Genomic DNA, 57,671 nt, shown 5'->3' with positions numbered 1-57,671 from the left:
GATTAGTGAACCTCAAAGGCTGTAAATCGTTTTTAACCAACATTGAATTAATAGCGGACGCACCACTAATAAGCGGTTCAATAAAATAACGATTTACAATATAAAAACCTAATAATGACATTACAAAAAACATTAACAAAATAAGCTTTAAATAATGATCAAATAAAACTGGCAGTGTTTGGTGATGGTGCTTAATGTTCAAAGCAAGCAATGGCTTACCATTTACATCTAGAATCACCCTCTTCCTTTGAGTGGCAATGTCCTCTTCTTGGAGGCTCCCTTTAAGCGTCGCAATATCGTTTAAAGAACTACCGTGTGCTATTTGTGTATAGCTAAGCTCCACTTGTGCAATTTCCGCTAAGGATTTGATCAACGACTGTCTTACTTTTTTTATAAAAACAATACTACCAACAGGCTCACCTGTTTTATCTGTTCGCTTTATTACATGCGATGCAAACATGATAGGGCCGCCCGCTGTTTGTAAAAAACCAGAATGACTTAAACTACTGTCGTCATTAACAGCTTTTGGATTAGGAATAATTGCGCGGTTTAATTTATTAACCTGTAAATCTAAATCAGGCGCATCAAACTCCCTATGCTTCATATAATCATACGCTTGTCCGTAAACCATATTAAAGTTTACATCGTAGATAAACACACCATCAATTTTGAGAGAATAGAAGGTATCCCCTACAAAGTTTGAATCTACATATTCTGCGTCAAAATCAGCCATATAATCATAGGTGTCATCCCATACGGCGTAGTCATAATTAAGTGTTTCTAAAAATATAAACTCTCTATCAAGCGCAATTTTAAGACTCAGTAATTCACGATTTTGATAATCTTCAATACTAGTATTTATAGTCGGCAGGCTAAAAAAATAGCGGTACCCAACTAATAAACTCGTTACAAAGCACATTAAAATCAAAGTACCTATTATTACAAAAAATCTTAATGTCATAGTCTCTATCTAATCGTGTAGAATTAAGTCAAAGTAGCTTACGTTTTATGTTTTAGACTTCTGCATCTAAATTATAAATAATTAGCTTCTTACTAAAGCGTAGTATAAATTCATGAGCAGGTATAAACAAAGCTTACTATTAAGTTTTATAGCGTTAAAACGTTAGCACTTTCAATAATATATTTAATATAGACATAAAATTATACCAATTCGCTTAATTAATTGGTCTATTTTGAGGGCGGAAAAACGTGTTGATAGCTAGGCAAAAAATTAGCTATTTAGTTGTTCTAAATGAGAATTTTTTAACGCAGGTAGCGACACGTTTAGCCTCGCAAAATGATTAAGTATTATTGCGAATTGGTATTACACATTTAATGTAATACAAAAAGCTGAAACTATTTCGCTACCGAAACTTCCACTTTCGATGAAGATGAACTCGCAAGATCCAGTACTTCATAATAATTTAAGCCATCAATTTTTTTACCAATAATAAAGTAATTCATTTCATTCATCATGGTTGGGTCGCCCAAAACATCTTCTGCGCTTTGCACATCAGAAAATTGAATTGCAATTAAGGCGCCTATAAAGCGCATTACATCTTGAGATTTTAATGTCTTTAAAACTTTATGAACTCCGGCCTGAGTTGACTCAGGTGTAGAACCATCAAATCTAAAATCACTTTTTGTACTAGCGCATGCACTAAGCATTAATATTGATAGTGCGATAAGTAAATGTTTCATATATATCCTTATTTTTTATTCGTGATACTTGCGTATCATCGCCACTTTACCGTTTTCAAGTTCTATTACTTCCATCATTGTGGAGGTGTATTCTATTGGCTGCTTACTTTGCGGGTGAATGCCCTTTGCATGACTCTTATAACGAATAGCAAAGCCTGTATCATTAAACACAAATGTATTAAGCAGTGTGCTTTCAAACAACGTGTGCGCATCTAAGTAAAAACTCATACCTTTGCGCATCTGCTCTTTGCCATCAGGAGTACGTGAGTCATCCGGTTGATATGGAATATGCTGATTACCAATATCATCGGTTAACAATGCAAGATAAGCCTCAAGCTCTTTAGCACCTGCGTTAGGTGCTTGTGTTGCGGTCATTGTTTTATAGTATTGCTGCGCAAATGCATTTAAGTCGAGTGGCTTTTCAGCATAAGCCGAAAAAGCAGTTACTAGAGCCAAACCTAACGTTAAAAGTAACCTCATTGACTATTCCCTGTAGTTAAAAATATTTTATAGGTACATTACCTTAGTAAGTTCAATAATCAAACAAAATCAGTTTTAAGTAAATTAACACCTACATTTTGCTCTTTACTCTGTTGGTTGCAACGCTGTTGGCAGGGTCGTCTGGCCAAAAGTGTTTAGGGTAACGACCTTTCATTTCCTTTTGCACATCGCGGTAACTGCTAGCCCAAAAGTGCGCTAAATCTTGAGTAAGTTGCAATGAGCGTTTACCTGGCGATAACAACTCCATAAGCAGTGGCAGTTTACCGTTGGCAAGCATAGGCGTACTGGTCAAGCCGTAAACTTCTTGCATACGCACGCTTAGCTTTGCGGGGCCATCAAGCTGGTATTCTATTTTTATATTTGAGCCACTTGGCACCGTTAAGCGCAGTGGTAACAGTGCTTTTAAAGCTGTTTGTTGTTGCCAATCAAAACAGTTTTGTAATGCTTCAAAGTAGTTAAACTTTTTAAGCTGCGTGAGCGTTTTAATATCTTCTAAAAACACGCCTAGCCACTGCGCTGCATTTTGAATAAGTTGTTGCTCGTTTATTTGCGGGAATTTATCGGGCATTAAATTACTTGCTAGGCTCATACGTATCAGCAATTGTTGCGCATCAGGTTGCTCGTTAAATAAAGCAAAACCGTGTTTAGTAAATAAGCTAAGCCACGCTTTAGCACGCTCGCTCTTATCTAGTTTTTGTTTACTAGGCTGGCTGCTGAGCGTTATAGCCCCGAGTTTCACTTCATCTTGATGAATAAAGCGCGCTGATTTTTCATCAAACTCACAACGAGTAAGTTCACCAAATAAATGCGGTAAAAATTCTTGTAACTCAAATGGGTTAAGCGCGGTGGCTGTAAATATACGCCCTCCTTTGTGCCCGCCCATGGTTGCTATAGCTAAGTAATCGTCGTTGTGCCAGTAATCGACATTTAACTCAGCACCTGCACCATTGGCAAGTAGGTAACCATTACCACGTTTTTTAGCAATACGATCTGGGTATGCCAATGCCACTAGCAAACTAATATAATGCGTATTTAATTCGCTGTTTTCGTCTTTTACTTTTAAGCGGCTTTGCCAATACTTTAACTGTTGTTTAAATACCGGATGCGGACGTTGCTGTTGGCTATGCAGCGCTAAACTCAACTCGTTTGCGCTATTTACTCGGCTCTCAAGTAATGCCACTAAATAAATAGCGAGCCTAAAAATACCAGGGAGTTGGTCATCAAGTATTTGTGCTTTCAATAGCATATGCGCCAAACGAATATCAGCACCAAAACCTAACATTTTACTGCCAAGCGGTGTGAGCTTACCCTTGCTATCAATAGCTTCTAGCATGTTAAGCAGGTTACTTGCTTGCTCACATTGTTGCTCAGTGGGCTTATCGAGCAAGGTTAGCTCATCAATACTGGCTCCCCACTGCTTTGCCTCAAGCATAAGTTGGCTTATGTCTGATGTGAGTATTTCGGGATTGTCGTGGCTATTACGTCGCTCAAAGGTTTGCTTTGAGCCAATTCGATAAACAATGCCCGGCTCTATTCGTCCTGCACGCCCTGCACGCTGAACAGCAGACGAGCGCGATATACTTTGTGTTGTGAGCTCAGTAACCCCTGTTTTTAAATTAAAGGTGGCTGCACGGCGCTTGCCGCTGTCAATTACAATGCGTATACCTTCAATAGTTAAACTGGTTTCGGCTACATTGGTGGTAAGCACTACTTTGCGCATGCCGTTTAGTGCAGGAGCAATAGCAGTTTGCTGATTAGCTTTATCCTGCTCGCCAAATAGCGTTGCAACTTGGCAGTTACTGGGTAGATCGGTGAGCGCTTGTTGCACGCGTAGTATTTCAAATTGCCCAGGTAAAAATACCAATGCGCTACCTGTTTGCTCATTAAGTGCTTGTTTTATTATGTTAGGAATTGCATCAAGCCAGCGACTTTCATCTTTTATGGGTATGTATACTTCGTCTATTGGATAGCTGCGACCGCTTGATTGAATTACAGGGCAGTCAAAAAAAGCTGTATAGCGCTCTGTATCTAGCGTTGCCGACATAAGCATGATGGTTAAATCTTCACGCAGTGCACTTTGGGTCTCGAGCGCAAAGGCAAGTGAGGTATCGGCTGCAATTGAACGTTCATGAAATTCATCAAATATCAGTAAATCTATATCGCTTAATTCGGGATCGTTTTGCAGCATGCGCGTTAGCATGCCTTCGGTAACTATTTCAAGGCGCGTATTAGCGCTTACTTTACTCTCACCTCTAATCCGCAAGCCCACACTTTGCCCAACACTCTCGTTTTGGCACTTTGCTAAGTAACTTGCAATATTACGTGCAGCTAAACGGCGAGGCTCTAGCATTACAATACGTTTAAAATGCCCATCGCGCATTAGTTGCAGCGGCAACCACGTAGATTTACCCGCACCAGGCGGTGCTTGTAATAACGTAATAGGATTACTTTGTAATGTAGTAACGAGTTGTTGATATATGTCTTGAACCGGCAGCACTGCTATTTACCAAAAATTGCTTTGTGTGCATTGTAACAAAAACCAAAAATAAACGCGCCGCTAAAGCTGTGTGGTTATAAAGGATTTAATTAAGGGTTACATAATCAGAAATAATTACAGACCGCTCTGTACATTTTTTAAGGATGTGCTCACAACATTAATCATTACTGCCTCAATAAAAACATAACACCATGATTATAAATATAAAATAAAAATTTAACTTATTGGTACACGCCTTGCTCTTTTTATACTGAACGTTAATTAAATCTAAGTAAGGAGAAACTTATGAACAGCGATCGTATGAAAGGTAATTGGAACGAACTTAAAGGTAAGGCGCAACAAAAATGGGGCGATCTTACTGACGACGATTTAGACAAAATTGAAGGTAGCCGTACAGAGCTAGTGGGTAAAATTCAGCAGCAGTATGGTAAATCTAAAGAAGAAGCAGAGCGTGAAGTTGATGAGTTTGAAAAAACTCACTAATCGCTAACTTCTAAAAAAACCGCCATTTGGCGGTTTTTTTGTTTAAGCTGTAGGTTATTTAGCTACGCTTTTAATTGGTTACCAATCGGTAACTGCCTAATACGCTTTCCGCACGCTGCAAAAATAGCATTACATAATGCTGGCGCATAAACCGGTGTAGACGGCTCGCCTACCCCTGCTGGTGGTGCATCACTTTGTACAATTTCAACTTCAATCTCAAGAGGTGAATCGCTCATACGCGGTACGCGATAATCATGAAAGTTACTTTGCTGCACGCGGCCTTTATCAAAGGTAATACCATCGCTGATTGCAGTTGTAATCCCATAAATAGAACCACCTTGGGTTTGGTTTTTAACGGTGTCGGTGTTTACAACCGTACCCGCGTCAATGGCAACCCACGATTTAATTACGTTTAAATCGCCAGCATCCGACACTTCTACCTCAACTACCGTAGCTACGTAAGTTAAAAAGCTTCTGTGTGCTGCTATGCCTAAACCTCGACCTTTAGGAAGCTCTCGCCCCCATTTACTCATGTCAGCTACTTTTTCAATAACATGGCGCAGTCTGCCAATATCTAGAGGATAAACCGCTTTATCGCCACCGTAATTATCGTATGTGGCATTTTGCTCAGTTACATCAACAATGCGACTCGGACCTATGGTGTCTAGTAAATAGTCTTTTTGGTCGCGACCGGCTTTGTGCGCCGCTTCGCCAATAAATGACTGAATAGCAAAGGCATGAAAAATATTTGATACAGAACGCATCCAACCAATTCGTGCTTTGGCAGGGGCATCACCGTTTTCTAACTTCATGTTAGGTGTGTTAATTGGGTTATCGGTAAACCCTAAGCGCAGTTCAAAGCTCCCTGGCGTAGTCGCCCCTTCTGAAAAGGTAGAGGTAATTGGTGAAAACGCGGTGCGGTGTAAATACGATTCTATTGCGCCATTTTTATCTAGCGATGCTTCAATGTGCTGAGCCGAAACCGCATGGTAAAAACCATGTTGTATGTCGTCTTCACGCGTCCATTGCACACGAATAGGCTTGCCTACTTTCATTGAAAGGTAAGCTGCTTCTGCTGAAAAGTCAGGTTTTGACTTACGCCCAAAACCGCCTCCTAACATGGTAACGTGAACATTAATTTTGCTCTCATCCATGCCAAGCATTGCAGCCACTGTTTTCATATCGGCTTGTGGATTTTGCGTAGCAGCCCATATATCAACACTATCTTTGTTGTACATAGCTGTTGCACACGGCGGCTCCATTGGTGCTTGAGCAAGATGCGGCGCGTAATAATCAGCTACGAGTTTATTGCTCGATTTAGCCAACACGCCCATGGCATCGCCTTTATCACGTATGTTTGCCTGTGGAGTTTGTATAGTTTTTAGTAATGACTTTTTAAATTCTTTTGAATTGTAATCGCCATTTTTGCCATCATCCCACACCACTTTTAATGCTTTACGCCCTTGCCATGCAGCCCATGTATTTTTAGCTATAATCGCAATACCGCCTTTTGGCTGAAACTGCGGCGCGCCTTTTGGTGCAGGAATTTCAATAACATCTATAACACCGTTTATCGCTTTTGTAGCACTGGCATCAAATGACTTAACAACACCGCCTACCACTGGCGGACGTTCAATTATAGCCACCAGCGCTTTTGGTTCGCGTACATCGGCTGCAAATATTGCTTTACCTGTTACTAAATCGGCTAAATCTATGTGCGCCATGCCAGTATTAATGTAGCGCCATTCTTTGCGTGTTTTAAGTGTTAGTTTGTCAGCTTCAGGTGGCGTTATTGTAAGCGCTAAGTCGATTAAATCTTTATAAGTAAGCGATTTACCTGAGCTGTGTGTAACAACGTGTTGATTGGCTGTACAGGTCTGCGGGTCAACTTTCCAATACTTAGCGGCAGCGTGCTGCATCATGTAACGCACACTTGCGCCCATTTCACGCAGGCGCTTCATGTTGTAGCGAATACTGCGCGAGCCATCGGTATTTTGATCGCCGTATTTAGGGTCGCCATTACCCTGAATAACAATAACCTTATCCCACGCGGCTTCCATTTCATCGGCAACTATTTGTGCAATCGCGGTGCGAATTTGCTGACCCATTTCAGAGCGATGGCAGGTTATTTCAACCATGCCGTCTGGGCGCAGTGCAATAAATAAGTTTGCGCGTTTTGCTTGCTCAGATGGCTGCTCTAATACACCCGCAAATGCTCTTGGCGCACTGCCTACAAAATAAGTACCAAGTACCAATGCACCTATTGCGCTAGTTTTTAAAAACTTACGGCGGTTTAAATCAAAGTATTTGTTATCTTGGTTCATACTTCTTCCCCTTGTTCATTTGGGTCAAAATATTGAACACTCGCCATTGTTTTAGCAGCTGATTTAATTGCTTTATGAATACGCGGGTATGTACCACAACGGCAAATATTTCCCGACATATTACTTACTATTTCATCGTCAGTTGGGGTTGGGTTTGCTGCTAATAAACTCGCAGCTTGCATCATTTGGCCGCACTGGCAAAAACCACACTGCGGTACTTTATGCTCAACCCATGCTTGTTGCACTGGATGGTCGCCCTGCTCGCTTAGCCCTTCAATTGTCGTAATTGAACGCCCTGCTGCTGCCGCTACAGGCAATACACACGAGCGCTGAGCTACCCCATCAATATGCACGGTACACGCACCGCACTGAGCCATACCACAGCCAAATTTAGGCCCAGTTAAATTCAATTCATCTCGGAGATACCATAATACTGGCGTTGACGGATCGCCAGAAAACTCATGTTTATTACCATTAATGGTAAGCGTGATCATACTAAACTCCTTGGCAAAGCGCTTTACAGGAGGGTTCCTTGTTGCGCGAGAACTATTTTTAATTACTTACTATTTTATACTTACTACTTTTAGCCTACCACTTAGATCTGTTTTATAAAAATACTAATTATTAGAACGTTTTACTGCTAAAAACAGTTCTACATTACCAAGCGTACTAAAACATACATTAATGAGTACTTATAACATCTTCAAATAGTAATCGCTCATCGTCTTTATAAACTTCAAGCCAACCTGGAGATGATGTATCACAGCCAATAATGGTTACATGTAGTATGTAACTATAACGCCCATTTTTAAACGTATAATGGTGATTACCGCCATTGCCACTAACCGTTACATCGCCGTTAAATAAAACCATATCAGGCTTATCCTTTGCTCTTTTATCAATATTCCACACTGCATATCGATAATTATGATCGCCTAAATCATCAACACGAATATGGTAGTTAGCCGTTTTCCAATCGAGTACTGGTTTTTCAAAGTTATTAATACTTGCGTGCAAGGATTGCTTACCTTGTTCGATTAAGCTTTTTGCAAGTGTCTGCTCTTTAGTATTTTGAGTATTTACAGCAATAATTTTACCGTCAGTATCTACCCACATAACGCCGTTATTTAGCATAATGCCGCGCCAACCTACTTTATCCCAATCAGTATCAATGTTTGAACTGGCAATAACTGCTACTAACTCATCATTAAACACTTCATCAAAGCTGTTAATAAGCTCAGCTTCACTTTTAATGTCAGGTATGGGGTATCGTCGTTTTAGCGGGTAGCGAATAAGTGCTGCAATCGCAGGTTTATCGTCACCTTCAAAGGCAGCAATGACAGGTAAAACGAACTCATGATATTTTTGTTCAAGACCGAATGTGTTTGTGGTAAAAAGTAGAAATAGCCACGACATTATGTGAATAAAAAACTTCATTTATAGTCCTTTCTTGAAGCCCCCTAAAAAACCAGAGCTAGATCCACGAAAAATAAAAGTATTAACTTTTCCATGACTCAATTATTTTTTTCTGGCTCAACATACTGTAAACCCATTCCCTACCCTGTTTTTCTTTTTTAAATAAATTTAGCTCAACTAAACCATTTAAAACATTTGATGCAGTATTATAAGCGCATCCTAAATTTTCTTTTACATTCATTGCAGTAAATTGGTGTGCGACTCCACTTCTTGCGACTTGGAAAACAGTTTGTTGCTTATCGTTTAACTTTCTATATAAACCAGATTCCCAAAGCCATTTATTAAAAGTTTCTGCATCCTTAAGAGTATTTTTATAGGATTCTTTAAACTGACTTATTGCACGTATAACGACACTGCACTGGTAGTCTATAAAGTATGTTAGATCCATATTATCTGTTTCACTATAAAGGTAGCTTTTACCATATTTGATTGGAGCTGACTTTAAAAGTACGCTGATAGCTATATATCTAAATGCTGCAAAGTCATTTTTAAACATATACCAATAGAATAAAGCTCTAGCAACCCTCCCATTACCATCTCTGAATGGATGCTCATAACCAATAACAAAATGTAATGTGATAGCTTTTATTAATGGATGAAAATACTCTTTATTATCAACATCATGATGACATTCATTTACCCACTTTGATAATTCTTTAATACGTTTTGTTAAACCTTCTGCTGGTGGAGGAATATGGACTGTCACTCCTTCAGAATCAACAACTTCAACGTCATTCGTAACTCTAAATACACCGGGAGTGTAATTATCATTATCAATATTTTCGACGCCTTCTTGGTGGATAGAAAGTATTAAATCAATCGACAAGTCTCTGTGTCTATTATCCCAAGCAAACTTCATCATCTTAAAGTTTCCAACAATCATTTTTTCGTCTGGAGATCTTGGCTTTCTTTTTCTTTTCAGCAAGTCCTTTGCTACTTTAGTTGTTGTTGCAGCTCCCTCAAGCTGGCTGCTACTTATAGCCTCATCCTCAACTAAATCATTTAGTAAATATTCTAAATGCTTTTCTTCACCAATCTTACTGCACATCCACTCTAAGGAAGCACTAGTTGTGTTTCTGTCTGTTTCTGAAAGTGCTTTTTGGATTGTAGGTGTTAAGTAAAACTTACAATTTTTTGATGGAAAACCTACTGATATGATGTGTCTCAATTGCCTATCTCTGGCAAGCTTGACGATAGACCATGATATTTTTTGATCTAAGTTTTTTGGTAGACGATATTTAAAGTCATCAAAATGTAAATAACGACCTTTTGTATCTACGGGTGAAAATAGCTCTAAGTAATCTTCTAATTTATTAGGCTCTTTTTCTGCTATGAGTTGAAAAGGGTTTTTTATTAATTCTTGCGGTGGTTTATTTACCATTTTAATCTCAAAAAGTAGCAATATTGAAATAAGAATAAACTAATTCATTAACCTTGTCTCACTTTATGTATAAATTGAAATATAAAATACAAAAAAGCGAGCTTAATTAAGCTCGCTTTTGTTTTAACGGACAGCTGTTCTATTTACTCCGGATCATACCCCAAGTTAGGCGATAGCCAACGTTCTGCCTCTTCAAGCGTCATATTGGTTCGCTTAGCGTAGTCTTCTACCTGATCCTTTTGCACAGCTGCTACGGCGTAGTATTTAGCCTCGGGGTGTGAGAAGTACCAACCCGAAACAGCAGCACCTGGCCACATGGCATACGAGCTAGTTAGCTGCATACCAATGCGCTTTTCGGTATCGAGCAACTGCCAAATTTTCTTTTTCTCGGTGTGCTCTGGGCACGCTGGGTAACCTGGCGCTGGGCGAATACCTTGGTAGTTTTCGCGTATTAGCTCATCGTTTGCTAGGTTTTCGTCTGGTGCAAAACCCCAATACTCTTTACGTACTTTTTCGTGTAGGTATTCTGCAAACGCTTCGGCGAGCCTGTCGGCAACCGCTTTAACCATTATTTTGTTGTAATCGTCTTGCTGTGCGTCAAACGCATTTGCTAAGTCGTCTTCTTCTAGGCCGCCAGTTACTGCAAACGCGCCAAAGTAATCAGGCGTGCCTTTTGATGCTATGTAGTCGGCTAGGCAATAATTAGCAAAGTCGGTTTTTTCGGTTTGCTGGCGTAAATGGCATGAAGTAGTTAATACTTCTTTGCGTGTTTCGTCGGTGTATATTTCTATGTCATCACCCACGCGGTTAGCCGGGAATAAACCAATTACACCAAGTGGTTGCAAACTGCCTGCTTTTTCAAGGTCGTCTAACATATCGTTAGCGTCTTTAAATAAGCTTTGTGCTTGCTCGCCTACTACTTCATCGTCCATTATGCGCGGGTATTTACCGGCAATTGACCACGTCATAAAGTATGGCGTCCAATCTATGTATTTACGCAAAGTAGCAATTGATACGTTTTTAAACTCGGTCACGCCCAGCTTGTTAGGCACAGGTGGTGTGTAGTTATCCCAATCAAGCTTTGCTGCGTTATCGCGTGCGCGCTGGATTGTAACAGGCTTAGAGCGTGGTTTTTTACGCGCTTGTTGCTCGCGTACTTTTACATATTCAGCTTTAGTTTTAGCTAAAAAGTCAGGTTTAATGTCTTTTGATAATAAGTTTGAAACCACACCAACTGCACGGCTTGCGTTATTTACATACACAACGCCTTTGTCATATTGCGGCTCAATTTTTACTGCGGTGTGCGCTTTAGAGGTAGTTGCACCACCAATAAGTAGCGGCAGTTCAAAACCACGGCGTTTCATTTCTTTTGCTACGTGTACCATTTCGTCAAGCGATGGGGTAATTAAGCCCGACAAACCAATAATATCGGCTTTTTCGTCGATGGCGGTTTGCAGTATTTTATCGGCAGGTACCATTACGCCTAAATCAATAACTTCGTAGTTATTGCATTGCAGTACCACGCCTACAATGTTTTTACCTATGTCGTGTACGTCGCCTTTTACGGTCGCCATCACTATTTTACCATTGGTTGAACCTTCTTCTTTTTCGGCTTCAATAAATGGGTCTAAGTAGGCTACGGCTCGTTTCATTACGCGCGCCGATTTAACCACTTGTGGTAAAAACATTTTACCTGCGCCAAATAAATCACCTACCACGTTCATGCCATCCATTAACGGCCCTTCAATTACGTGAATAGGTTTATCGGCAGCAGCGCGGCACTCTTCGGTATCTTCATCTATAAAGGTAGTAATGCCTTTTACAAGCGCGTGCTCAAGGCGTTTTTCAACAGGCCATGTGCGCCATTCTAAATCTTCTACTCGCTCGGCTTGTGCCATACCAGAGTATTTTGGTGCAAGCTCTACTAAACGCTCGCCTGCGCCTGGGTCTGTGTTAAGTATTACGTCTTCAACGGCTTTACGAAGCTCTTCTGGTATGTCGTCGTAAACGGCGAGTTGCCCTGCATTTACAATCCCCATATCCATACCCGCTTTTATGGCGTGGTATAAAAATACCGAGTGAATAGCTTCACGTACTGGGTTATTACCTCTAAATGAAAACGATACATTAGACACCCCGCCCGACACTTTACAGTGCGGTAATTTTTGCTTAATACGGCGTGTGCCTTCAATAAATTCTACTGCGTAGTTGTCGTGCTCTTCTATACCGGTGGCTACGGCAAATATATTAGGATCGAATATAATATCTTCTGGTGGAAAACCAATGTCTTCTACTAATATTTTGTAGCTGCGGGCACATATTTCATATTTACGGTCTGCTGTATCAGCTTGCCCGTCAGTATCAAACGCCATTACAACGGCAGCTGCACCAAAGCGTTTTATTATTTTAGCTTGGCGAATAAACGGCTCTTCGCCCTCTTTTAGCGATATAGAATTAACAATGGCCTTACCTTGAATACACTTTAAGCCTGCTTCTATTACTTCCCACTTAGAGGAGTCGACCATAATGGGTACGCGTGAAATATCAGGCTCTGAGGCTATTAAGTTTAAAAACTTAACCATCGCGGCTTTTGAGTCCAACATGGCTTCGTCCATGTTTATATCAATAATCTGTGCGCCATTTTCTACTTGTTCGCGGGCCACTGTTAGCGCGGCTTCAAAGTCTTCTTCCATGATTAAACGTTTAAACATGGCAGAACCGGTTACATTGGTACGTTCGCCGACATTAGTAAATACTGCTATTTGTTGGGTCATGTTGGCTCCTTAATTTAAGTTACAGGCTTCAAGGCCTGATAAACGCATGCGTACTTCAAGCTCTGGCAGTTGGCGTGGTTTAACGCCTGCTAAACCTTTTGCAAAAGCCCGAATATGCGCAGGCGTGGTGCCACAACATCCACCTACTATATTAATAAAGCCCGATTTACCCCAATCGATAATTTCGGCTGCCATTTCAGGCGCTTCTAAGTCGTATTCACCAAACTCATTAGGCAAGCCCGCATTAGGGTGTACCGATGTAAAGGTTTCGCACACGCGCGAAAGCTCTTCTACATATTGGCGCAGTAAATCAGGGCCAAGCGCGCAGTTTAAACCAATCGAAATAGGCTTAATATGGCGAATAGAGTTATAAAATGCTTCGGTTGTTTGCCCAGAAAGCGTACGCCCTGAAGCGTCGGTAATAGTGCCCGAGATCATAACTGGTAATGTGCGCCCTGCTTGCTCAAAGGCTTCTTCTACACCAAACGAGGCGGCTTTTGCATTAAGCGTGTCGAATATAGTTTCAATTAGTATTAAGTCGGCGCCGCCTTCCATTAATGCAAGGGTAGACTCTACATACGCAGTAACCAGCTTATCAAAGGTGACGTTTCGGTAACCCGGATCGTTTACGTCTGGCGAAATTGAACACGTTTTAGATGTCGGCCCTAAAACACCGGCTACATAGCGCGGCTTTTCTGGCGTTTTAGCCGTAAATTCATCGCAAATTGCGCGTGCTAATTTAGCCGACTCTACGTTTATTTCACGGCTTAGGTTTGCCATGTCGTAATCTTCCATCGAAATAGTGGTCGAGTTAAACGTGTTGGTTTCGATAATATCGGCGCCCGCTGATAAAAAACCACGATGAATATCAGTGATTAAGTCGGGCTTAGTTAGGCTTAATAAATCGTTATTGCCTTTAATTAATACATGCCAGTCTTTAAAACGCTCTCCGCGATAGTCTTCTTCTTCTAGCTTATGATCTTGGATCATGGTGCCCATAGCGCCATCTAAAATTAAAATGCGTTCTTTTAATGCGGCACTTATTTCGGCTTGCTTATTATTTGTAGGCGCGTTATTCGGCATAGTTGTTAGTCCTCACGTCTTGGCTAACTAAATTAATATCATACGGTGTGGTTTGGTACACGTAGTAATTTAACCAGTTCGAAAAAAGTAAAAAAGCATGGCTTTGCCACGTTTTTGAAGGTTGTTTGGTTGCATCGTCATCCGGAAAGTAATTTTCGGGCTTTGGTGCATTAGGGCTTTTTTTACAATCGCGCTCGTATTCTGCCTTTAGCGAGTCGGCGTCGTACTCTGGGTGGCCGGTTATAAACACTTGGCTACCTGATTTATTTTTAAGTAAGTAAGCCCCTACTCGCTCAGAACCTGCCAGTACAACGAGCTCTTCACAGGCGTTTATTTTATTTATATCAATATGGCCGTAGCGTGAGTGCGGTACTAAAAAGGTATCGTCGAATCCGCGAGTCAGTGCACCGTGATCAAAATAACACTGGTGAGTAAATACGCCACACAGTTTATCGTCTTTTAAATCGCGTTTTAAATTGTAACGGTGATATAACGCTGCATGCGCTGCCCAACACGAAAATAACGTAGAGGTAACGTGTTGCTCAGCCCAATCAATAATGACCTTTAGCTCATCCCAATACGCTACATCGTCGTATTCTAAATGGGCAAGTGGCGCACCGGTTACTATTAATGCATCGTAATTGTTGTCTTTAACCTCAGAAAAATAACGGTAAAAGGTATCAAGGTGCTCTTCTGAATTGCTGCTACTGCGGTGAGTGTCGAGGCGCAGTAGTTCTACGTTTACTTGCAAAGGCGAATTGGCAAGTAAGCGAATAAACTGAACTTCGGTTTCTACTTTATTAGGCATCAAGTTTAAAATAGCCAAACGCATTGGGCGTATTTCTTGCGTTTTTGCACGACTTTTTGGCATTACAAATACGTTTTCTTGACGTAAACGTGCAATTGCCGGCAACTCGTCTTTTACTGTAATTGGCATACTTTACTCCTGCTCATAAAAACCGAGGCTTAATTATGAACTGAAAGTAAAAAATATCAACCTCTAGATGTATAGATGTCCAAATGAAATTTATTCATGGTTTTTTTAAGACTTACTAAAAGCTATAGATGAGGGGCAGTGCATTTATATTGAAGTACTTTGTTTTAGTGAATTGAAACAGCGCTACTAAAATCAGTAGCGCTATTATAATTAAAAACGATAATTTACAGATAAATTAAGAGCGTAAATATCGCCTTCATTTGTATCAAAATATTGGTATTCAGCACTTACTTGCCAGCGTTGAGTTAGCCTAAAGTCAACGCCAGTTCCGTACGTTACGCCGCCTTCATCGTAGTTTTGCTCAGTTATTAGCGTAGAATTTGTATCTGTACCAGTTATTGATTCTGCAAGGTTTTTTAAGTCGCCTTCATTGTAACTTAATTTATTTCTACCATAGCCACCAAATAAAAACACATCAGCTCGAGATGAAATTGGATAATTAGCTTTTACAAATATACTTGTTTGCAAATCAAGGCTTGAATCGATTTCGCTCTTAATGAATTCTGAACTAAGCGAGCCGTCCTGTGGGTTCTGAGTGTAAACAATTCCGTTTAGAGGCATTGACTCATCATTTAACCCAAAACCTATACGCCCTTCTAATGCAAAGTAACGCGAAAACTGATATCCAAACCGGCCATAAAGCGTTGTAAACTGTATGCTATCACTCTCGTATACATCAATTTGCGTAGACCCTATCCCTATTCCTTGGTAATAACCATTTACGTGGAGTATGTCTGCTTGGCTCGAAAATGAGTATAAACCTAAAAGTAATGCCCCTAACTTTGTAACTATTTTCATGTTCATTCCTTTAAACCTTTGTAATATTTAATAATGTGATGTTTAACAACAAACTAAGTGTGGCCTGCCTATATAACTTGCTTATACTTTACAGTTTGTAAATATACTGTACCACTTTTGTTAAAAATGGAATGTATTTGAACAATATAAAACAATAGATTACAGAATTTTACACAATAGAAATCCTGTAATAGCAGTGTTTTTAACGAGCAATCAAAACAAAGTACCGCTTAGGTAAGTGCATTGTTCTATACAGCATTCGTTGACTGTTTCACCCGTCAGCCACTACAATACAACATTGAAATTTTTATTATTATTTGAAGGCTTTCCTCCATGGTTTTACCTGATAAATTTATATTCTCGATGAGTCGAGTATCTAAGGTTGTGCCACCTAAGCGCACTATCTTAAAAGATATTTCGTTGCACTTTTTTCCTGGCGCTAAAATTGGTGTGCTTGGTTTAAACGGTTCTGGTAAATCTACGTTACTACGTATTATGGCCGGTGTTGACCAAGATTTTGAAGGTGATGCACATCCTCAGCCTGGTACTAAAATTGGCTATTTACCGCAAGAACCTGTTTTAGACGAAAGTAAAACAGTACGTGAAACTGTTGAAGAAGCTGTTGGCGAAGTTAAACACGCACTTAAACGTCTTGACGAAGTGTATAACGAATACGCCATGGAAGACGCTGACTTTGACGCACTTGCAAAAGAGCAAGGCGAGCTTGAAGCTGTTATTCAAGCGCACGATGGTCATAACATCGACAACGTTTTAGAACGCGCAGCTGATGCACTTCGCCTGCCAGAGTGGGATGCTAAAATTGAGCACCTTTCAGGTGGTGAGCGTCGTCGTGTTGCTATATGTCGATTATTACTTGAAAAACCAGACATGCTTATTCTTGATGAGCCTACTAACCACTTAGATGCAGAGTCGGTTGCATGGTTAGAGCGCTTCTTACACGATTACGAAGGCACTGTTGTGGCAGTAACGCATGACCGTTACTTCCTTGATAATGTAGCTGGCTGGATATTAGAGCTTGACCGTGGTGAAGGTATTCCATGGGAAGGTAATTACTCTTCTTGGCTTGAACAAAAAGATGCGCGCTTACAGCAAGAACAAAAATCTGAAAAAGCACGTCAAAAATCAATTGCGCAAGAACTTGAATGGGTTCGTTCAAACCCTAAAGGTCGTCAAGCTAAGTCAAAAGCACGTATGGCTCAGTTTACTGAAATGCAGCAGTCTGATTACCAAAAACGTAACGAAACTAACGAGATGTTTATTCCACCTGGTCCGCGTTTAGGTGACCAAGTACTTGAAGTAACTAATCTTCGTAAGAGTTTTGGCGATCGCGTTTTAATTGATGACTTAAGCTTTAGCATGCCAAAAGGTGCCATTGTGGGCATTATTGGCGCGAATGGCGCGGGTAAATCAACGCTGTTTAAAATGATAAGCGGTGAGCAAACGCAAGACAGCGGTAACATCAGCGTTGGCGAAACAGTACACCTTGCGACCGTTGATCAGTTCCGCGACGGTATGGACGAAAGCAAAACTGTTTTCCAAGAAATATCAGACGGACAAGACGTACTGAAAATTGGTAACTTTGAGTTCCCAAGCCGAGCATATGTAAGTCGCTTTAACTTTAAAGGTAACGATCAGCAAAAGTTTGTTAAAGACCTATCAGGTGGTGAGCGTAACCGCTTACACCTTGCTAAGTTATTAAAAGCTGGCGGCAATGTGTTACTACTCGATGAGCCAACCAATGACTTGGACGTTGAAACACTACGTGCACTGGAGAACGCTATTTTAGAGTTCCCTGGTTGTGTAATGTGTATCTCGCATGACCGTTGGTTCCTTGACCGTATTGCTACACATATTTTAGATTACCGTGATGAAGGTCAAATTAACTTCTTTGATGGTAACTACACTGAATATGAAGAGTGGCTTAAAAAGACCCTAGGCGCTGAGGCAACTCAACCTAAACGTATTAAGTACAAAAAAATTGGCTAAAAATATTGGTTAATTTTATGTTTGTATAACTTAAGCCCTGCACTTTGCAGGGCTTTTTTATGCCACCAGCATTACAGGAGCACATCTTGCTAGCATGTAGAGAATTACCCGCTATGCTTAATTTATTATAAAAAACAGTAAGGCTAAATTAGGTTATGCAAAATCGTCGACAGTTTTCTCGTGTGCTATTTTCAACTAACGCTCTGTTATGTTTTGATAGCCAACAGTATCCGTGTAAATTACTCGATCTGTCGTTACATGGCGCGTTGGTTACTAATTGTGATGCATTTATTGGCAGCCACAATACGCAAGCAATACTGCGTTTTACATTGCCTCAAAGCGATATAGAAATAAAAATGGAAGTAGTGATTTGCCATATTGAAGCCGATCATATTGGTTTAAAATGCCATCACATTGATATAGACAGTATTACTTATTTAAAGCGTTTAATAGAGCTAAACTTAGCCGATGATGAGCTACTGCATCGCGAATTAGCGTCACTTATTAATGACTCACAATAGACTCATTCTCTTAAGTTGATTACCATAGCGCAAACTTTATAAAGCTTGTAAATATGCGCTTAAATCCTCATTTACCTTTGGTATACCATCCTAACTACTCGTTTAGCTTTGATCCTAAGCATCGCTTTGTAATGAGTAAATTTGCACATTTATATCAACATGTTGCAGAGCTTGGTTTAATCGGCAGTAACCTAGTTGAGCCAATATTAGGCACGCCAGAGCCCCTTGAGCTTGTGCATTGCGATAATTATATCCAAGATTTATGGCACAACCGCTTAGATGAAAAAGCAATGCGTCGCATTGGTCTACCTTGGTCAAAAGAGCTTATGGCACGTACATTTACAGCCCCTCAAGGAACGCTTCAAACAGCCCGCTTAGCACTTAAACACGGTATAGCGTGTCATCTTGCTGGTGGTACACATCACGCACATAATGACTTTGGTTCAGGTTTTTGTATGGTTAACGATTTGGCCTTTACCACGCAAACTTTAATTAAATCGGGTGAGGTAACTAACGTACTTATTTTTGATTTAGACGTGCACCAAGGTGATGGCACTGCTGCAATGTTACAGCATCAACCCTATGCGTATACCTGCTCTATCCATTGTGAAAAAAACTTCCCCTTTAGAAAGTCCGCTAGCGATTTAGACATTGGCCTGGCAAATAATATGAAGGACGACGAATACCTTGCCATAGTTGACGAAACACTAAGTTATTTACTTAAAGAGCTAAACCCAAGCTTAGTACTTTACGATGCTGGCGTTGATATTTGGCAGGGTGATGGCTTGGGTAAGTTAGATATTAGCTGGGATGGCATAGCTAAACGTGACCATTTAGTATTAAAACGCTGCCTTGAACACAATACACCTGTAGCTACTGTGATAGGTGGAGGTTACGATAGAGATCACCTACGCCTCGCTAAACGCCACGCTATTGTTGTTGAGCAAGCTGCTGGCTTTTAGTTTGAAATAAAAATGTTAAATTATCGTTCTTGTTTGATATGTAAAATAAAAAAGAGCATATTATGAAACAGCTATTTATTACCATCACGCTAATTTTATTAAGCTTTACAGCTTACGCACAAGATACAAGCTCAGAAGCAACATATCCTAAATTGCCTACATTAAATTTACAAATGGCTGATGGGTCGCCACTCAACACTCAAGATTTATTAGGTCAACCTTACGTTTTACACTTTTGGGCAACGTGGTGCCCGTACTGTAAAAAGCTACAGCCAGCACTTCAAAAAATTGATGATATGGGCTTAAAAGTTATTGCCGTGAGCTTTAAAGAAGATGACGATGCTACTCCCGCTAAAGCACTTAGCGAAAGAGGTTATACTTTTAAAACAGCTGTAAAAGCCGATGCAATAGCACAGCAATTAGATATACGAGGCACACCTACTACATTGTTTGTAAATAAAGAAGGCAATGTAATTTGGCTGACTAATACGTCAAATCCAGAAGATCCAAACCTACATTTAAAGGCACGAACATTGTTGCACTTCATAGACATGGCAACTGAGTAACTTATTGCGCTTTTAGCTGATTAGGTGTTAAGCCTGTCCAGCGTTTAAAAGCGCGCCGAAAGTTAGGTATATCGTAAAAAGCTAAATGCTCAGCGACTTGTTCGTTATGTTTAGCGCACAGAGTAAGTAGGTAAATAGCTTTGTGCTTATTTTGCTCATCTATTAACGCTGAAAAGCGTACCCCATTGAGTTTGAGCCTGCGCTTAAATGTAGCTGAACTCATAGCAAAGTGCTTCGCGGTACACTCTAAATTAGCACTTGGGTGAGAGTATAAGTATCTGCAAACGGCTTCAATAAAAGTCATGCTAACTACGCTTTTATTATGTAGCTGCGACTGCGCTTGCATAAATCGTAATTCACTCGCATGCGGGTTTTTAGCCCTTAACATGGTTTTATTTAATACCCAGCGAGTACATGGCTTATCAAAACTTACCTTTAGCCCTAAATTTTGTTCGTACTCTTGAATATGCCGAGGGCGTTTAAAAGCAAAGTCGAACTGACAATGCGGATAACTTTCGCTCACTCGTTTAAGTAAACTATAAAATGCCGTGCTGTATATCTCTAGCACATAGTGGTAAAGGCTTTCATCAAGCCCATGTGCTGGCTGAATGTAAATATAAACATTATCGTTTTTAATATATGTTTGGCTAAACAGCAAAGGCGCTAATTGCATTCTTAAAAGTGATAATTGCTTTAATACTTGAGCTAAATTATCGCTATATATTAATGCCAGAGCTTCGGCTCGCGTGTCGTTAATAAGTTGGCTACCGAGTAAAAAACCACTGTCAGTACTTTTCATCAACAACTTAAATTGAGCTAATAAACGCACCTGCTGAGACACACTAAATGTATGCTGAAAATTAAGTAAGTCTTGTTCAAAAATACCGGTACCGCGTAGCAGCTTATGTAAATTTATGTTTCGGCTTTGAGCAACCTCTACAGCTGACGAAATAAGCCCTTGAGCACTTAAATATTTATCGTCTTGGCTAACAAACGTGTGCACGATGCGCTACTTTTTGTTGATGCTTTTTTTGTTGTAATTGACTATGCAGTTGGCTTGTTAGTTTATCTGTACTGCTATGCTTATTACCTTGTATTAAGGCGGTAGTGACATATTGAAACTTTGCTTTTTTAGATGCTTCAACTTTAAATGCACAATGCTTTAGAGCTCCTTTAATTTGTGCCATTAGCTCTTTAGCTTGCTGCTCTGTAGTGGCTGGCATCAATACCATAAAGCAATCTCCTGCGTAGCGGCACACTACATCACTTAGTCGGCAATTCATTAGCAATAGCTCGCTAATTTCACGCAGTAACCGGTCGCCCTCACTAAAGCCAAACTCACTATTAAAATGCGAAAAATCACGAATATCAATCGCGCCAAGCCAGAGTGGTTGTTTGCTCGTAAGTTGCTCTTTAATTGCAGAATCTAGGTACTGCGCTTTATAAAGGCCCGTTATTGGACACACCTTATCGTACTCACGTAAATGCGCTTCACGGCGGCGTAGCTGACGATTTAATACGTACTGCTCTTGATGCCAATAATACAAACCCACACTAGTTAACAACATGCCTAAAGGTGCTGGCAGAGATTCAATCCAACTGAGCCATTGATGGGCGGGATGCATTAGCCATTCATCAAGTAAATCTAGGGTTGCCGAGAACATAAATAACCCAACACCTATTACTAAGTAAGTGGTTACTTTACTCGGTGGTCTTGAAATTAATAACGCGGTAATCCATACAAGAGTCATTAATACAATACCGCCCTCCCCCATAATATCGAGCCACTGAATACTGGCGTAAGTTTTTAATACACCTAAATAACTACTTAAAAACACAGCGCTAAAAAACATCGCAATAATAGCGTTTATTAATAATCGGTGGCTGATAAAGGGGTTAAATCGCATGTGCGGTATCTCGTTTATAAATGAGTTTTAAAGTTAGTTCATACAAGTTTTTGTTAGCAGGGTCATATTAGCTCAGCTATATGACAACGAGATGATACCTACTTTAAAAACAGCCCTGCACGGTACATAACACCTGACTTTACGAGGAGTGATAAAAGCTCAATACACTCTATATATTGCTCAAACACCTCTAAATACATGTATTTAACCTAAACACTGTCACATTTACGTAATCAAATATCTTTAGCTTGCTCGCCATACCAAGAAACAAACCAGCAATAACCAAGAGCAAATACAATGAAAGACTTTAAAATAAAAGCACTGGTAGCCGCATTAGCCTTATGTAATTTGACGGCTTATGCAGAAGATGATGCAAAAGAAACCGAAAAAAAAGATATCGAAGTTTCTGACAAAATTGTTGTATACGGTGAAATTGGCTACAGAAACCGCTCAGACGAACTCGCACCAACCTTGGAGTATTCACAAGAGTACTTTCAACGTTTTGAACCATTGACCGCAGGCGATGCATTAAAACGAGTACCCAGTGTTACATTTTTATCGGATGTGCTTGAATCGGATGGTGCACGTATGCGGGGGTTAAGCCCTGCTTATACAAAGGTGCTTATAAACGGTGAAGAAGTACCTGGCGCTGGTGCCGATCGTTCATTTTTTGTTGACCGAATTCCGGCTGAGTTAATTGAACGCGTTGAAATAATTCGCTCATCAAGTGCTAACCGCTCAGCCGATGCTATTGCGGGCACATTAAATATTGTATTGCGCGATGGTTACAGTTTAGATGGCGGTTACTTGCGTGCTGGTGGCTTGCTTTATGACGATGGTGAATTTAAAGAAAGCTTAGCTGCAGTGTACGGTACTGAATTGGCTGGTGGGCGCTTATTACTTGGTGCAAATTTACAAGGCAGATATAACCCAAAACAAAAAAATAGTTTGCGCTACGGCGATAGCCCTGAAAACAATATAAACTTTCAAACAGAAGAATTTGATAACCGCGAAGACCAATCTGACACTCGCGATGGCGACGACACGTCACTTAACTCCAGCTACGAAATTGTTTTTGACGACGATAGTCAGTTTAATATTAGCGCTATGTGGGTTGATACAGAGCGTACTGAGGATGAACGTTCATTTGAATACAACGACCCAACTGCAACCAATAACGATATTGTAAATGGCGGTAACTTAGAAACAGATAATGCGAATGTTAAATATATTGACCAAACTAATTACAACATCAATACCGCTTATGAATTTCCACTACTAAGTGGCACAAGTAAGTTTAAATTTGGCTTTGCTCGGTTTGAAGAGTCTGTTTATGAGGAAGAAGTCGAATTAGATACCTCAGAGCTGCCGATGGTATTTGAAGAAGAGCAAACTAAAAGTGAAATAGATGATAAAGAATGGACTCTACAGTGGCAACACAGCCAACCTTGGGGTGACAGCAAAGAAATTCAGTTTGGTGCATTTTTACAAAATAAAAAACGCGACAGTGAAATTTTAGAATCGCAAAACGAATTAGAACTTGCACTTACCAGTTGGGAGCAATACGCAGCAACACCTTTAACGCTTGCTACATTTAATAGCGAGTACGAAGCGGTTACTGGTGGTGTAAATACTTTAGAAGAAGATCGCTTTGACTTATTTGCCCTTGTTAAGCACAAAGATGATTTATTTGCTTGGGAGCTGGGCGTTCGCTGGGAGTCTACCGATTCTAAAATTAATGATAAAACAATTGGCGTGAGCGAAAATAATAGTTACGACTTTATCCTCCCCTCGGCACACTTTCGTTATAACGTTAGCGAAAATGGGCGTATAAGTGCATCGATTGCGCGTAGTTTACGCCGCCCTGAGTTTGATTTTTTAACGCCGGCACTTATCGAAAAAGAGCTTGGCGATAACGACCAACTAGGGAACCCTGAATTAAAACCAGAATCAGCTTGGGGTATGGACTTAGGCTACGAGTATCGCTTAGGAAAAAGTGGCGTTGTAGGTATTAATTTATTTTATCGCAAAGTAAATGACCTAATAGAAATAGCAAATACAGGACAAGAAGGCTCTGAGGGCGAAGGTACATTTGTACTGCAACCAAGCAACACCGGCGATGGTAATGTTAAAGGAGTTGAGCTTGATTTATCTACTCCACTTGGCGCATTTAGCATGCCTAATACGGGTGTATTTTTAAACTACTCATGGCTTGATAGTGAAGTAACCGATTTTTTTGGAACTCGCAAATTTAACGACCAATCAGACTACGTTTATAACGTTGGGTTTATTCAAGACCTACCCGAACTCAAAGCTGCATTTGGCGTAACTTACCGTAAGCAAGGTGATGCCTATGGACGTATTGTAGGTGAAGAAATAACTACATCTTACAGTGCCGACTTTGAAGTGTTTTTAGAAAAACGTTGGGAAGATGTAACGCTACGCTTGGTGGGTTCAAACCTACTTGATGCAAGTAAAGACGAAACCTTTAATAAATTTGATACCGTTGAAGATCAGTTTAGTAGAAGCTTTGATGAGTACGAAATTGAATCTGAAGAAGCGGGACCGGTTTATCAACTTATGCTGCGTTACGCGTTTTAAATAAGTTTATGAGGTAGTGCTAATCACTTTATTTAGCGCTGCCAAACATGAGAGAACTATAATGATAAAAAAAACATTACTGCTAATAACACTTGGCTTATGCAGTATACAAAGCGTATTGGCAAACGTAACGTACACCGATGTATTATACGAGCAACAAAAAATTGCCAACTTGACGGTGCTGCCTAAGAGCTTAAATTTTACGGTTATTGGTGATTGGGGTCATAACGGGCACTTTTATCAAAAAGACGTAGCACACCAGTTAGAAATAGCGATGTTTCAAACGGATGGTGATTTTACTATTTCAACTGGCGATAACTTTTATCCCAATGGCGTGGCAAGTGTTAATGACCCGCTTTGGCAAAGTGCCTATGAAGATATTTACCATGGTCCACATACATTCGAGCCTTGGTATGTAGTACTGGGTAATCATGATTATTTAGGTAATGCGCAAGCACAACTTGATTACAGTAAAAAAAGTCAGCGCTGGAATTTAACTGCACGCTATTACAGCAAAACCTTTACTTTAAAAGGTGGCGAGCAGATATTAATGGTGTTTTTAGACACTAATACTTTAAACCCTGAATACAAAACACGCGAAAAATACAAAGCAACTCAAGGGCAAAACAGCCAAGCGCAATTAACATGGTTAAATAGCCAACTCTCAAATAGCCAAGCTCGATGGAAAATAGTGGTTGGTCATCACCCACTTTATAGCAGTGGAAAACGTTATGGACTTACTGAAGGTTTACGTAATTTACTCGAGCCCATATTTGAGCAAAATGGTGTGCAAGCATACATAGCAGGACACGAACATGACCTGCAACATAACCAAATATATGGCAGTAAACTCGACCACTTTGTATCTGGTGGTGGTAGCGAAGCGCGTTACGTAAAACAGCGTGAATTTACGCGTTTTGCAGAAGCTACTCCAGGATTTTTGAGCTTTTCGATTAACAATGAAGCACTAAAAGCAACGGCTATTAACTATAAAGGCGAAGTGCGTTACAGCACTCAAAAGCGCTTTGACCAATAAAGGGTTACAACATGAACTTTAAATTAAAAACATCTATTAGCTTAATTGTAAGTAGCTTAGTGCTTAGTACATTAAGTGCGTGTAGCAATAGTAATATGGCTACAAATACGGCAGTAAAAAACACATCCGATAAAATAGTCATTAATAGTACTGAGTTTGGTCCAACAGATAACATGCAAGGCTCACAAGCGGCATGGTTAAATAATAACAATTGGTTGCTAGCAAGCGAAAGCAAAGGCTTAGTGTTAGTTGAAAGTGAAACGCAACAAAGCCGCATTATAAAAAAAGGTAACTTTGAAGCGCTTGCTGTCACTAAGCTAACAGCACACTCATTTTTGGTTGCAACTATTGATAACAATCAAGATAACGTTGTTATATTTAAGCTTGAGCACACTCAAAGTGGCTGGGATACAATTGAACTAACGCGTATTAACCCACCACAAGCACAACCCGATACGGTGTGTTTATTTGCTAATAAAGCGAGTGAATCAATATCGGCATTTGTACCTGATGTACGCGGGCTAATTACCGAAACTATTATTTTTGATACAGCGAATAATAAAGCGGTTAACGTAAATGTACGTGAATTTTCTGGCGTTAGTGAGGCGTCGGGTTGTGCTGTAAGTACAACAACAAATACCTTATATGTAAGTGAAAGCGAAGTAGGCATTTGGGCAATAAACGCGAACGCGGAATCGCAAGCAGATAAAAAACCGATTGCTTTAGTCGCCCCCTTTGGAAAGTTACACAGTGAACTAGGAGCTATTTCAGCTTCGCAAGATGGTATTATCTGGTTTACTAGTACCAAAAACAATACTGTGTATGCTTATGATCCAATTAGTAAAATGCTTAATAACTGGATGTTAAATGGTGACTTGAGCTTGGAATCGGTAGCGGTAAATTACACAAGTAACAACGCGGCAACGGCAGTGCTGTATAACGACGAAACAGGCGCTTATATTAAAAGTACATTACCTGTAACACCTATCAAAAAACCATTAAAAACCAACACTCAATCAATCACTCAAATAAAGGCAAGTGCACAAACGGCCCCCGTTCAAGCATTTGGTGATGCAGCAGACGATCCGGCAATTTGGGTTAACCCTAAAAATGCAGCAAACAGCTTAATTTTAGGCACTGATAAACGCCGTGGACTAATGGTATACAACCTAAATGGCAAGCTTGAACAGTCACTTGAAGTTGGTCGTTTAAATAACGTGGACCTGCGACAAAATAGCACCATTAAAAACAGTACCAATACATTAATAACCGCCAGTAACCGAACACTTAACGGTATTAGTGTATTTACAGTACAAGCTAATAATAGTGTGAAGTACATTGCTGATATTAATACCAATCTTGATGAAATTTATGGCTTATGTATGTACTCGTCAAATACGGGGAACTATGTATTTGTAAATGATAAATCGGGGCTATATCAGCAATATAAAATCAGTGAGAATAACGAAAAAATAACAGGCAAACTTGTTCGCGAGTTTAACCTACCAAGCCAACCAGAAGGCTGTAGTGCAGATGATGAACTAGGACAATTATTTGTAGGCGAAGAAGATGCCGGTATTTGGTTTATAGGTGCAGAGCCAACGGCAGGAAGTACACCGGTTATGCTACAAGGTATAAATGAGCAACTTGTTGATGATGTTGAAGGTATGGAAATTTACCACAGCGACAAAACACGTTATTTAGTTGTTTCCAGCCAAGGTGATAACAGCTACGTACTGTATAAAATAAATAATGGTACTCAAGGCATTAAAACACCTAGCTTAGAGTTTGCAGGTAAGTTTAGTGTAATAAGTGATTTGGTTAATGGTATTGATGGCTCATCAGAAACCGACGGGTTAACAGTAACATCTAAGTCTCTTCCGGGTTATCCTGAGGGTATTTTAGTTGTACAAGATGGTTATAACCGTATGCCACAGCAGCCTCAAAACTTTAAAATAATAGATTGGCGAGAAGTAAAAAAAGCAATTAAGTAGTGCTTATTTAGTCGCCATTATTTTAATGTCGCTTTGAGATTACCTTGAAATTGTATAAAAGGCTCATTTGAGCCTTTTATACAATTCTTTGCAGTTAAGTATTAAGTGTAATTAACTCAATGTAATATATATTTTTATACTACAATTTAAGCTCATAAATTAATTGAGATTATAATGCGCCTACTACTTACTTTATTACTAATCACTTTAAATGGCTTTGCCGCAGCTGAAGAAGAAAAAGCAGAACTACCACCGGTAGACCCCGCTTACAATGCTGAGCACCCTATGGCTTTGGTTAATCAAGGCTCGTCTATTATTGCAATGAATTTACCCACATATAATTTACCCAATGATGTGCAAGTTGTTTATAAAATAGGGAATCCCGATGTCGCACTCTTAAATTTTGTTAGAAATGCGGAACTAATAACGGTTAAGCCACAAGCGTTTAATATTCAGCATTTAATGCGTGGTGAAGAAATTACAATTATTGCTGATATTTATGAGGGTGATTATAGAGAAGGTGGCAGTTTAATTTACTCAAAAAAAGAGCTTGAGCTTAGTAAGCAACTGTATGCCAGAGAGCTAAAAGATTTAAGTGAATCATCGCAATGGCAAGATTACGACATGATTAATCTAGGCGGTACTGAGCGTATTTATATTCATAAAATTCAACAAGCGCCGAGCTATAACCATCTTATTTTTGTCGATTTAGTTAATGCATGTATGCAAAAGCTTCGTACCTCAAAACGTGTCCCAGCTGAAAATGAGCTTACCTATAAGTTTATTAATTGCGGCACGCTTAAACCACTTTATTACAATGTTGATGATTTTAGAAAGTAAAAGGGCGAGAGTACTGATGTTCAATTATTTTAATATTTAGGCATAAAAAAAGGCCCTTTCGAGCCTTTGGATTAACTTTGGAATAGTTAAAAATTTTTAAATTAGGTAAGCGTTAATAGCTGTGGAGCAACGCTATGGTAATCAACAGCCATAGCAATGCTTAACGCTGTAATATTAATAATTGAAAATGCGAACACTTTACGTGCCCAGCTACTCATATCAATATTACGACGATAACCACGTAGCGCCATTAGCAACCACCAAAAGCTGGTAATACACGCCACAGCCATAAAAGCAGCTCCTGTGTAGCCAGTAATTGGCAGTAACATCACCACTAATGCGTATACAGCAATATAAAGTACGATATGGCGCTTTGCTTTATCAATACCTTGCGCTACTGGTAATACAGGAATACCTGCAGCTTGATAATCTTTAAAGCGAAAAATAGCAATAGCGTAAGAGTGCGGCATTTGCCACAAGCTAAACATGACTAGCAGTATTAATGCGCCCATATCGAACTGCCCTGTTACGGCGCAGTAACCTACTACTGGCGGTACAGCGCCAGAAAGGCTGCCTACAAAAGTGCCATATACTGAGTTGCGTTTCATGTAGAGGCTATAAACCCCTACATAAATTACGTAGCCAAAGGCTGCAAAAAATACCGCGGCTTGAGTGGTGTAGGCGATAAGTAAACCAAAGCCCACAACACCCAATAAAATACCGTGACTAAGTGCAGCAAAGGCCGACATTTCGCCCGTTACTGTAACCCGCGTACGAGTACGCGCCATGGCCACATCTATGTCTCTATCTATAACATTATTGATAGCGCAACCTGATGCAACCACTAGCGACAAACCAATTAATGTGGCAATCATTAACCATGGGTCTATATCACCGCGCGAAGCAAGTAAAAACCCGCCCGCTACGCTGATCAAATTGCCCATAATAATACCCGGCTTTGTCACTGATAAATAACGACGAAACATCTTCAACTCCTAGTACATCATCATTGCGTTAGATTCATAAATGATCCAAACAGATAACCCAACAACCATTACGATGATCAGAGCACTGAATAGGAATGAGAAAGTACTTGCACGGCCATCTTCGGTGGTAAAATTAAGGTGTAAAAAGTATTTTAAATGCACCCAAATTTGTACGATTGCTAAAGTAACAATGCTCCAAAGCGTTGTTGCTTTTGAGAAGTCACCTTCCATTACCATGTAAAACGGTATAGCAGTTAAAATTACCGATAGCACAAAGCCAATTAAGTAAGTTTTAACACTGCCATGAGATTCATCATGATGATCACTTTGCGTTTGCTTTAACGCATGCGTTTCGCTGTGGCTCATTACATTGCTCCCATTAAATAAACAACGGTAAATACACAAATCCAAACAATGTCTAAGAAGTGCCAAAATAGGCTTAAGCAGCTTAAACGCGTTACGGTTGCTTTACCTAAGCCGCGTTTAGCAACTTCAATCATCATTATGGTCATCCAAATTAGACCCGCTGTTACATGTAAACCATGTAAGCCAACTAATGAGAAAAACGATGTTAAAAAGGCACTTTGTTGTGGACCATTGCCATGCACAATTAGGTGATGAAATTCGTATACTTCCATACCAATAAACACAGCACCTAAACAAAACGTAACAAATAACCAAGTCAGTGTTAGTGCCTTTTTTTGCCCTTGAGCGGCAATCATGGCAAAACCAAAAGTAATACTACTAATCAGTAGTGCTGCAGTTTCTACTGCTACAAAGTCGAGTTCAAAAATATCTTTACCCGATACGCCACCGGCTGTGTTCATAAATAATACAGCGTAAGTGGCAAAAAACGAGGCAAACAGTAGGCAATCGGTCATTAGGTATAACCAAAAACCAAATACGGTATCACCCGAAGTATCGTGGTGATCATGCGCGTGGGCATGATCATCGTGTGATACAGAGTCTAAATTTGCAGAAAGTGTACTCACGCTTTTAACTCCTTAACGCCACTTGAATTATATGCAGCTTCAATGCGTGCAATTTCATCAGGTTGTATATAGTAATCAACATCGCTGGTGTAACAACGTTTGATAAATATGGCAATTCCGCCTACTAGTCCAACAACAGCTAACCACCAAATATGCCAAATCATTGCAAAACAAAATACTGTTAAACTTGCTGCCATTAACACGCCAGCTGATGTGTTTTTAGGCATATGAATAGGGCTATAGTTTGCTTTATCTTGATATGCTTGACCTTTTTCTTTCATATCGGTCCATGCATCAATATCATCGATATGTGGAATTGTTGCAAAGTTATAAATTTGCGGAGGTGAACTTGTTGCCCACTCAAGTGTGTGGCCGTTCCACGGATCGCCTGTTGTATCGTCAAGCGCTTCACGGTCTCTAAAGCTCACATATAATTGAATTACCTGGCTGATAATACCAAACATAATAATTACAGCACCGCCTGCGGCAATGTATAACCACATGTTCCAATCTGGGTTGTTAGTGTGGTTTAAGCGACGTGTCATACCTAAGAAACCAAGTACGTACAGCGGCATAAATGCTACGAAGAAACCAATAATCCAACACCAAAATGATGCTTTGCCCCATTTTTCATTAAGTTTAAAGCCCATTGCTTTAGGGAACCAAAATACAAAACCGGCCAGGTAACCAAACACAGCACCACCAATAATTGTGTTATGGAAATGTGCTATTAAGAATAAGCTGTTATGCAGTACATAATCGGCGCCAGGAATGGCAAGTAATACACCGGTCATACCGCCTACGGTAAAGGTAACCATAAAGCCAAGAGTCCAAAGTACCGGTACACTAATACGTAAACGACCTCGGTAAATAGTAAATAACCAGTTAAACAACTTAACCCCAGTTGGTACGGCAATAACCATAGTCATTACCCCAAAGAACGCGTTAACGTTAGCACTTGAGCCCATAGTAAAGAAGTGATGTAACCAAACAATAAAGCCTAAAATTGAGATTGCACCGCTGGCATAAACCATCGATTTGTAACCAAACAAACGTTTACCGGCAAAGGTCGAAATAATTTCAGAAAAAATACCAAACGCTGGTAATACTAATATGTATACCTCAGGATGACCCCATGCCCAAAACAGGTTGATGTACATCATGGCGTTACCGCCCAATTCATTGGTAAAGAAGTGGAAGTCGAGATAACGGTCAAGCGTTAGCATTGCAAGTACAGCAGTTAAAATTGGGAATGATGCTGCAATTAAGATGTTTGCCCATGTACATGCCCATGTGAAAATTGGCATTTTCATTAGGGTCATACCTGGTGCACGCATTTTAAACACGGTTGCTAAAAAGTTTACGGCTGTTAGCAGTGTACCTAGCCCGGATATTTGCAAGGCCCAAATATAATAATCGACCCCCACCCCAGGGCTGAAGGTCAGCTCCGAAAGCGGCGGATATGCCACCCAACCTGTTTTTGCAAACTCACCAAACACAAGTGATAAGTTAATTAAAATTGCACCACTGGCTGTAAACCAAAAACTTAAATTATTTAAAAATGGAAAAGCAACATCGCGAGCACCAATTTGAAGTGGTAATACGATGTTCATTAGACCAATCATAAATGGCATTGCCATAAAGATGATCATGATTACGCCGTGGGCAGTAAATATTTGGTCGTAGTGTTCTGGTGGTAAATAACCTGGCGCACCACTGGTAGCAAGTGCCAACTGCGCACGCATCATTATTGCATCAGAAAAACCACGAAACAGCATTATTAGTGCTAAAAGAATATACATTACGCCTAAGCGTTTGTGATCAACAGACGTGATCCAGTCGCGCCAAAGCACGCCCCATTTTTTATACTTTGTAATAAGCCCGGCAATAATAAGCCCAGCTATCGCAATAACCGACATCGTGAACACAAGAATTGGCTCATGAAACGGAATTGCGTCGAGTGAAAGATTACCTAATAACGACATTATTATTCCTCGCCTTGGCTGTGAGATGAAGGCATTGAGTGCTCGCTCATTTCATGATGCTTTTTACTCATTTGCCCATGTTCGCCCATTGCATGGTGTTTTTTGTTCATATCGCCATGCGCCTGCATATACTTCATAACAATGGTATGAAATAAGCCGTCATCAACTTTTCCGTAATATGCTACTGGGTTATTTTCACTTGCTTTTGCAAGCTCAACATAATTTGCATGAGTCAGGTTATTAGCGCTTGAATTCGCTTTCACATCACTCACCCACTTATCAAAGTCTGCTTGAGTAGGTGTAGCAATGGCATTAAATTTCATGCCAGTGAAACCTGCGCCGCTGTAATTTGCTGAAAAGCCTTTAAACGTACCTGGCTCATTTGCAATTAAGTGAAGCTTGGTTTCCATCCCAGCCATTGAGTATATTTGACTACCCAATTGCGGAATAAAAAATGAATTCATTGTGCTCTCTGAGGTGATTTTATATTCAACAGGTACATTTGCTGGGAACACTAATTCATTAACCGTAGCAATACCTTGCTCAGGATATATAAATAGCCATTTCCAGTTTAATGAAACCACTTCAACAGTAAGGTGTTCACCTTTACCTTCAATGGGTTTATAGGGGTCTAAGTCTTGGGTAGACTGCCAGGTAATAACACCTAAAATGATTACAATAACAATAGGAACAGCCCAAACAACGGCTTCAATTTTATTTGAATGAGCCCATTTTGGAGCATAAATTTCTTGGTTTTGAGTGTCTCTATATTTCCAAGCGAAATACAAAGTCATCACAATAACGGGAACGACTACAAGCAACATAAGCACGGTTGCGATGATGATTAAATTTTTCTCATCAATGCCTATCTGCCCTTTTGGATCGAGTATCCCGCCTTTACAGCCTGACAACGCCAGCACTGTACTAGCTAAAGCAATATTACAGAGGTTACGAATTAACAAGGGAGTATCCTACAAACCTAGAGTTTCAATTTGCTGCTTAAAATAAAAACCAAAGCAACGATTTTTCAATAAAAACCCAAGTTAACTAGAATTAAATTATAAAAATAAGGGGGCTATTCAAAACCTAAAGCTCATGCCATTAATGACCTAGCAACAAACCCAGCTTTCTAAACGCATTTATATAACGTAATAAAAATTAACTTGGGTGAGTGGTGGTTGGCTGAAATGTGTTTAAAAAACACGGAGCTACTTTGTTTTAGCTAACCTTAATTATTTACAGCAAGAACAAATAATTAAAACCAGCAACAAGATGCAGCGTTACAGGCAACCTGTAAAGCTAGGTGGAGCACGACAACCATGTGAAGAGATCACAGGCTGAAGAACTTTAGCCTCGCTAAAAACAAAGGCTGCTTTACGGAGGATTATGCCAGCACGACGTGCTGGACAAATATGGAACAATAACCAACAAAGGCCAATAAGTAACTGACTTGATATGATCGGATGAGCTAAAAATTGCGCAAGGTTAAGTAACAGTGGCTCTACAATAAACCCATCACTTAATAGCGCTTCAAGCTTGAAGGCATCCTCTAGTGCACCGCTTAGCAACATTACAGTATTAAACACTAATAAAGTTATAGCTACACACACGCCCTTGCCTGCTTTATTCAAGCGTTCACACGTCTGCGGCTCGCCAGAGGCAAGTTCCGTAGCTGTATGATGCAAAGAAAGTGTGTTCAAAGACATTAACCTACTAAAATGACTATAACAAAATTAGAGTAATACAGTTTGCAATGGAAAAATTTAAAAAACATTGCTGTTGTAAACCTTAAAACCAGGTGCTAAATACAATCAAATCGAGCTAGCACATATTTACCTAGCGAAAATTGATCCGTATCAACCAAACTTTCAAAACTTACTGAAAGTTCGAACGTGAGTATAACAAAGAGAATTTTCTGTTCAACTAAAAATCAATTAATTTGAGTTAAGCTTTCGAAGCTATTTTGTTAATAAAAAATAACACGATAAAAAACATTCGGTTAGCTAAAATAAAAAACGATTTAAAGAGAAATATTTAATAGGATTATAGGTTTTTAGGAGGGAGTAATAATTGTATGGCACAAATAAAAACAGCCCAAATTCAGTCACCACCGAACTTGAGCCGCCTTTCACACTGACAACATCTTCACACACAATATAAAGATTTTTGGTTTACACTGCATGGCAATTGTAGGGAATAAAAACAACTCAAGCTAAGTCACCACCGAACTTGAGTTGCCTTTCACACTGACAACATCTTCACACACAATATAAAGATTTTTGGTTTACATTACGTGGCAATTGTAGGGAAATAAAAACAACTCAAATGCAGTCACCACCGAATTTGAGTTGCCTTTCACACTGACAACATCTTCACACACAATATAAAGATTCTTGGTATACATTACGTGGCATTGTAGGGAAATAAAAACAACTCAAATGCAGTCACCACCGAATTTGAGTTGCCTTTCACACTGACAACATCTTCACACACAATATAAAGATTCTTGGTTTACATTACGTGGCAATTGTAGGGAAATAAAAACAACTCAAACTCGTTCTTTATGGAAGTGAATCCACCGAACTTGAGTTGCCTTTCACACTGACAACATCTTCACACACAATATAAAGATTCTTTTAAGCGAGGCTAACTTATGCCTCAAGCTTATGACAAAAGCCTTGCTCTTTGTCTATGGTTAAACTTTAGAGTGTTAGCTCCAATTTGACAAACGAGAAAAATAAACCTAATAGGTGAAAAAAACTAAACTATATACCTTTGTCTAATACATTTAGATTGGATTACTTTGGAAGCTATGATACGAAGGCGTTTTACAGGTACAAAAAAAGCGCTATAAAGCGCTTTTTAATATTTAAGACAGGCTTAAATAATTTGGTTTTCTTTCCAGGCTTGCTCTTTTGCTAAACGGTTTTTGCGTTTATCACATGGATCATCGCAATCACAGGCTTTATCAATACCTACCGAACCTAAACCACCACAGCTGCTTGCCATAGATTTTTTTTGCACGATCATACCAACGGCCATAGCCGAAACTATCAAAATTAGTAAGCCAAAAGTAAGAAGAAAAAGTGACATTGCTTAGCCCCTATTGATCAGCAATAAATTAAACTCAAATATTTTTGAGCGATTGCTATTATATACCCAAATAACACGGAAATAAACAAGTCAGCACCATACTATAAATAAGGCTTAAATGCTGGGCTTGAGTAGGTAACTAAACCCTCTTTTGATTTACCTATTAAATAAACCGGTAAATCATGTTGTTCAGCATAAGCTTGCGCTTTTTGCATCCCCATTACAGTAAGTGCCGTCGCTAAACCATCTGCCGTCATAGCGCTTGGATGAAGCACAGTTACCGACACTAAGTCGTGCTTAATAGGCATACCTGTTGCTGGATCAATTAAGTGGGTATAGATCTCGCCATCCATTTTATAAAAAATACGGTAATCACCCGATGTCGCTATACCACTTGTACCTGGCGATAAAACACGGTGTACCTTACGCTCTCCAGGTTGCGCATCTGGTTGCTCAATCGCAATTTTCCAATCCTGATTATTTGGCTTTTCACCCGCTATACGCAGCTCACCACCAATCTCAACCATGTAATTAGTAATGTCGTGGCTTTCTAATAACTGGGCAACTTTATCAATACCATAGCCCTTAGCTGTTGCCGAAAAAGAAAGCTCCAGTCCATTAACTGTTTTAGCTAGTCCTTGCTCATTTAAGATAAGTTTATCAATGCCTATTTTTTCAACCATACTTGCAAGCTCTTCATCACTTGGGCGATTAGTTGGTTTTTTATCAGGCCCAAAACCCCATAAATCAATTAAAGGCCCCATTGTTACGTCGAGTGTTTTAGTCGATTCACCTAAGCGAATAGACTCGCTTATAACAACCCTAAAATCTTCGCTAATTGGCATGACTTGATTTGCAGGTAATCTGTTAAATGTATTTATTTCAGAGTCTTCTATGTAAGTAGACATAGATTGGTTCACATCTTTTAAAACAGCGTCTATTTGCAGCTGTAGTTGTGAAGCCGATAGCTGGGCTTGCTCATCATAATATTTAATATGATAAGTGGTACCCATAGTCTTACCTTCTAAAAAGGTTTCTTTTAACTCTGGCTTTTCATCACACCCAGACAATAATAAAGTCAGTGTAATTAGTAAAAAGGCCATTATGCCCTGTGAAGTACTTACTCGATTCATGACAGCTCTACTTAATAGATTGATAAAATTAAAGAATAAAAAAAGCCTCGTAACACAAGTGCTACAAGGCTGGTATTTTAACCAAAACTAAACTGTTTTGGTATTAGTGTTAGCCACCGAAGTCATCTAATAAGATATTTTCGTCTTCAACACCTAAATCTTTAAGCATAGTAATAACTGCCGCATTCATCATTGGAGGACCACACATGTAGTACTCACAATCTTCAGGCGCTTCGTGATCTTTAAGATAGTTCTCAAATAACACGTTATGGATAAAGCCAGTATAGCCTTCCCAGTTATCTTCAGGCTGTGGATCTGAAAGTGCTGTATGCCATACGAAGTTAGGATTTTCAGCGGCTAGGCCGTCAAAATCTTCTACGTAGAACATTTCACGCTCAGAACGTGCACCATACCAAAAGCTCATCTTACGTTTAGAGTTCAAACGTTTAAGTTGGTCAAAGATATGAGAACGCATTGGCGCCATACCAGCGCCACCACCAACAAATACCATTTCTGCGTCAGTGTCTTTAGCAAAGAACTCACCAAATGGACCCGAAATAGTTACCTTGTCGCCTTCTTTAAGTGACCAAATGTACGAAGACATTTTACCACATGGCAAGCTAAGGTTTCTTGGAGGTGGAGCAGCAATACGCACGTTAAGCATAATGATGCCTTCTTCCTCTGGGTAGTTAGCCATTGAGTAAGCACGAATTGTTTCTTCGTCTACTTTTGACTCCAGATCGAAGAAACCAAAATGGTTCCAGTCGCCACGATACTCTTCAGGAACATCGAAATCTGCATATTTAACATGGTGAGGTGGAGCTTCGATTTGGATGTAACCACCCGCACGAAACGGCACTGACTCGCCATCTGGAATTTGCAGCTTAAGTTCTTTGATGAACGTTGCTTTGTTATCATTAGAGATAACTTCACAATCCCACTTCTTAACACCGAAAATTGACTCTTCAAGTTCAATTTCCATGTCATTTTTAACATTTACCTGACACGCTAAACGACAGCCTTCACGGGCTTCACCTTTAGATATGTGATCAAGCTCAGTTGGCAGAATATCACCACCACCTTCTTTAATGTGTACACGACACTGACCACAAGAGCCACCGCCACCACAAGCAGATGATACAAATATACCTGACTCAGATAGTGCGCCTAAAAGCTTACTACCTGCTGATGTTTTAATGGCTTTATCTGGGTCGCCATTAATGCCGATGATAATATCGCCACTTGCAACTAACTGAGATTTAGCACCAATGATGACTAAAACCAGTAGTACAACGATAGCGATAAAAACACCAACGCCTAAGAAAATCTGATAATCCATGATTTATCCTCGCTACCTTTACAGTGAAATACCAGAGAATGACATAAAGCCAAGTCCCATTAAACCAACAGTGATGAAGGTAATACCTAAACCACGTAAGCCGTCAGGTACGTCTGAGTATTTCAGTTTCTCACGGATACCTGCAAGTAATGTAATTGCAAGTGCCCAACCAACACCAGCGCCAATACCATAAACAACAGACTCGCCGAAGTTATAGTTACGCTCAACCATGAATGATACCGCACCAAATATTGCACAGTTAACTGTGATAAGTGGTAAGAAGATACCTAACGCGTTGTATAGTGCAGGGAAAAACTTATCTAATGCCATTTCAAGAATTTGCACAAGTGCTGCAATAACACCAATGAAAGTTAAGAAACGTAAAAAGCTAAGATCTGCATCTGGGTAACCTAACCAAGTTAGTGAACCAGGTGCAAGTACCGCATGATAAACCAAGTTGTTTACAGGTACAGAAATACCCAATACAACTATAACCGCTATGCCTAGACCAATTGATGTAGTAACTTTTTTAGATACCGCTAAAAAAGTACACATGCCTAAGAAGAATGACAACGCTAAGTTCTCAATAAAAACGGCTTTTACAAATAAACTAATATAATGTTCCACTATTTGCCCCTTACGCTTTAGCTTCTACTTGGTCTTTCTTATAAGTACGCAGTACCCATATGAATAAACCAATGATGAAGAATGCACTCGGTGGTAAGATCAATAGACCCATAGGCTGATACCAACCGCCATCTTGTACTAATGGGATAATATCAACACCGAATAGTGAACCCTTACCAAATAGCTCACGAATGAAACCAACAGTAAGTAGTACTACAGAGTAACCTAAGCCGTTACCAATACCGTCAAGGAATGACATAAGTGGTGGCGACTTCATCGCGTATGCTTCAGCACGACCCATTACGATACAGTTAGTAATGATTAGACCAACGAATACAGAAAGCTCTTTTGCAGTAGCATAAGAAAATGCCTGTAATACTTGGTCAACAACGATTACCAATGATGCGATAATGGTCATTTGTACGATGATACGTACAGATGATGGGATCTGGTTACGAATAAGCGAGATAAAGAAGCTCGAAAACGCAGTTACAAGTGTCAATGCAATTGACATGATTAACGCATTTTTTAAGCTAGACGTTACCGCTAGCGCAGAACAAATACCAAGTACTTGTAGTGCGATTGGGTTGTTAGCTAAAACCGGACCAAATAGGACCGCCTTCATTTCTTTAGTATCAGCCATTATTTCAATGCTCCTTTACGTACTTTCGCAAGGAAAGGGCCAAAGCCATTTTCGCCAGTCCAAAAGTCAACTGCATGATCAACACCGTTAGACGTTAATGTAGCACCTGAAAGACCATCGATCTTATGCTCATCATTGCCCGCAGTACCTTTAACAATTTGAATTGGAAGTTCTTTACCTTCCCATGTAGCAGTCCACTGTGGATTTTGGATTTCGCCACCAAGACCTGGGGTTTCATTATGCTTGTAAAAGATAATGCCCTTAACTGTTTCACCATCGCTTTCAAGCGAGATAAAACCGTACATTAAGCCCCATAAGCCGTAGCCTTGGATAGGAAGAATGATTGCATCAACTGAGCCATCTTCTTTTTTAGAGATATACACCGGTGACTCTTTAGTCACACGTTGAATACCAGCAATATCTTTAACGCCTTTCTCTTGAAGAGAAACACTTAGCGCTGCATCATATTTGCTTTTTTCAAAGTCAAAGATTGTTGGGTCTGTATCTACAAACTCACCTGTAGTCATGTTTACAACGCGCGCTTCGATTTTTGCATCAAATGTTTCAAGAACATTTTCAACTTTGTCGATGCCCGCAGCAGCTAAGATATTGCTTTGAATATCTTTGTTTTTATTAGCTTGCTGTAAAGGACGAAGCTGTACAGAAGCAAACGATACAATGATTGCACACACTAAACATAGTGCTACAACAACTGATAACGTTTTGCCGATTGATTCGTTATTACTAGACATTACGTGCCAACCTCCGCTTAATATTAGCCTGCACTACAAAGTGATCGAACAGTGGAGCGAACAAGTTAGCAAATAAGATTGCTAGCATCATGCCTTCTGGGAAAGCAGGATTCACAACACGTATCATAACCACCATAAAGCCAATTAATAGACCATATGCTAATTTACCTTTGTCAGTAAATGCAGCTGATACAGGGTCAGTAGCCATAAAGAACATACCAAACGCAAAGCCACCAAGTACGAAATGCCAATACCAAGGCATTGCAAATACAGGATTAGTTTCTGAGCCAACAGCATTTAATAAAAATGCAGTTGCTACCATACCTAGGAATACACCTAGTACGATGCGCCAAGAAGCGATACGAACGTAAATTAAGAACAAACCACCTACTAATAATGCAAGTGTAGATGTTTCACCTACAGAACCTTGAATGAAACCATAAAACGCATTCCACCATAATTCCATGTTTGCAAAGTCAAGTGTGCCAGCAAATGCTTGGCCTAGCATAGTTGCACCAGAGAAAGAATCTACTGCTGTCCATACTGTGTCACCTGAGATTTGAGCTGGGTATGCAAAGAATAAAAATGCACGACCGGCTAAAGCAGGGTTTAAGAAGTTACGGCCAGTACCACCAAAGATTTCTTTAGCGATTACTACACCAAACGTAATACCTAACGCAACTTGCCATAAAGGAATAGTTGCTGGCAAAATAAGTGCGAATAATACAGAAGTAACGAAGAAACCTTCGTTAATTTCATGCTTACGCACTGAAGCAAATATAACTTCCCAGAAACCACCTACTGCAAATGTTACAGCGTAGATAGGTAAGAAGAAACATGCTCCATAGAACATCTTAGCGCCCCAGCCTGCATCAGCGGTTAACTCACCACCGAATAACTGGAACAAACCAACTTGCCACGTGTTTGCTAGTTCAAAACCTTGTGCTAAAGCACCAGCGGCCTGATGACCGATATTGAACATACCAAAAAACATAGCTGGGAACGTCGCCATCCACACTAAAATCATCATACGTTTTAGGTCGATGTTATCGCGTACGTGTGTCGCGCCTTTATTTACGTAGCCTGGTGTATAAAAAATAGTTGCAGCTGCTTCATACAGTGCATAAAACTTTTCATATTTACCACCGGCTTCAAAATTCGGCTCGATATCTTCTAGATATTTTTTTAAACCCATCTCTCTAGCCTTCCTTCTCGATCGTAGTTAAGCAATCGCGTAGGATAGAACCATACTCGTATTTGCCTGGACAAACGAAGGTACATAACGCTAAATCTTCTTCATCAAGTTCAAGCGCGCCCAATGAAATTGCACTGTCTAAATCACGTGCAATTAAGTCACGTAATAATAAAGTAGGCAAAATATCTAACGGCATTACGCGCTCGTAGCTACCAATTGGTACCATGGCACGTTTTGAACCACCTGTTGACGTTGTCATTTTAAATAAACGACTTGGTGCAAGGTGAGAAAGGAATGTACGCGTTACAGAGAATTTATCACTACCTGGTGCAATCCAGCCAAACAATTCTTTTTCGCGACCTTCAAGCAAAACAGATACTTGAACGTGGTAACGACCTAAGAATGCATGAACACCGTTTGAAATAGAACCCGATAGAACAGAACCAGAAATAACGCGGTTATCTCCGTCTTCTAACTCACCAGCCACTAAATCATCCAATGAAGCACCTAATTGTGTTTTCACTAAACGTGGGTTTTTAACGCGAGGACCTGCAAGCGAAATAACACGATTTGTGTAAATTTCACCAGTAAGGAATAAGTGACCATACGCAATAACGTCTTGGTAACCAATATGCCAAACTTGTTTGCTAACAGAAACTGCATCAAGATGATGGATATGAGTGCCAACGAGGCCAGCCGGATGCACACCACCAAACTCATGTACTTCTACTTGAGCTATAGATGAGCTAGGAACTTGGCTGCCTGCTTTTTTACACACAAATACTTTGCCATCAGTCAAACGCGAAACAACGGCAAGACCCGCTTCAAATGCTTGCGCATTTTCTGCAATAATTACTGCAGGATCTGCAGCTAATGGGTTTGTGTCGATTGCGGTCACAAAAATAGAACTAGGATTTGCATCCACAGCCGCTACTTTGCTGAATGGGCGAACACGAAGTGCTGTCCACTGACCAGACTGGATAAGTACTTCTTTGGCTTTTTCGCGCTCTAAGCTCGGAAGCTCGTCTGCTTTGAAAGAGTCAAAGGTGATTTGCTCACTGCCTGCTACTTCAATAACAACAGATTGCAGCACACGTTTAGCACCACGATTTATTTCTTTTACTGTACCAGAAGCTGGAGCAGTAAATAGGACGCCTGGGTTCTTTTTATCTTCAAAAAGTACCTGGCCTTTTTTGACTTGGTCATCCACACGAACATGCATGGTTGGACGCATACCGATAAACTCTTCGCCAAGCACAGCTACACGTTTGACAGCAGAACCGTCATGTATAACTTGCTGTGGCGCGCCCTCTAAGGGTAAATCCAGACCTTTTTTTATGTTGATCATACGCACTTGCATTACATTAAAGGAAAGAAACTGAAAAATCGTATCAACCACGTCGCCATTTGAGTTATTCCAAGTTATATCAAGGTACAAAAGAGTAGCTTGCTGGAGATATCAAACAAGCAACGTAGTAAAACTCATCACATATTGTCGAGATTTTAACATCATTTTAGATGACTATGCGAGTGTATTTATGAAAATTATACGACAGAAACACTTATTTAGTTTTGTTAAGTGAATTAAATAAAAATCAAGCTAGACCAAAGTGGTAGCCTAAGCAATTATCATTCCTAATTTCATCGTAAATTCAACAAATCGCATAATACAAAAAAAGCCGCGATTGCGGCTTTTTATAACTAGGGCCTGTTGACCTTTCAGGATTAAAATTTGTTCAATCTAGGGGCTATTTAATCGCGGCGTGAGGTTTGTAACCTAGTGGGCTAAGTAAAAACCGAGCAACAAAGAGTAAATAGCCCCTAGGCAGAACCCTTTGGGCAGCGCATGTTTGGCATTTATTCCACGTTATCGCCCATTTATGGGGAATAACCACACTACATAGGCTCTGCCTTGCCTAAATACCAAACAGACTGCTGCAAATTTAACCTCGAAAGATAAACAGGCCCTAAGTTCTGTTAATCAATCATATTGGCAATTGGCTTAACTGAATCTACATCTTGATCGTAGTCAACACTATCTATACCAAAACCAAATAAGCGTAAAAACTCATTATGGTAACCAACATAATCTGTTAGCTCATCAATGCTGCTCGTATCTACTTTATCCCAAACAGCTTGCACGCGAGCTTGCACGTCGTCTTCTAGCTCTTTATAGTTTTGGAATAAATGTCCACCATCGTCAAAGCGAGGTGATTCACCATACAAGTTTTCACTAAATAATGCGTGAATTTGCTCAATAGTGCCTTCGTATGTGCCATCTGCTTTCATAACTTTAAATAAAGCAGAGATATATAACGGCATAATAGGAATAGCAGAACTTGCTTGCGTTACCACAGCATTAAGTGATGAAACATATGCCTCACCATTTAAATCTTTTGTTGATTCTTTAATAGCAGCGGTTGCACGGTCTAGATCTTCTTTAGCCTTACCAATAGTAGCGTGTCCGTATATTGGCCATGTTAGCTCTTTACCAATATAAGTGTACGCAGTCGTTTTAAAGTTATCGGCTAATACATCCGCTTCTTTTAATGCGTCAATCCACATTTCCCAATCTTCACCGCCCATTACTTTAATGGTGTTGTCGATATCGTCTTGGTTTGCAGCTTCAACAGTAATTTCATCAATTTCACGCTTTGATGTATTTAAGTTTTTAGTAGTAACGGCATTTCCAATTGGCTTAAGCGTAGATGAGTAAACTTCGCCCGTATTTGGGTCTGTACGACGAGGAGACGCTAAGCTGTAAATAATACAATCTACTTTGCCCAAATCTGCTTTAATAGTGTCGATTGCTTTTTGTTTAATTTCGTTAGAAAACGCATCGCCATTAATATTTTTAGACCAAAGGCCTGCCTCGTCTGCTGCATCTTGAAAAGCAGCGGTATTGTACCAACCAGCAGAACCTATTTTGCGATCTGTACCTTCTTTTTCAAAGAAAATACCTAATGTTTTAGCACCACCACCAAACGCAGCTGTAATGCGCGAAGCCAAGCCGTAGCCTGTTGATGCGCCAATAACTAATACATTTTTTGGTGCATTTTTTAATGCGCCTTGTTGTTTTACATAGTTAATTTGTTCTTGAACATGCTCTGCACAACCAGCTGGATGTGCGTTTGTGCAGATAAATCCACGAATTTTAGGCTTAATGACCATTGATCATCCTATATCTTTTACAATAAAAATTAGCGCTAGTTTAAAGGCTAATACTAAAAACACTGATCTGATCAGTTAACCACAAGTGTAACAATCAAATCGCTATTAATTATTTAAGCTAATTTAGAGCCGCCCATACAATTAGGTGAATCAGGTGCCTCGCCGCCCTGCTCTGTATACTCATCGGGTGTATATGTATGAATTGCGAGTGCATGAATATGATTTGCTAATTCATCTTTTAGAATTTCATTAATTTCACGATGGCGCTGCAATAAACGTTTACCTGTAAAACCTTCGCTAACCACTATTACTTTAAAGTGTGATTCAGTGCCCGCACTGTGCATATGGCTTTCGTTAATTACGTTTAAATGTTTACACGCAATAGCGTTGCTTATTTTTTCTTGGATCTGTTGCTGCATTGACATAAAAGACCGTTTTAATTAGCTAATTTATACACTTACTATAACAATTTAACGCAGCGCTTGGCTAACTAAATTGCTTTTGTTTAATGTGCTTAATAAATCGGTAAGTTAAACTTATTCGAGGATGTGCAAGCGTTGTTTGTTTAGGTATTGCATGTTGATAATCTCGCTGGCTATGTCCATTCATTATTAAACAGCTGCCACTTTGTAATTTTAAGTCGGTTACTTTATTGCTCGCCTTGTGCTTTAACTTTAGAACCCGATCAGCTCCTAGCGAGACACACACAATTGTTGGTTTATCACCAAGCTCTATTTCATCATCACTGTGCCAGCCCATCGTATCATTACCATCTCGGTAATAATTAACGAGTAATGAGTTTAGAGGCTGATTTAAGTACGCCTCTAAACGCCTTCTCATATTAAGTAACAATTCATCCCATGGCTCTACTATTTGCTTACTACTTGAATAGCCGTATTCAATATTTAAATCGCTCATGAAGCATTGTAGCCGTGGAATAGGCCCCGTTTTACCATAAACAGTTACATCGGGTTGCTGCCAACGTAGGTTTTTTTGCAAATAATAAAATAGATCGAGGCTTTTTTGTGCACTAAGTGCCCTACTTTGATAAGAAAAGCCATTTGGTAACTGTTGGGGGTTGGCGTTTTGCCGTTGCATGTTAGAATTTACCTACATTAGATTACTGATCAACGAACCATTATGACGACGCAAGCCCAGCTAGGCGATAAAACCTTTACTCTTGAACGCTTTCCTTTGGATCAAAAAAACCGCAGCTTACAAGCGTGGGATTCGGCAGATGAGTACCTTATCAATTATGTTAACGAACATCACCCTGATTGTCGCTCATTGCTTATTTTAAACGATAGCTTTGGCGCACTTGCTTGTTATTTTAATAAGTTAACGGTTTGTTCAGTTAATGATTCTTATATTAGCCACCAAGCTGCGGCTTATAACTTACAAGAAAACAAATTGCCTACAGCAGATTTTACACAATTAGATAGTTTGTCTGCATTACCGCAGGATGTTGATTTAGTACTTATTAAAATCCCTCGTAATGTAGGTTTTTTACAGTTTCAGTTAAGTGAACTCAGTGAAGTCCTTGCTCCTGGTACGCCAGTAATTGCCGCAGGTAAAACAAAAGAAATTCACAACTCAACAATAAAATCATTTGAGCAATTTATTGGTGAAACAAAAACTAGCCTAGCAGTTAAAAAATCCCGTCTTATATTAAGTACAGCTAAAGGCGGATATAAAGCAGCAGATTTCCCTGTAACGTGGGAGCTTGAAGGTACTGAGTTTAATATAACAAATCATGCAAATGTGTTTTCGCGTGATTCGTTAGATATTGGTGCACGCTTCTTTTTTAACTACTTACCAGAAACACCAAAAGCTAAAAGCATTATTGATTTAGGCTGTGGTAACGGAGTTGTTGGATTAATGACGCTTGCTCGTTGCCCTAATGCATCAGTTACCTTTGTTGATGAGTCTTACATGGCAGTAGAGTCGGCTCGGTTAAATGTAGAAATTAACCTAGGCGATAAGTTTGATAACTGCGAGTTCATCGAAAACGACTGTTTAACAGGCTTTGAAAGAGACAGTGTAGATATGGTGCTTTGTAACCCTCCATTTCACCAAGCTCAGGCCGTTACCGACCATATTGCTTGGCAAATGTTTAAACAAGCAAAAGATACTTTAAAAGAAGGCGGTGAGCTGCGTATTATTGGTAATCGTCATTTAGATTATCATGATAAATTAAACCGTATGTTCGGCAACTGTAAGTTGTTAGGTTCAAACAAAAAGTTTGTCGTTTTAAGTGCAACAAAAAATAGTGGAATGCTATAAATGAAAATAACAAACATTATAATTGGGTGTTGTGTATTACTGATACTTGGTGGCTGCGCGAATCAGCCTAGCCAAGTAATACTTAACCCTGTTTATAAAAATGGTCAAATAAGCACTATAAATAGTAGCTTAAGTACTAGTGTAATTGATTTACGTGGCGATACATCAACACTTAAACTTATTGAGTCAGACAAAACTAAAACCTTTGCAAGCCAAGGTATTACCAGCTCTATTAAAAGTGTGTTAGACAGCGCCCTAAGCCGCAATGGAGCCAGTATTTCTAACTTAGCAACGGTTCGCTTTGAAGTAGATATTCATGCATTGCAAGCTGTTGTAACCGAAAGGCTAGTGAGCCATACCAGCGAAGCCCACATAGAACTTGGCGTGCGTGTTATTCGCGCCTCAAGTAACTTTAGTAAAGTGTATAGAGGCAGTGCTAATTTAGAAGGCCCATTTAGTCATGAGCAAGCAAAAATAGAAGGTCAGCTCAATAAGTTGACTGAGCAAGTTATTACCCGCATTGTATCTGACCCTGAATTAATAGAATTTTTAGAAGGTTAACTATGAAACGACTTTTTTTAATCTGCTTAGGCCTATTCTTTAGTGTAAGTAGCTTAGCAGCCCAAGAAGGCCGCTTTGTGCAAAAGGACAACATTTTTCCACGCGTAGAAATTGTAACGTCAATGGGTAGCATCGTGGTTGAGCTGGATCGCTCTAAAGCGCCAATCACAGTCAATAATTTTTTAACTTACGTGTCAGACAAAAGTTATCAAGGCAGCGTTTTTCACCGTATTGAGCGCGATGTAGAAAATGATCGCGACTTTGTTATTCAAGGTGGCGGTTACGATAAAGACTATGATGGCCTACATGAAAATGACCCTATTTTTAATGAAAGCGGTAACGGTTTAAAAAACGATATGTATAGCATTGCTATGGCCTATCAAGATAGACAACCGCACTCAGGAACTCGCCAATTCTTTTTTAATATGGATAATAACGATCACTTAAATCCAGGGAAAGATTGGGGCTTTGCAGTATTTGGTAGCGTAATGGATGGTTACGACACGCTTGATAAAATTATGACTGTTGAAACCGGTTTTAATGAAAAAATTGGCTACGATTTCGTACCTAAAAAACCTGTTGTCATCTTAAACATTAAAGTGCTTGAACAAGTCCCACTATAATTTTTTAAGAGCAGCTTAGCTGCTCTGCATCAAAGCCAATGAAGGCCCTATGAGCAAATCTCTCTCTATTAGCGAATATTTTTCTTACTTTAAAGACAAACGCTTAATCCACATTTTCATATTTGGTATGAGTAGCGGTTTTCCGTGGGTTTTAATTGGCTCTGTTATGTCTGCTTGGCTAAAAGATGAAGGGCTAAGTCGCAGTATGATAGGCCTATTTGGCATTGTATTTGGCGCTTACAGCATAAACTTTTTGTGGTCGCCACTCATTGACCGTACAAAACTTCCTATTTTATATAAATGGCTAGGCCAACGTCGCAGTTGGATACTATTTTGCCAAAGTTTTATTTTTATTGGCACCTTGCTATTAGCAGGGCTTGATTTAAAAGCTAATTTAGCAATTGTTGCTGCGATTTGTTTATTAATCGCCATTGCTTCGGCTACTCAAGACATTGCTATTGATGCCTTTAGAATAGACACCCTAAGCGAAAGCGAATCACACAAAGCAACCGCTGCAGCCGCCATGGCAACTTCGGGTTGGTGGACAGGTTATGCACTTTTAGGCGCCATTCCATTTTACATGGCCGATATCCCCTCGCTCGACTGGCCACAAATTTATTACTTTTTAGCTGCCGTAATGCTGCTGTTAATGAGTGGAGCACTGTTTGCAAAAGAGCCCGAAACTAACCGCGAAGCAGTACATGCTGAACTTGAGCGTGTGTACCTTGAAAAACTGTCCTCTACAAAACAAACTCCTTTAACAAAAGCTGTTGCGTGGCTTGCGGTAACCGTTATTGATCCCTTTAGAGCTTTTTTTACTAAAAATGGCGTTAAAACAGCACTCGCATTACTTGCGTTTATTTTCTTATTTAAAATAGGCGAAGCGTTTTTAGGGCGCATGTCGATTGTGTTTTATAAAGAAATTGGTTTTAGTAATAGCGATATAGCTACATTTTCGAAGGTAGGTACAGCGGTACTTACAATCATATTTACCTTTGTTGGCAGTTTATTTAATCAAAAATATGGCATTGTTAAGGGTTTATTTGTAAGTGGTATTGCAATGGCTGCTTCAAACTTAGCCTTCTCGTGGATTGCTTTAGTTGGCCCTGACCTAAGGCTGTATGCCTTTGCTATTGTTATTGATGGCTTTACGCAAGCGTGGTCGTTGGTCGCTATGGTGGCCTTTATATCGATGTTATGCGATAGAGCATTTAGTGCAACGCACTATGCATTACTGGCGTCATTAGGGAATTTAGGACGAACATTGCTTTCAAGCTACAGTGGTGTAGTAATTGATGATTGGTTAATGGGAAATTGGTCGCTGTTCTTTATTTTAACAGCCTTAATGGTTTTACCTTCGTTGATATTTTTATATCTGATTAGGCATAAGTTGTATGAGCTTGAGAAGAATTACCACAAAAATATTTAATGCATCCCTGCATTAACATATTGCTTAGCACTATCAAGTGCCCCTTAGAGTGTACTAAGCAATTATTGAGTTAATCTACTTTTAGCAAGCTAAGTGCTTCATGTGGATCAACTTCTAGAGCTGTACAATAGCGAACAAACTCAATGACATCTAAACGGCGTTCTTGATTTTCAATCTTGCCGATAAATGAATGAGGCGTTCCAAGCACTTGTGCTAGGCTTCGCATTGTATGACCCTTTTCATGGCGCTTAGTTTTAAGCCACTTTGTTAGCTTTGCATTTTCTTCAGAAGAAACTGTTTTGCCCATCATTTTACATCTCCTACTAGATGATTTGACGTACCCATTAAAGCAGTAGTTTCCATCAATAGCCGTAGGCTGGTAAGCAGTCATACTTTCAATAGCAAGCTATTGCTTAATAAAGCATGTGTTGCTACTCACTCCACCAACACAGCTAAAAACTACGCTAATAATATGGTAAAGATTTGTTTTTATTGAGAATGAAATTTTGCCCGTCTCATTCTTGGATACATTATATACTATTAACACTTTGGTTAAATAATTAATTACATACTCGGTACAAAATCAACCTGAACGAACATTTATAAACACTGAATATTTGACCTAAGTTATCAGAAAATATTAAAAAAATAATATTACCTTCATAAAACAGCTTAAAAATATTTATAACATATTTGTTCCTTTTTAATGTTACACGTTTATTATTAAGCAATAATTTGCACTAAAAAGGCCAAGTAATGTTCAGACTTCTTTTTTTATTACCTATCGTGTTGTGTTTAGGTTGGTACTTTTTTTTGCGCCACAACGGCGTACCAATTAAACAAGGTAAAAAAGGCTTTATGTATATTTTAGCGTTTTCAGCCTTTGTGCTCGGCTTTTTTGTATTGATAATGCAAATTACCGAATACGCACCAACCGATTTGTAGGCATTAAAAAAGCCGCAAAAGCGGCTTTATTCTATTTAGCGTTTGGCTGTTAAACGCTAAAGCTTGCACCACAACCACAAGTTGTTGTTGCATTTGGATTAGATACAAAAAAGCGTGCGCCTTCTAATCCTTCAGTGTAATCAACCTCACCATCAACCAAATATTGAATGCTCATTGGATCAATAACGAGTGTTACACCATTTTTTACAATTTCTAAATCGCCAGGATTCGCTTTTTCATCAAAAGTAAAACCATATTGAAAACCAGAACAACCACCGCCTGTTACATAAACACGCAGTTTTAAGTCTGGGTTTTCTTCTTCGTCGATTAACTGTTTAACACGAACAGCAGCTGCATCGCTGAACTTAATTGGTAATTCTTCAGACATTTTAAAACCCTCAATATCGCAATGGCGTGATTATCTAATACCCGAGTGTTTTAATCAAGTATAGTAAAACAACTCTTTCCTCTAAGTTATATCTATAAATTAGTAAAAAAGTGGCCAAACATTAACTAGCTAAAATAATACTTAAGCAAACTAAAAGCGACCTTTATACGCTATAAACTCATTAAATATTTTAGTTATAGGCAATAGGTCTTAATCTTCACTGCAAATTGTTAATATAAGTTACGAAAATTTCAAAATCACAAGGACTTAGCTAAACTCTTTTGCTAAAATGCTGCTGAAAAATACAGCGAGGAATTATGCATGTGGCTTGAGCAACTCAGGCGTCGGCTGGCAAAACCTAAAACATCTGTACAATTATGCTTATTAGGCGTAGTTGCCGGATTAATTGCTGCATTTTTTATTATTTTATTTCGCTTAACCATTCTGTTTTTCCAAAGCTTATTTTTAGAAACACCTGACGACTTTACTACCCTACCAACACTTGAACGTGTACTAATGCCTTTAGTTGCTGCATTACTAATAGCCACGTTTGCTGCCTTTACTGGGTTTAAACATTACCGCTTGGGTATCCCCTTCGTTATACACAGAATTAAACGTCACTACGGGCAAATGCCTTTATACAATACGGTTAATCAGTTTGTTGGTGGCGCACTTGCTCTCATTAGCGGTTTTTCAGTTGGCCGAGAAGGGCCTTCCGTGCATATGGGCGCAACGGGGGCGAGTATTTTGGCAGATAAGCTGCATTTACCGCATAATGCCATGCGTACTCTAAGTGGTTGTGGAGTAGCGGCAGGCATAGCCGCGTCGTTTAATACTCCACTTGCAGCCGTTATTTTTGTAATGGAAGTGGTACTTCGTGAATATAAAGTACATATATTTGTACCTATCATGCTTGCCGCTGTTACTGGCGCACTGGCAACACAGTTTGTTTTTGGTGAAGGTTCAGAGCTTGCACTCATTACCATAGCGCCATTGAGTGGTTGGCATTACCCTTATTTAATATTATGCGGCATGGCGCTGGGTGCTATTGCATTTAGCTTTAATCAAAACTTAATGCTAATTATTAAAACATTTAAACCTTTAAGTATGTTCCCTCGTTTATTAATTGCAGGATGCATTGCCAGCTTAATAGCTTACGCAGTGCCTCATGCTATGGGCTCTGGTATGAGCGCAATAACTATCGCGGTTGAATCTCCTGATGACGTAAAGCTGCTTACTACCATTTTAATCGCTAAACTACTTGCTACATTGTTTGCTATCGGTTTGGGTATACCAGGTGGTTTAATTGGTCCGGTAATTGGACTTGGCGTATTAATTGGTACTCTAATGGCCTTTTTTGCTCAGTTTATTAGTCCTGGCACTGATATAGCGGGTACTTATGGCGTGTTAGGTATGGCCGGATTAATGGCCGCCACGTTGCATGCGCCACTAGCTGCTTTAACAACGGTCATGGAGCTTACATCGTCACCTGAAATAATTGTTCCAGCTATGCTTGTGATCACCACGGCCTATGTAACAGCATTACAGTTTTTTGGAAATCGCTCCATATTTTTGCAGCAACTAGATTTTCAAGGATTACCGTACCATGTATCTCCCGCTACCGAAGCATTACAAAAAGTGGGGATAATGGATGATATGGATGAAGACTTTAAATTGCTTTATTCTGACGACAAAGTGCAAATAAAAAGCACATTAGATGCCATGGATAGCCAAACTCCGTTAATTGTTTTTGACGAAGAAAATGGCTATCGTCTCGCTGAATACGATTTAACGCTAATGTCTAATGAAACAATAAATATAAATTATATTAGCTTGCAGGGCATCAGTAGTCAGGCCACCCTAGCCGATGCTTTCGATATCCTAAAAGATAAAAGAAGTGGCGCGCTTTACGTTTATAACCTTTTAGATAATCAACAAATTATGGGGCTATTACGCTGGGATCAAATTCATCATATTTTAACCATTCGTAACAGCTTACTTTAAACAATAAGGACTATTATGAGCGCATTATTGATTTATAAAACACTCCACATATTTTTTATGATTGCGTGGTTTGCCGGTATTTTTTACTTGCCTCGATTATTTGTATATCACGCTATGAGCGAGGAAAGATCATGCAACTCTATGTTAAAAGTTATGGAGCGCAGACTACTTTATTTCGTTACCCCATTTGCTGTATTAACCGCCGTATTTGGTGTATTGACCATTGTTGAATATGGTCGTGATTGGTTTAGATACAGTATGTGGTTGCACTATAAACTAGTGCTTGTGATCATATTATATATATACCACGGCTACTGTTTTAAGTTATTAAATGACTTTAAACATGACCGCAACACTAAGACAGACCGCTTTTACCGTATTTTTAATGAGCTCCCAGTTATTGCATTGCTCATCATAGTGGCGCTTGCGGTAATAAAACCTAATTTATAAGCTTTGCGGCGCATGTTAAACTTCGCTGCAATTTACAATACTTGCTTTAACACGCGCGATTGCGTGCTCCATTTATGGATTATCGCGCCCATTTGATTGATTAGGAATAACCCCATGTTAAGTTTCCAAGGTGAGCATATACTGTCTGTAAATCAGCTAGACAGAGACTGCATTGAACGTATTTTTGCAGTAGCAAAAAAAATGGAGCCTTATGCTAAAAAGCAAAAGCAAACTACGGTGCTAGAAGGCGCTATTTTAGCTAATTTGTTTTTTGAACCAAGCACTCGTACACGAGTTAGCTTTGGCACCGCCTTTAACTTACTTGGCGGTGGCGTACGTGAAACTACAGGTATGCAAAGTTCAGCCCTTGCTAAAGGTGAGTCTCTTTACGATACCGCCCGCGTTATTTCAGCTTATGCTGACGCTGTTGCTATGCGCCATCCTGATGCAGGCTCAGTTAGTGAATTTGCTGACGGCTGTACTGTGCCAGTTATTAATGGCGGCGACGGCCCAAATGAGCACCCTACTCAAGCATTGCTTGACTTATTAACCATTGAGCGTGAATTACATCGTTTTGGTCAAAATATTGATGGTATGCATATAGCGCTTGTGGGCGATTTAAAGTATGGCCGCACAGTGCATTCTTTATCTAAACTATTGTGCCATTATAAAAATGTAAAGTTTTCGATGGTCGCGCCTGACGGCTTACAAATGCCAACAAGCATTTTAGATGCAGTAGAAAATGCTGGCCATAAAATTGAGCTAGTAAACAAGATGGAAGGCAATTTAGCAGCCGATATTGTTTACCAAACACGTATTCAAGAAGAGCGTTTTCCATCGCAAGAAGAAGCAAATAAATACCGTGGCGGCTTTAGGATTAGCCAATCTATTTACAGCGCTCACTGTAAGCCTAACTCTGTATTAATGCATCCTCTTCCACGTGACAGTCGCTTAGAAGCCAACGAGCTTGATAACGACTTAAACAGTAACGACAATTTAGCAATATTTCGCCAGGTACAAAACGGCGTATTAATTCGTATGGCACTGTTTGCTTTAACACTCGGCGTAGAAAACAAAGTCGATAAGTATGAAGTAGACGTACCTTGGTTTAGCCGCAAACGCGACAGCTAACCCCCTTTTAAGTGACAATTTATAGGATTTTTCATGACAATTAGCCAAGACTTATTTGAACGCGCCCAAGCTTCTATTCCTGGTGGCGTAAACTCACCAGTTCGTGCTTTTAATGGTGTAGGCGGCACGCCACTATTCATTACAAAAGCAGAAGGCGCGTTTACATTTGATGCCGACGGTAATCGTTACATTGATTATGTTGGCTCTTGGGGGCCTATGATCATGGGCCATAATCACCCTGCAATTAAACAAGCTGTACACGAAGCTGTAGAAAATGGCCTTAGCTATGGCGCACCAACTGAAGCCGAAATATTAATGGCTGAAAAAGTAAAAGAGCTAGTTCCATCAATCGAAAAAGTACGCATGGTTAGCTCAGGCACTGAAGCAACAATGAGTGCAATTCGTTTAGCACGTGGCTTTACCGGTCGCGATAAAATATTAAAATTTGAAGGTTGTTACCACGGTCACGCTGACTCGTTATTAGTTAAGGCAGGCTCTGGTGCGCTAACAATGGGTGTGCCTAATTCTCCAGGTATTCCTGAAGACTTTGCTAAGCATACACTTACAGTTTCGTTTAATAACCTAGATGAAGTAAAAGCTATTTTTGCAAAATACGCAGACGAAATTGCCTGTATTATTGTAGAGCCAGTAGCCGGTAACATGAACTGTATTCCACCAGTGCCTGGCTTTTTAGAAGGTTTGCGTGATGTGTGTGACGAATATAAATCAGTACTTATTTTTGATGAAGTAATGACAGGCTTTCGTGTTGCACTTGGCGGTGCACAAGCTTATTACAACATTAAACCAGATCTTACGTGTTTAGGTAAAGTAATTGGCGGCGGCATGCCAGTTGGCGCGTTTGGTGGTAAAACTGAAATAATGGATTACATTGCGCCTGTAGGACCAGTTTACCAAGCAGGTACTCTTTCTGGTAACCCTATTGCAATGGCTGCAGGTTTAAAATCACTTGAGCTATTAAGTGAGCCTGGCCTTCACGATAAGTTAGAAGCTATTTCAAAAGCAATTTGTGAAGGCTTTGAAGCTGCTGCTAAAAAAGCCGGTGTTGCGCTAACAACTAACTATGCGGGCGGCATGTATGGATTCTTTTTTACTGATGCTGAAAAAGTAACGACATACAAGCAAGCAACTGAGTGTGACCTAGAGCGCTTCAAACGTTTTTTCCACCTTATGCTTGAAGAAGGCGTTTACCTTGCCCCATCAGCATTTGAGGCTGGTTTTGTATGTGCAGCGCATACTGAGCAAGAAGTAAAAAACACAATAGCGGCAGCGGAACGCTCGTTTGCTAAACTTTAAGCTAAAAATTACTATTTATACATTTGTAACCACTTGTTTTTAAGTATGTAATTAAGACTAAAGATTGAAAAAAGCCCGAAAGGGCTTTTTTTATTTGTAATGTACTATTAATGAATGATAATTAAGCATAACAAGGTCTATTCACCTTTACTCTATTACAAAAAATACAAGAGAGCCTTATGTCAGGATTACGCCAATTTTCTTTTCCCGCTATCCAGCTAATGGCAAACTTAAAATACAAAACTAAAATCAGCTTAATGTTTGGAATTTTACTCGTTCCTCTAGCACTTAGTTTGTTTTTTTTAGTCTCGTTATTAAGTGAAAGTATTACTGTTTCAAAAATGCAGCAGCAAGGCTTAAAAGGCTACAGAGCTATACTTTCAAATCAAATGCAGGGAGATACGAATCAAAATATAAAAATAGCTCGCTCACTCGGCTTTGATATAAAAGACACACAAGCAAATGAAGTACTTGAACTTGTTTCTATTCAATCAAATCTAGCCTTAGACAGTCAATTAGCAAGCGCTTATGTAAACCGCTCTTTAGTCACGCCAATTCCTGCACTTATAATGCAAATAAACTCAACAGCGCAAAGCGCTAATACTGTTTTAGCTAGTAACCGTTTTACGCCTGATACGTTTATAGCACTTTCAAATTTTAGTAAGTCACTTCCTTTATACGAAAAACAACTCGATAAAATACTCAATGTAGCCACCAATGCAGATAAAGTAGTAAACAAAGCGCTCATGCCTCCTTTAACTAATTTACACAGTGCTGTGGGAGCATTTAAAAAAGCGATAGATGAAAAACTACTTGAACCAGACGATATTCTATTAACTCAAGCAGAGTTCACTAAGCTAACAAACAACGTTCACAGTAGTATTAATCAACTTGTTAGTAAGAGCATTCCAACACTTGAGAGCCTTATAGAGGCAAAACTGCAAACTCAACAGTGGACACGAAATCTTGTTTTAGCTGCTTCATTGATCAGTTTGCTATTTGCATTTTATTTGATGATTGGTTTTTATTTTGCAGTTGTTGATACCATTAATCGCTTTGCTGATGCCGCGAATAGAGCCGCGAATGGCGACTTAAATGCCACTATCGATTCGAGCACTAATGATGAAATGGGAATTATTGCATCGCGCTACAATGCATTACTTAATGCATTTTCACATTTGTTATTTGATGTTAAAGCAAGTACAGAAGAGCTATGCGGCGCAACTAAATCGCTATCACATGCGAGTAGCGAAACAAGCAATGATGTTTCAAAACAGCAAATTCGAGTCAATGCCATTTATAATGCACTAAGCGATATGGCTCAAAACGCACTTGCAGTTGAAGAGTCAGCGCATCAAGCTACGCTTACCGCACAAAATGCTGCAGCTCATGTGAAACAAGGTTCAGATAATACAATGGAGCTTGCTAAATATATGCAAGACCTCCAAATTGAATTTGCAGAGAGCCAACAAGCGCTCGATAAACTAGCACAAGATAGCCAAGAAATTAGCAAAGTAAGTAAAGGGATCAGTGAAATAGCCGATCAAACAAACTTACTTGCACTTAATGCCGCTATTGAAGCCGCGCGAGCCGGCGAGCATGGTCGTGGATTTGCCGTTGTAGCCGATGAGGTAAGAACACTTGCTCAGCGTACACAAACACAAACACAAGAAATTCACCAAATTATTAGCTCCTTACAACAAGCATCTGACGACACTCAGCAAAAAATGCGCTCAAGTGTTGAAAAAATGGAGCGATCAGTAAAAGCAGCCAATCAAACCAATGAAGTATTGCAAAGTGCAGAGCATAGTATGGGCGATATTAAACACCAGGGTGAAGTAATCGCAGAGCGTGTTAAACAGCAATCAAATGCAACAACACAGGCATTAAATGATTCGCAAGAAGTGAGTAATTTAGCAGATCAAACGCTAACATCAGCTCAATCAACGCTACAAGATGCACAGCAATTAAGTCGCTTATCTAATGATTTAACCAAATCAATGCAGTTTTTTAAATCATAAGCGTTAACTACAACTCACAACAAAGCCGCTAAATAAGCTGTCTCTTATACACAAATCCCTGCTAAGAAATTAGCGGGGATTTTTTTGAACTAAATCTCAATTTCATGATCAGATCTTCAAATCTTGTTTGAGGGCACATTATGATTAACGAACATAC

At 39.6% G+C, this 57,671-nt stretch carries 52 protein-coding genes (1 of these 52 running past the window's edge); 19 read left to right on the top strand and 33 right to left on the bottom strand.

Annotated elements, in window-relative coordinates; all coding sequences use genetic code 11:
* The 4 genes from H5115_RS06115 to hrpB all read right to left on the bottom strand — a co-directional run.
* Positions 1–961, bottom strand: the 5' portion of a protein-coding gene (locus H5115_RS06115; protein WP_259396334.1) for a diguanylate cyclase domain-containing protein. The gene continues 605 nt to the left of window position 1, outside the view; 961 of the gene's 1,566 nt are visible here — the first part of the coding sequence; its start codon is at positions 959–961; the stop codon falls past the left edge of the window.
* A 395-nt stretch (positions 962–1,356) separates the two neighbouring features.
* The gene (locus tag H5115_RS06110) at positions 1,357–1,701 is read right to left on the bottom strand and encodes a hypothetical protein (protein WP_165744382.1); all 345 of its coding nucleotides are present in this window, start codon (positions 1,699–1,701) and stop codon (positions 1,357–1,359) included.
* Positions 1,702–1,716: 15 nt separating this feature from the next.
* Complete coding sequence (locus tag H5115_RS06105) at positions 1,717–2,181, bottom strand: nuclear transport factor 2 family protein (protein WP_182754238.1); 465 nt, start codon at positions 2,179–2,181, stop codon at positions 1,717–1,719.
* Positions 2,182–2,272: 91 nt separating this feature from the next.
* The gene (gene hrpB, locus H5115_RS06100) at positions 2,273–4,699 is read right to left on the bottom strand and encodes an ATP-dependent helicase HrpB (protein ID WP_182754235.1); all 2,427 of its coding nucleotides are present in this window, start codon (positions 4,697–4,699) and stop codon (positions 2,273–2,275) included.
* 285 nt (positions 4,700–4,984) lie between these two features.
* On the opposite strand from hrpB, the gene H5115_RS06095 reads away from it, so the two are divergent.
* On the top strand, positions 4,985–5,182 hold the full coding sequence (locus H5115_RS06095) for a CsbD family protein (RefSeq protein ID WP_002958133.1): 198 nt from the start codon (positions 4,985–4,987) through the stop codon (positions 5,180–5,182).
* 62 nt (positions 5,183–5,244) lie between these two features.
* Here H5115_RS06095 and H5115_RS06090 read toward each other — a convergent pair whose 3' ends face one another.
* From H5115_RS06090 to H5115_RS06055, 8 genes are all read right to left on the bottom strand, one after another.
* Positions 5,245–7,506: a xanthine dehydrogenase family protein molybdopterin-binding subunit gene (locus H5115_RS06090; RefSeq protein WP_182754232.1), complete on the bottom strand. Its 2,262-nt coding sequence runs from the start codon at positions 7,504–7,506 to the stop codon at positions 5,245–5,247.
* Positions 7,503–8,000, bottom strand: coding sequence for a (2Fe-2S)-binding protein (locus H5115_RS06085; RefSeq protein ID WP_007376163.1), 498 nt, complete (start codon positions 7,998–8,000; stop codon positions 7,503–7,505). The genes H5115_RS06090 and H5115_RS06085 overlap by 4 nt, the downstream gene beginning before the upstream one ends.
* A 187-nt stretch (positions 8,001–8,187) precedes the next feature.
* The gene (locus H5115_RS06080) at positions 8,188–8,943 is read right to left on the bottom strand and encodes a hypothetical protein (RefSeq protein WP_182754229.1); all 756 of its coding nucleotides are present in this window, start codon (positions 8,941–8,943) and stop codon (positions 8,188–8,190) included.
* Positions 8,944–9,004: 61 nt separating this feature from the next.
* A complete protein-coding gene (locus tag H5115_RS06075; protein ID WP_024593527.1) occupies positions 9,005–10,363 on the bottom strand; it encodes a Fic family protein in 1,359 nt (452 codons plus the stop codon).
* 143 nt (positions 10,364–10,506) lie between these two features.
* A complete protein-coding gene (gene metH / locus H5115_RS06070) occupies positions 10,507–13,137 on the bottom strand; it encodes a methionine synthase (RefSeq protein WP_182754227.1) in 2,631 nt (876 codons plus the stop codon).
* Between the two features lie 9 nt (positions 13,138–13,146).
* Entirely contained in the window at positions 13,147–14,220 is a 1,074-nt protein-coding gene (locus H5115_RS06065; RefSeq protein WP_007376157.1) for a homocysteine S-methyltransferase family protein, read from the bottom strand.
* A complete protein-coding gene (metA, locus tag H5115_RS06060; RefSeq protein WP_002958117.1) occupies positions 14,210–15,157 on the bottom strand; it encodes a homoserine O-succinyltransferase in 948 nt (315 codons plus the stop codon). The genes H5115_RS06065 and metA overlap by 11 nt, the downstream gene beginning before the upstream one ends.
* Before the next feature lie 210 nt (positions 15,158–15,367).
* Positions 15,368–16,015, bottom strand: coding sequence for a porin family protein (locus tag H5115_RS06055; protein ID WP_182754225.1), 648 nt, complete (start codon positions 16,013–16,015; stop codon positions 15,368–15,370).
* 333 nt (positions 16,016–16,348) lie between these two features.
* On the opposite strand from H5115_RS06055, the gene ettA reads away from it, so the two are divergent.
* The 4 genes from ettA (at position 16,349) to H5115_RS06035 (ending at position 20,071) form a co-directional block, all read left to right on the top strand.
* Positions 16,349–18,022, top strand: a complete 1,674-nt coding sequence (gene ettA, locus H5115_RS06050; RefSeq protein WP_024596550.1) for an energy-dependent translational throttle protein EttA — start codon at positions 16,349–16,351, stop codon at positions 18,020–18,022.
* 155 nt (positions 18,023–18,177) lie between these two features.
* Positions 18,178–18,543, top strand: coding sequence for a PilZ domain-containing protein (locus H5115_RS06045; RefSeq protein WP_002958114.1), 366 nt, complete (start codon positions 18,178–18,180; stop codon positions 18,541–18,543).
* A gap of 53 nt (positions 18,544–18,596) precedes the next feature.
* Complete coding sequence (locus tag H5115_RS06040; RefSeq protein WP_138489502.1) at positions 18,597–19,505, top strand: histone deacetylase; 909 nt, start codon at positions 18,597–18,599, stop codon at positions 19,503–19,505.
* Between the two features lie 62 nt (positions 19,506–19,567).
* On the top strand, positions 19,568–20,071 hold the full coding sequence (locus H5115_RS06035; RefSeq protein WP_182754222.1) for a TlpA disulfide reductase family protein: 504 nt from the start codon (positions 19,568–19,570) through the stop codon (positions 20,069–20,071).
* Between the two features lies 1 nt (position 20,072).
* Here H5115_RS06035 and H5115_RS06030 read toward each other — a convergent pair whose 3' ends face one another.
* Both H5115_RS06030 and H5115_RS06025 read right to left on the bottom strand, forming a co-directional pair.
* Complete coding sequence (locus tag H5115_RS06030; protein ID WP_182754219.1) at positions 20,073–21,074, bottom strand: AraC family transcriptional regulator; 1,002 nt, start codon at positions 21,072–21,074, stop codon at positions 20,073–20,075.
* Positions 21,058–21,978, bottom strand: a complete 921-nt coding sequence (locus H5115_RS06025) for a GGDEF domain-containing protein (RefSeq protein ID WP_182754216.1) — start codon at positions 21,976–21,978, stop codon at positions 21,058–21,060. Before H5115_RS06025 ends, H5115_RS06030 begins: the two co-directional genes overlap by 17 nt.
* A gap of 297 nt (positions 21,979–22,275) precedes the next feature.
* Between H5115_RS06025 and H5115_RS06020 the strand changes: the two genes are divergently transcribed.
* The 4 genes from H5115_RS06020 (at position 22,276) to H5115_RS06005 (ending at position 28,449) form a co-directional block, all read left to right on the top strand.
* The gene (locus tag H5115_RS06020) at positions 22,276–24,579 is read left to right on the top strand and encodes a TonB-dependent siderophore receptor (protein WP_182754213.1); all 2,304 of its coding nucleotides are present in this window, start codon (positions 22,276–22,278) and stop codon (positions 24,577–24,579) included.
* A gap of 61 nt (positions 24,580–24,640) precedes the next feature.
* The gene (locus H5115_RS06015; RefSeq protein WP_182754210.1) at positions 24,641–25,615 is read left to right on the top strand and encodes a metallophosphoesterase; all 975 of its coding nucleotides are present in this window, start codon (positions 24,641–24,643) and stop codon (positions 25,613–25,615) included.
* An 11-nt stretch (positions 25,616–25,626) separates the two neighbouring features.
* Positions 25,627–27,609: a phytase gene (locus H5115_RS06010; protein ID WP_182754207.1), complete on the top strand. Its 1,983-nt coding sequence runs from the start codon at positions 25,627–25,629 to the stop codon at positions 27,607–27,609.
* Between the two features lie 174 nt (positions 27,610–27,783).
* Positions 27,784–28,449 (top strand): hypothetical protein, encoded by a 666-nt coding sequence (locus H5115_RS06005; protein ID WP_182754204.1) that lies wholly within the window; start codon positions 27,784–27,786, stop codon positions 28,447–28,449.
* 101 nt (positions 28,450–28,550) lie between these two features.
* Here the strand turns inward: H5115_RS06005 and cyoE are convergent, their stop codons facing one another.
* The 17 genes from cyoE to H5115_RS05920 form a co-directional block, all read right to left on the bottom strand.
* Entirely contained in the window at positions 28,551–29,435 is an 885-nt protein-coding gene (gene cyoE, locus H5115_RS06000) for a heme o synthase (RefSeq protein WP_002958102.1), read from the bottom strand.
* A gap of 9 nt (positions 29,436–29,444) precedes the next feature.
* A complete protein-coding gene (cyoD, locus tag H5115_RS05995; RefSeq protein WP_002958101.1) occupies positions 29,445–29,801 on the bottom strand; it encodes a cytochrome o ubiquinol oxidase subunit IV in 357 nt (118 codons plus the stop codon).
* Positions 29,801–30,427 carry a cytochrome o ubiquinol oxidase subunit III gene (gene cyoC, locus H5115_RS05990; RefSeq protein ID WP_002958100.1) on the bottom strand — a complete coding sequence of 209 codons (627 nt, stop codon included), beginning with the start codon at positions 30,425–30,427 and terminating at the stop codon, positions 29,801–29,803. Before cyoC ends, cyoD begins: the two co-directional genes overlap by 1 nt.
* Complete coding sequence (gene cyoB, locus H5115_RS05985; RefSeq protein WP_024596558.1) at positions 30,424–32,412, bottom strand: cytochrome o ubiquinol oxidase subunit I; 1,989 nt, start codon at positions 32,410–32,412, stop codon at positions 30,424–30,426. The genes cyoC and cyoB overlap by 4 nt, the downstream gene beginning before the upstream one ends.
* Before the next feature lie 2 nt (positions 32,413–32,414).
* Positions 32,415–33,374 carry a ubiquinol oxidase subunit II gene (gene cyoA / locus H5115_RS05980; RefSeq protein WP_039486806.1) on the bottom strand — a complete coding sequence of 320 codons (960 nt, stop codon included), beginning with the start codon at positions 33,372–33,374 and terminating at the stop codon, positions 32,415–32,417.
* Positions 33,375–33,692: 318 nt separating this feature from the next.
* The gene (locus H5115_RS05975) at positions 33,693–34,112 is read right to left on the bottom strand and encodes a hypothetical protein (RefSeq protein WP_182754382.1); all 420 of its coding nucleotides are present in this window, start codon (positions 34,110–34,112) and stop codon (positions 33,693–33,695) included.
* A gap of 1,180 nt (positions 34,113–35,292) precedes the next feature.
* Positions 35,293–35,505: a (Na+)-NQR maturation NqrM gene (nqrM, locus tag H5115_RS05970; protein WP_007376137.1), complete on the bottom strand. Its 213-nt coding sequence runs from the start codon at positions 35,503–35,505 to the stop codon at positions 35,293–35,295.
* 101 nt (positions 35,506–35,606) lie between these two features.
* Positions 35,607–36,638 carry an FAD:protein FMN transferase gene (locus tag H5115_RS05965; RefSeq protein ID WP_182754201.1) on the bottom strand — a complete coding sequence of 344 codons (1,032 nt, stop codon included), beginning with the start codon at positions 36,636–36,638 and terminating at the stop codon, positions 35,607–35,609.
* Positions 36,639–36,747: 109 nt separating this feature from the next.
* Positions 36,748–37,977, bottom strand: a complete 1,230-nt coding sequence (nqrF, locus tag H5115_RS05960) for an NADH:ubiquinone reductase (Na(+)-transporting) subunit F (protein ID WP_002958895.1) — start codon at positions 37,975–37,977, stop codon at positions 36,748–36,750.
* Between the two features lie 18 nt (positions 37,978–37,995).
* Complete coding sequence (nqrE, locus tag H5115_RS05955) at positions 37,996–38,604, bottom strand: NADH:ubiquinone reductase (Na(+)-transporting) subunit E (protein WP_002958896.1); 609 nt, start codon at positions 38,602–38,604, stop codon at positions 37,996–37,998.
* A 10-nt stretch (positions 38,605–38,614) separates the two neighbouring features.
* A complete protein-coding gene (locus tag H5115_RS05950) occupies positions 38,615–39,247 on the bottom strand; it encodes an NADH:ubiquinone reductase (Na(+)-transporting) subunit D (protein ID WP_002958897.1) in 633 nt (210 codons plus the stop codon).
* On the bottom strand, positions 39,247–39,999 hold the full coding sequence (locus H5115_RS05945) for a Na(+)-translocating NADH-quinone reductase subunit C (RefSeq protein WP_002958898.1): 753 nt from the start codon (positions 39,997–39,999) through the stop codon (positions 39,247–39,249). The genes H5115_RS05950 and H5115_RS05945 overlap by 1 nt, the downstream gene beginning before the upstream one ends.
* Complete coding sequence (locus tag H5115_RS05940) at positions 39,992–41,194, bottom strand: NADH:ubiquinone reductase (Na(+)-transporting) subunit B (RefSeq protein WP_002958899.1); 1,203 nt, start codon at positions 41,192–41,194, stop codon at positions 39,992–39,994. The genes H5115_RS05945 and H5115_RS05940 overlap by 8 nt, the downstream gene beginning before the upstream one ends.
* Positions 41,195–41,198: 4 nt before the next feature.
* Positions 41,199–42,542: a Na(+)-translocating NADH-quinone reductase subunit A gene (locus H5115_RS05935; RefSeq protein WP_024596562.1), complete on the bottom strand. Its 1,344-nt coding sequence runs from the start codon at positions 42,540–42,542 to the stop codon at positions 41,199–41,201.
* 629 nt (positions 42,543–43,171) lie between these two features.
* A complete protein-coding gene (gene fabV, locus H5115_RS05930; RefSeq protein ID WP_182754198.1) occupies positions 43,172–44,365 on the bottom strand; it encodes an enoyl-ACP reductase FabV in 1,194 nt (397 codons plus the stop codon).
* Positions 44,366–44,478: 113 nt separating this feature from the next.
* On the bottom strand, positions 44,479–44,790 hold the full coding sequence (locus H5115_RS05925; protein WP_024596564.1) for a BolA family transcriptional regulator: 312 nt from the start codon (positions 44,788–44,790) through the stop codon (positions 44,479–44,481).
* Positions 44,791–44,851: 61 nt separating this feature from the next.
* Positions 44,852–45,463 carry an alpha-ketoglutarate-dependent dioxygenase AlkB gene (locus H5115_RS05920; RefSeq protein WP_182754195.1) on the bottom strand — a complete coding sequence of 204 codons (612 nt, stop codon included), beginning with the start codon at positions 45,461–45,463 and terminating at the stop codon, positions 44,852–44,854.
* 42 nt (positions 45,464–45,505) lie between these two features.
* On the opposite strand from H5115_RS05920, the gene H5115_RS05915 reads away from it, so the two are divergent.
* The 4 genes from H5115_RS05915 to H5115_RS05900 are packed head-to-tail and all read left to right on the top strand — an operon-like array spanning position 45,506 to position 49,261.
* Positions 45,506–46,648 carry a methyltransferase gene (locus H5115_RS05915; protein WP_024604970.1) on the top strand — a complete coding sequence of 381 codons (1,143 nt, stop codon included), beginning with the start codon at positions 45,506–45,508 and terminating at the stop codon, positions 46,646–46,648.
* Complete coding sequence (locus H5115_RS05910) at positions 46,649–47,209, top strand: YajG family lipoprotein (protein WP_182754192.1); 561 nt, start codon at positions 46,649–46,651, stop codon at positions 47,207–47,209. It abuts the gene before it with no gap.
* Positions 47,210–47,211: 2 nt separating this feature from the next.
* A complete protein-coding gene (locus H5115_RS05905; RefSeq protein WP_002958906.1) occupies positions 47,212–47,832 on the top strand; it encodes a peptidylprolyl isomerase in 621 nt (206 codons plus the stop codon).
* A 49-nt stretch (positions 47,833–47,881) separates the two neighbouring features.
* Positions 47,882–49,261, top strand: coding sequence for an AmpG family muropeptide MFS transporter (locus tag H5115_RS05900; RefSeq protein ID WP_182754189.1), 1,380 nt, complete (start codon positions 47,882–47,884; stop codon positions 49,259–49,261).
* A 70-nt stretch (positions 49,262–49,331) separates the two neighbouring features.
* Here the strand turns inward: H5115_RS05900 and H5115_RS05895 are convergent, their stop codons facing one another.
* Positions 49,332–49,571 carry a helix-turn-helix domain-containing protein gene (locus H5115_RS05895; RefSeq protein WP_002958908.1) on the bottom strand — a complete coding sequence of 80 codons (240 nt, stop codon included), beginning with the start codon at positions 49,569–49,571 and terminating at the stop codon, positions 49,332–49,334.
* A gap of 446 nt (positions 49,572–50,017) precedes the next feature.
* Between H5115_RS05895 and H5115_RS05890 the strand changes: the two genes are divergently transcribed.
* Complete coding sequence (locus H5115_RS05890) at positions 50,018–50,206, top strand: hypothetical protein (RefSeq protein ID WP_024596569.1); 189 nt, start codon at positions 50,018–50,020, stop codon at positions 50,204–50,206.
* Positions 50,207–50,255: 49 nt separating this feature from the next.
* Here H5115_RS05890 and erpA read toward each other — a convergent pair whose 3' ends face one another.
* On the bottom strand, positions 50,256–50,594 hold the full coding sequence (gene erpA / locus H5115_RS05885) for an iron-sulfur cluster insertion protein ErpA (RefSeq protein WP_002958911.1): 339 nt from the start codon (positions 50,592–50,594) through the stop codon (positions 50,256–50,258).
* A gap of 321 nt (positions 50,595–50,915) precedes the next feature.
* Between erpA and H5115_RS05880 the strand changes: the two genes are divergently transcribed.
* From H5115_RS05880 to H5115_RS05860, 5 genes are all read left to right on the top strand, one after another.
* Positions 50,916–52,598 (top strand): chloride channel protein, encoded by a 1,683-nt coding sequence (locus H5115_RS05880; RefSeq protein WP_002958912.1) that lies wholly within the window; start codon positions 50,916–50,918, stop codon positions 52,596–52,598.
* 15 nt (positions 52,599–52,613) lie between these two features.
* Complete coding sequence (locus H5115_RS05875) at positions 52,614–53,048, top strand: CopD family protein (RefSeq protein WP_002958913.1); 435 nt, start codon at positions 52,614–52,616, stop codon at positions 53,046–53,048.
* A gap of 114 nt (positions 53,049–53,162) precedes the next feature.
* Complete coding sequence (locus tag H5115_RS05870; RefSeq protein ID WP_002958914.1) at positions 53,163–54,179, top strand: aspartate carbamoyltransferase; 1,017 nt, start codon at positions 53,163–53,165, stop codon at positions 54,177–54,179.
* Positions 54,180–54,212: 33 nt separating this feature from the next.
* Entirely contained in the window at positions 54,213–55,493 is a 1,281-nt protein-coding gene (gene hemL, locus H5115_RS05865; RefSeq protein ID WP_182754186.1) for a glutamate-1-semialdehyde 2,1-aminomutase, read from the top strand.
* A 179-nt stretch (positions 55,494–55,672) separates the two neighbouring features.
* Positions 55,673–57,514, top strand: coding sequence for a methyl-accepting chemotaxis protein (locus tag H5115_RS05860; RefSeq protein ID WP_182754184.1), 1,842 nt, complete (start codon positions 55,673–55,675; stop codon positions 57,512–57,514).
* Positions 57,515–57,671: the final 157 nt, after the last annotated feature.

Origin of the sequence: Pseudoalteromonas sp. SR44-2 (assembly GCF_014163745.1) — a bacterium.
GTDB classification, from domain to species: domain Bacteria; phylum Pseudomonadota; class Gammaproteobacteria; order Enterobacterales; family Alteromonadaceae; genus Pseudoalteromonas; species Pseudoalteromonas distincta.
The sequence above is the reverse complement of the archived record's forward strand: the minus strand, read 5'-3'. Positions and strand labels throughout refer to the sequence as shown.

What these genes read in the sequence shown, in the direction of transcription:
- H5115_RS06110 (WP_165744382.1), bottom strand. Translation starts at nt 1,701, where the DNA reads ATGAAACATTTACTTATCGCACTATCAATATTAATGCTTAGTGCATGC.
- H5115_RS06105 (WP_182754238.1), bottom strand. Translation starts at nt 2,181, where the DNA reads ATGAGGTTACTTTTAACGTTAGGTTTGGCTCTAGTAACTGCTTTTTCG.
- H5115_RS06095 (WP_002958133.1), top strand. Translation starts at nt 4,985, where the DNA reads ATGAACAGCGATCGTATGAAAGGTAATTGGAACGAACTTAAAGGTAAG.
- H5115_RS06090 (WP_182754232.1), bottom strand. Translation starts at nt 7,506, where the DNA reads ATGAACCAAGATAACAAATACTTTGATTTAAACCGCCGTAAGTTTTTA.
- H5115_RS06085 (WP_007376163.1), bottom strand. Translation starts at nt 8,000, where the DNA reads ATGATCACGCTTACCATTAATGGTAATAAACATGAGTTTTCTGGCGAT.
- H5115_RS06080 (WP_182754229.1), bottom strand. Translation starts at nt 8,943, where the DNA reads ATGAAGTTTTTTATTCACATAATGTCGTGGCTATTTCTACTTTTTACC.
- H5115_RS06075 (WP_024593527.1), bottom strand. Translation starts at nt 10,363, where the DNA reads ATGGTAAATAAACCACCGCAAGAATTAATAAAAAACCCTTTTCAACTC.
- metH (WP_182754227.1), bottom strand. Translation starts at nt 13,137, where the DNA reads ATGACCCAACAAATAGCAGTATTTACTAATGTCGGCGAACGTACCAAT.
- H5115_RS06065 (WP_007376157.1), bottom strand. Translation starts at nt 14,220, where the DNA reads ATGCCGAATAACGCGCCTACAAATAATAAGCAAGCCGAAATAAGTGCC.
- metA (WP_002958117.1), bottom strand. Translation starts at nt 15,157, where the DNA reads ATGCCAATTACAGTAAAAGACGAGTTGCCGGCAATTGCACGTTTACGT.
- H5115_RS06055 (WP_182754225.1), bottom strand. Translation starts at nt 16,015, where the DNA reads ATGAAAATAGTTACAAAGTTAGGGGCATTACTTTTAGGTTTATACTCA.
- ettA (WP_024596550.1), top strand. Translation starts at nt 16,349, where the DNA reads ATGGTTTTACCTGATAAATTTATATTCTCGATGAGTCGAGTATCTAAG.
- H5115_RS06045 (WP_002958114.1), top strand. Translation starts at nt 18,178, where the DNA reads ATGCAAAATCGTCGACAGTTTTCTCGTGTGCTATTTTCAACTAACGCT.
- H5115_RS06040 (WP_138489502.1), top strand. Translation starts at nt 18,597, where the DNA reads ATGCGCTTAAATCCTCATTTACCTTTGGTATACCATCCTAACTACTCG.
- H5115_RS06035 (WP_182754222.1), top strand. Translation starts at nt 19,568, where the DNA reads ATGAAACAGCTATTTATTACCATCACGCTAATTTTATTAAGCTTTACA.
- H5115_RS06025 (WP_182754216.1), bottom strand. Translation starts at nt 21,978, where the DNA reads ATGCGATTTAACCCCTTTATCAGCCACCGATTATTAATAAACGCTATT.
- H5115_RS06020 (WP_182754213.1), top strand. Translation starts at nt 22,276, where the DNA reads ATGAAAGACTTTAAAATAAAAGCACTGGTAGCCGCATTAGCCTTATGT.
- H5115_RS06015 (WP_182754210.1), top strand. Translation starts at nt 24,641, where the DNA reads ATGATAAAAAAAACATTACTGCTAATAACACTTGGCTTATGCAGTATA.
- H5115_RS06010 (WP_182754207.1), top strand. Translation starts at nt 25,627, where the DNA reads ATGAACTTTAAATTAAAAACATCTATTAGCTTAATTGTAAGTAGCTTA.
- H5115_RS06005 (WP_182754204.1), top strand. Translation starts at nt 27,784, where the DNA reads ATGCGCCTACTACTTACTTTATTACTAATCACTTTAAATGGCTTTGCC.
- cyoE (WP_002958102.1), bottom strand. Translation starts at nt 29,435, where the DNA reads ATGTTTCGTCGTTATTTATCAGTGACAAAGCCGGGTATTATTATGGGC.
- cyoD (WP_002958101.1), bottom strand. Translation starts at nt 29,801, where the DNA reads ATGAGCCACAGCGAAACGCATGCGTTAAAGCAAACGCAAAGTGATCAT.
- cyoB (WP_024596558.1), bottom strand. Translation starts at nt 32,412, where the DNA reads ATGTCGTTATTAGGTAATCTTTCACTCGACGCAATTCCGTTTCATGAG.
- nqrM (WP_007376137.1), bottom strand. Translation starts at nt 35,505, where the DNA reads ATGTCACTTTTTCTTCTTACTTTTGGCTTACTAATTTTGATAGTTTCG.
- H5115_RS05965 (WP_182754201.1), bottom strand. Translation starts at nt 36,638, where the DNA reads ATGAATCGAGTAAGTACTTCACAGGGCATAATGGCCTTTTTACTAATT.
- nqrF (WP_002958895.1), bottom strand. Translation starts at nt 37,977, where the DNA reads ATGGATTATCAGATTTTCTTAGGCGTTGGTGTTTTTATCGCTATCGTT.
- H5115_RS05950 (WP_002958897.1), bottom strand. Translation starts at nt 39,247, where the DNA reads ATGGCTGATACTAAAGAAATGAAGGCGGTCCTATTTGGTCCGGTTTTA.
- H5115_RS05945 (WP_002958898.1), bottom strand. Translation starts at nt 39,999, where the DNA reads ATGTCTAGTAATAACGAATCAATCGGCAAAACGTTATCAGTTGTTGTA.
- H5115_RS05940 (WP_002958899.1), bottom strand. Translation starts at nt 41,194, where the DNA reads ATGGGTTTAAAAAAATATCTAGAAGATATCGAGCCGAATTTTGAAGCC.
- H5115_RS05935 (WP_024596562.1), bottom strand. Translation starts at nt 42,542, where the DNA reads ATGATCAACATAAAAAAAGGTCTGGATTTACCCTTAGAGGGCGCGCCA.
- fabV (WP_182754198.1), bottom strand. Translation starts at nt 44,365, where the DNA reads ATGGTCATTAAGCCTAAAATTCGTGGATTTATCTGCACAAACGCACAT.
- H5115_RS05925 (WP_024596564.1), bottom strand. Translation starts at nt 44,790, where the DNA reads ATGTCAATGCAGCAACAGATCCAAGAAAAAATAAGCAACGCTATTGCG.
- H5115_RS05920 (WP_182754195.1), bottom strand. Translation starts at nt 45,463, where the DNA reads ATGCAACGGCAAAACGCCAACCCCCAACAGTTACCAAATGGCTTTTCT.
- H5115_RS05915 (WP_024604970.1), top strand. Translation starts at nt 45,506, where the DNA reads ATGACGACGCAAGCCCAGCTAGGCGATAAAACCTTTACTCTTGAACGC.
- H5115_RS05910 (WP_182754192.1), top strand. Translation starts at nt 46,649, where the DNA reads ATGAAAATAACAAACATTATAATTGGGTGTTGTGTATTACTGATACTT.
- H5115_RS05905 (WP_002958906.1), top strand. Translation starts at nt 47,212, where the DNA reads ATGAAACGACTTTTTTTAATCTGCTTAGGCCTATTCTTTAGTGTAAGT.
- H5115_RS05900 (WP_182754189.1), top strand. Translation starts at nt 47,882, where the DNA reads ATGAGCAAATCTCTCTCTATTAGCGAATATTTTTCTTACTTTAAAGAC.
- H5115_RS05895 (WP_002958908.1), bottom strand. Translation starts at nt 49,571, where the DNA reads ATGATGGGCAAAACAGTTTCTTCTGAAGAAAATGCAAAGCTAACAAAG.
- H5115_RS05890 (WP_024596569.1), top strand. Translation starts at nt 50,018, where the DNA reads ATGTTCAGACTTCTTTTTTTATTACCTATCGTGTTGTGTTTAGGTTGG.
- erpA (WP_002958911.1), bottom strand. Translation starts at nt 50,594, where the DNA reads ATGTCTGAAGAATTACCAATTAAGTTCAGCGATGCAGCTGCTGTTCGT.
- H5115_RS05880 (WP_002958912.1), top strand. Translation starts at nt 50,916, where the DNA reads ATGTGGCTTGAGCAACTCAGGCGTCGGCTGGCAAAACCTAAAACATCT.
- H5115_RS05875 (WP_002958913.1), top strand. Translation starts at nt 52,614, where the DNA reads ATGAGCGCATTATTGATTTATAAAACACTCCACATATTTTTTATGATT.
- H5115_RS05870 (WP_002958914.1), top strand. Translation starts at nt 53,163, where the DNA reads ATGTTAAGTTTCCAAGGTGAGCATATACTGTCTGTAAATCAGCTAGAC.
- hemL (WP_182754186.1), top strand. Translation starts at nt 54,213, where the DNA reads ATGACAATTAGCCAAGACTTATTTGAACGCGCCCAAGCTTCTATTCCT.
- H5115_RS05860 (WP_182754184.1), top strand. Translation starts at nt 55,673, where the DNA reads ATGTCAGGATTACGCCAATTTTCTTTTCCCGCTATCCAGCTAATGGCA.